This window comes from Pseudomonas sp. RA_35y_Pfl2_P32 (assembly GCF_963970735.1).
Lineage (GTDB): Bacteria > Pseudomonadota > Gammaproteobacteria > Pseudomonadales > Pseudomonadaceae > Aquipseudomonas.
The window spans coordinates 171,817-229,487 of record NZ_CAXAQF010000006.1 but is presented as its reverse complement, the minus strand read 5'-3'; the positions used below and the strand labels follow the sequence as shown (position 1 = coordinate 229,487).

Here is a 57,671-nt window from a genome sequence, read left to right as displayed (position 1 = left end):
CCCCGGCCCGCCCCTTCAAGGCGCTGGGCCAGGTACTCGCGGGTTTCTTCTTCCGCGTAGGGTTGCAGCTCGATCACGTGGAAGCGCTCTTCCTCGGTGCTCAACTGCTCAAGCCCGGCGATCAGCGAAGGTTCGCCAAACAGGAACACATGGGGACGGCCTTCCGGGGCGCCGGCCGCCAGGGCCAGCAAGGCCTCAAGCGCCGATTCGTCGAGCTGCTCGGCGTCATCCACCAGCAGATAGACTTCCTGGCCAGTCAGCGCCAGTTGCACCACTTGCTTGAGGATCGCACCGACTTCCGCCTGGGCGACGTCCAGGGACTGGGCGACCTGACGCAGCACACCCGCCGCATCGCCGGCACCACGGGCGGAAACCACCACGCTCTGCACCGACTGCTTGTTGGTGCTGGCTACCAGCGCCTGGCGCAACAGGGTCTTGCCACTGCCCAGCGGCCCCGTGACCACCAGCAGCAACTGGCTGTAGCGGGCCAGGTGATGCAGTTGCCCCAGCACCGGTTTGCGCTGGGCAGGGAAAAACTTGAAGCCAGGCACCCGCGGAGCAAAAGGGTCGTGGTTCAACTGGTAGTGGCCTAGGAACGCCTCGTCGGCATGCAAACTGGTCATTGTGATCTTATTAACCTTTCAGCTGAGCCAGGGCGCGGTAATCCGCTCCCAGCGTTGCCTGTAAAATCTCTTTCGGATAATCGTCGGTCACGACTGCTTCGCCCATACGGCGCAACAGCACCAGGCGCAGACGTCCGTCGAGTACTTTCTTGTCGATTGCCATGTGTTCGAGAAAATCGGCTTCGCTCATCTCTGGCGGCGGAATCACCGGCAACCCGGCGCGCAGGAACAGGGCAATGCCTCGATCACGCTCCTCGGGGGTGATCCAGCCGAGGCGCGAGGACATTTCCATGGCCATTACGGTGCCAGCAGCGACGGCCTCACCGTGTAGCCACACACCATAGCCCATGTGAGTTTCGATGGCGTGACCAAAGGTGTGCCCCAGGTTGAGGGTGGCGCGCACGCCGGTCTCACGCTCGTCAGCACCAACCACCGCGGCCTTGGCTGCGCAGGAGCGCGCGATCGCATAGGTCAGGGCGTCCTGGTCCAGGGCCCGCAGGCGGTCGACGTTTTCTTCAAGCCAGGTGAGGAACGGCTCGTCGCAGATCAAGCCGTACTTGATGACTTCGGCCAGCCCCGCGGACAGCTCGCGCGCCGGCAGGGTGTTGAGGGTGGCGGTATCGATCAGCACCACGTTGGGCTGATAGAAGGCACCGACCATGTTTTTGCCCAGCGGATGGTTGATGCCGGTCTTGCCGCCCACCGAGGAGTCGACTTGCGACAACAGCGTGGTCGGTACCTGGATAAAGTCCACGCCACGCTGGTAACAGGCGGCAGCGAACCCGGCCATGTCGCCAATCACTCCGCCGCCCAAGGCGATCACGGTGGTACGGCGGTCATGGCGCGCGGTCAGCAGGCCGTCGAAAATGCTTTGCAGGGTTTCCCAGTTCTTGAAGGCTTCGCCATCGGGCAGAACCACAGAAATGACCGAGAACGGGGCCAGGCTACGGGTCAGGCGCTCCAGATACAGCGGGGCAACGGTCTCGTTGGAGATGATTGCCACTTGCCGTCCGGCGATGTGCGGTGCCAGCAACTCGGGCTGATCCAGCAACCCTTCGCCAATATGGATCGGGTAGCTACGCTCGCCTAGATCAACCTTAAGTGTCTGCATGTGTCCCCACAGTAAGTTGGAATCAGGCATCCTGCCTTATGTTATCGACTGGCCACGTCTGCCTGTGTGACGTGGCGCTAGCCATGCGCCACACGCGACGGCCGCCATGGCGCGACGCCGAGGATAGCGCATTTCGGCCTGCGTATTAACGGGGAGGTAGCTGCTGCAAGCGTTCCAGAATATCCAGCACCACCATCCGCGGTGGCCGCTCATCGGTTTGCACCACCAGATCGGCGATTTCCCGATACAGCGGGTCTCGCAGGGTCAGCAAGTCACGCAGGGTTTTTGCCGGATCAGCCGTACGCAGCAAGGGACGATTGCGGTCGCGCGCGGTGCGCCCGACCTGCTGCTCGACCGAGGCGTGCAGGTAGACCACGCGACCGCCGGCGTGCAACGCCCGACGATTGGCTTCGCGCATGACCGCGCCACCGCCGGTCGCCAGCACCACGCCATCGAGCTCGCAGAGTTCGGCGATCATCGCCTGCTCGCGGTCACGAAAGCCGGGCTCGCCTTCCTTATCGAAGATCCACGGGATATTGGCGCCCGTGCGCAATTCAATTTCCTTATCGGAATCCTTGAACGGCAGACGCAGCTCTTTGGCCAACAAGCGGCCGATGGTGCTTTTACCCGCACCCATTGGCCCAACAAGAATCAAATTTCGCACAGAATCAATGACTCACAGCAATCGCCTGGTTATTCATGATACGCGGAGTGAGAAATACCAGCAGCTCGGATTTTTTCTCCGACACCACGTCACGCCGGAAAAGGCGGCCAAGATACGGCACATCACCAAGAAATGGCACCTTATCTACAACCTTGCTTTGAGTATTTGAGAAAACCCCGCCAATCACGATGGTTTCCCCATCGATCACCAGCACCTTGGCATTGACCTCGTTTTTCTTGATCGGCGGCACATCCTGCACCCTGTTCAGGTAGTCGGGCTCGTCCTTGGTCACCTTGACCTCCATGATGATGCGGTTGTCCGGGGTGATCTGCGGCGTCACCTCCAACGACAGCGAGGCCTCCTTGAACGACACCGAGGTGGCGCCGCTGGAACTGGCCTCCTGGTAGGGAATTTCAGTGCCCTTGAGGATCTTCGCGGTCTCCTTGTCGGCAGTCACCACCTTGGGCTGCGAGACAACTTCGCCATTGCCGGTCTTTTCCATGGCCGACAGCTCAAGGTCGAGCAACAGGTTGTTGGTAATGAAGGCAATGCCAAGCCCCGAGGTAGCGCCTGCTGCCCCCATATCGACGAATGGTGCACTGCCCGCACTGACCAGGGCCGCTTCATTGCCACCCACCCCGGAGGCACTCCAGTTACCCCGACCCAACGACCCACCCCAGCGCACGCCCAGGCTCTTGTCGTAATCGACATTGGCCTCGACGATCCGCGCTTCGATCATCACCTGGCGTACCGGCACATCCAGCTGCGTGACGATCCGTCGTAGCTCGTCCATTCGATCCTGGGTCTGGAGGGCGATGATGGCGTTGGTCCGCTCGTCCACTGTCAGCGTGCCTCGCTCGTCGAGCCGGTCCTGGGCATTGGTCACTGACTGGAACAGCCGGGCGATCTCTGCGGCCTTGGCGTAATTGATCTGCAACAGCTCACGCCGCAGTGGCGCCAGTTCCGCCAGCTGTCTCTGCGACTCCAGCGCCTGACGCTCGCGAGCGGCAATTTCCTGCGCGGGGGCGACCAGCAGGACGTTGCCGACCCGGCGCTGGTCCAGAGCCTTGGTCTTGAGCACCAGGTCCAGCGCCTGGTCCCAGGGCACGTTATCCAGGCGCAGCGTGATGCTGCCCTGCACCGAGTCACTGGCCACCAGATTGAGGCCCGTGAAGTCGGCGATCAGTTGCAGCACCGATCGCACTTCGATGTCCTGGAAATTCAACGAAAGTTTTTCGCCACTGTAGGCAAGGCGCTCGGCGCGCCGATCTCCCGGCAGCGCGGCAACGTCCAGCTCGCTGACATTGGCCAGCAGCCCCGGTGACAGCAACGCTGCCCAGAGCGCCGCCACGCAGTTCACAAGCATCCTGTGCATGAGTTAAAGCTCCCCTAGGAGTGCGTGTTCAAGGAAAGGCTGCGGGGTCGTTCCAGCCAGGCACCCCGGCCATCTGGCACCCGCTCAAGCACCTCGACCCGGCTCTCGCTGACGGACACCACGCGCCCCTCGTTGCGCCCCAGGTAGTCACCCACCTTGAGCCGATGCACCGCACCCGCGCCGCGCAATAGTGCATACGTCCCCGAGGCACCGACCAGGGTGCCGACCATCTCGAACTGCTCGATGCCAAAACGCTCGAGATACTGACGGGGTCGCTGCCGTTCTGGCTCGCCCCTTGATTCGCCCCGCACCCGCTGCTCCTCGCCTGCCGTGACCGACGCCGAGAACGGACTGCGCAACGACGCCGCGCCGTAACTGAATACCGGGTAGGGATGTAACTTCGGCAGGGGCTCGATGGGGCTGGACGCGTCAAAACGCACTGCCTCCATGTAGCGGTCCAGGTCATTGAAGTCGCGCTCGCCGCCGCAGCCAGCCAGACCACCCAGCAGCAACGCCGCCCACCCGCAGCGTGCCGCGCTCATGGTTGCGGCTCCTTGTTGGCGGAGCGATAGGTTCTCGCCAGAACAGTCATGCGCAGCGTCGGACCATCGCTCGAATCCAGCGGGCGGATACTGAAATCGTGCAGGGTGACGATTCGCGGCAAGGCCGAAAGCGCGCTGACGAAGGTCGCCAGGTCATGGTAGGCCCCCGTCGCGCTGATCTGGATTGGCAGCTCGATGTAGAACGGCTGGTTGACCTCGGGCAACAGTCTGATCTCTTCGAACTCCAGACCGCTTCCCAAGCCTGTGCGACTGATGTCTTCCAACAGCCCTGGCACTTCGCTGTCGCCGGGCAGTTGCCGCAACAGCGTGGCAAAGGCACCTTCCATAGTCCTCATCTGCTCGAGGTAGGGCTGTAAATGGGCCGCCTGGTGCGCCTTGTCCACAAATACTTGCTTGAGCTCGGCCTCCCCGGCACGGGCGAGGGCCAGCCGTTCTTGCAGTTCGCGCAAGTGCAAGCTGTAGCCCAGGGTCAACAGCACCATCATGACCAGCACGCCCACCAGGATTTTGCCCGGCACCGGCCACGTCGCCATATTGTGCATGTCCAGGCCATCAAGGGTCACCCATGGAAACGGCCTCATGCCTCCACGCCCGCTTGTGCCTGACCAACGGTCAAGCGGAAAACACTGGCCGGGTCCTCGGCGCCAGCGCTTGCCACCTTGACCTCCTCCAGCACAGGAACCGCCAGGTCACCCGCCACCGCAAGACTACGCAGTAGCTCCGAGACCTGGACCTTGGACTCGGCCACACCGCTGATCGACAGCGTCTTGCCGACCCTCTGCAGCTCAGTGAAATACACCCCATCGGGCAGCGCGCGAGCCAGTTGATCGAAGAGCCTGACGCTGGCCGGCCGATTACCTTGCAGGCCCTGGATAATCTGCAACCGCGCCAGTAACTGCTCGCGCCGGGCTTGTAGATCGCTGATCTGGCGGATCCGCTCATCCAGGCTGGCGATCCGGGTGCCGAGATAGGCATTGCGCGAGGCTTGCCGCTCGATGGCGTGGTCAAGGAAACGCTCGCCCAGCAGGATGAAGCCAATCGCGGTCACGGCGACCCCGACCAGGACCCGCAGGAAGTGCTGACGTTGCGCCTCGCGCTGCAGGTCGCGCCACGGTAGAAGATTGATCCTGGCCATCAGTCAAAGCTCCTTAGCGCCAGACCGCAGGCGACCACCAATCCGGGCGCGTCATGGGCCAGCGCCGCAGCATCGACCCCACTCCCCAAGGCCATGCCGGCAAAGGGGTTGGCCACGCGGGCCGGGGTACCCAGGTACTGTTCGAGCAGGCGATCCAGCCCGATCACCGCGGCGGCCTCTGCGGCGAGCAGGATATGCTCCACAGCGCCGTGCCGCCCCAAGGCGAAGAACTCCTGCAACGAACGCGATACCTGTTGCGCCAATACCTGGGCATCGGACCGCAGGCCCTGCCCACCCGGCTGCGTCGTCAATTCTGCCGGCTCGAGAACAAACTCATAGCTCGGCTCACCGGCCTGCGTCAGCTGGCGCGCTCCCAGCAGTAGTTCGCGGGCATACAGGACCTGACCATCGCCTATCACCCTCAAGGTCGTCAGACCGTTACTTGTGTCGACCAACGCCACCAGCGGCTGCTCTCGGGCACCGCCCAGGTGCGCTGCCAGCCGCTCCACGCAACGCACCAGCGCATGGGCCTGGACATCCACCACCTGCGCCTTCAGCCCGGCCAGCTCCAGCGCAGCCTCCAACTGCTCGACATGATCCTTGCGACAGGCCGCCAGCAGCACCTCGACCCGCCCCGGATGGTACCGGGAGACGCCCAGCACCTGGAAATCCAGGGCCATCTCATCGAGGGGGTAGGGAATGTACTGATCCGCGTCCAGCTTTAGCTGACTCTCCAGATCGTCGCTCGACAGCCCCGCTGGCATTTCCAGGGTCTTGGTGATGACCGCTGATCCGGAAACCGCCACCGCTACGCTACGAACCCGAGTCCCGGCTTTCAGCCACACACGGGCCAATGCCTGCCCCACGGCCTCCACTTCGACAATGGCGGCCTCGACCACGGCATTCGCCGGCAGAGTCTCTGTTGCATAGGCGTCGAGCCGATAACAAGCGCCTGAGCGGCTTAATTCGACCAGCCTGACCGAGGAGGCAGCGATGTCGATGCCCAAAAGTGTGCTAGGTTTTTTCCTGAAGAGTCGTGGCACAGTCAATTCCCTATGACTTTCCGTGAGTTACACGCGTTTTACCGGCTTTGCAGGCAATCGCGGTGTCTTGACAGCGTGGCCAAATGCGCTGCGGGCGGAAAAATGCTTATAATGCCCAGCGTTTTTTTCCGCTTTCTTCAAGCGCAGGCCGCTCCTTGTTTTCCCTGAATGCCCTGACGCCAAATTCATTCTTTGCCCTGGATATCCAAAAGCCTTGATTCGTCTGCTGAAATTTTTCGGGTGGTCCATCGTCGCCGTTTTCTGCGGTCTGCTGCTGGGTCTGAGCGGGGCGTTTCTCTACCTTAGTCCGGGACTGCCGTCGGTGGAGGCACTGCGAAGTATCCAGTTGCAGATTCCTCTGCGGGTCTACAGCAGCGACGACAAGTTGATCGCCGAATTTGGCGAAATGCGCCGCAATCCCATACGTTTCGCCGACATTCCCCCTAATTTCATTAATGCGTTACTAAGTGCTGAAGACGACAACTTCGCCAACCACTACGGCGTCGACCCCAGCAGCCTGATGCGGGCCGCCACCCAACTGGTGAAAAGCGGTCACATCCAGTCCGGCGGCAGCACCATCACCATGCAGGTGGCGAAGAACTTCTTCCTGACCAGCGAACGCAGTTTCTCGCGCAAGACCACCGAGATCCTCCTGGCCCTGCAGATCGAACGCCAGCTGACCAAGGACGAGATCCTCGAGCTCTACGTCAACAAGATCTACCTGGGTAACCGCGCCTACGGCATCGAGGCCGCGGCGCAGGTGTACTACGGCAAGTCGATCCGCGACGTCAGCCTGGCGCAGATGGCGATGATCGCCGGCCTGCCCAAGGCCCCTTCGCGCTTCAATCCGCTGGCCAACCCGGCGCGTAGCAAGGAACGTCGCGACTGGATCCTGGGGCGCATGTACAAGCTCGGGAAAATCGACGAGGCGGCGTATCAAGCGGCCGTCAATGAGCCGTTGAATGCCAGCTATCACGTACCAACCCCGGAAGTGAACGCCCCCTACATCGCCGAAATGGCCCGTGCCGAAATGGTCGGGCGCTATGGCAGCGACGCCTACACCGAAGGTTTCCGCGTCACCACGACCGTACCGAGCAACCTTCAGGAAATGGCCAACACGGCCGTGCATGAAGGCCTGATCACCTACGACCAGCGTCACGGCTACCGCGGCCCCGAATCCCGCCTGCCTGGCAAGACGCTCGACGCCTGGGCCAGCGAGCTGTCCAAGCAGCGCGCCATCAGCGGCCTTGAGCCGGCTATCGTGACCGAGGTCGACAAGAACGGCGTGCAGGTCCTGACCCGCACCGGCGCAGAGCACGTGGCGTGGGACAGCATGAAATGGGCCCGGCCGTTCCTCAACACCAACAGCATGGGCCCCAATCCGCGCCAGCCGTCCGATGTGGCCCAGGTCGGCGACCTGATCCGCGTCCAGCGCCAGCCCGACAACAGCCTGCACTTCAAACAGATTCCGGTCGCCCAGGGCGCACTGGTGTCGCTGGACCCACAAAACGGTGCGATCCGCGCCCTGGTTGGCGGCTTCGCCTTCGAGCAGAGCAACTACAATCGCGCCATGCAGGCCAAGCGCCAGCCGGGTTCGAGCTTCAAGCCATTCGTCTACAGTGCCGCCCTGGATAGCGGCTACACCGCAGCCACCCTGGTCAACGATGCGCCGATCGTGTTCGTCGATGAATACCTGGACAAGGTCTGGCGTCCGAAGAACGACACCAACACCTTCCTCGGCCCGATCCGCATGCGCGAAGCACTCTACAAGTCGCGCAACCTGGTCTCGATCCGCCTGCTACAAGCGATGGGTGTGAGCAAGACCATCGACTACATCAGCCGCTTCGGCTTCAACAAGCAGGACCTGCCGCCGAACCTGTCGCTGGCGCTGGGCACCGCGACCCTGACACCCATGGAGATCGCCACCGGCTGGAGCACATTCGCCAACGGCGGCTACAAGATCGCCCCGTACATCATCGAAAAAATCGAAAGCCGTAATGGCGACACGCTGTTCGTCGCCAACCCGGCGAGCGTGCCCAAGGGCGATATCGCCAGCAACGGCATCGCCGCACCGACCAGCGAGACCTTTACCGTCAACGCCACGCCGGGCGAAGCCCCGGCCGCGCCAGCACCCGAGCAGGCACCGGCGATCGCGGAACGTATCGTCGACCCGCGCACCACCTACATCCTCAACAGCATGCTGGAGGACGTGATCAAGCGTGGCACCGGGCGTCGCGCCCTGGCGCTGGGCCGCAGCGACCTCGCCGGCAAGACCGGGACCACCAACGAGTCCAAGGACGCCTGGTTCTCCGGCTACAACGCCGACTACGTAACCACCGTCTGGACCGGTTTCGACCAACCGGAAAGCCTCGGCCGGCGCGAGTACGGCGGGACCGTCGCGCTGCCGATCTGGATGAGCTACATGGGCGCCGCCCTCAAGGACAAGCCGCCGCACACCCAGCCAGAGCCTGAAGGCATCCTCAGCCTGCGGGTAGACCCGATCAGCGGTCGCGCAGCCTCTCCAGGCACGCCAGGTGCCTACTTCGAGCTGTTCAAGGCCGAAGACACGCCTCCGACTGGCAGCGAACTGGGCAACGGCAGCGCCCCGGGCAGCCCGCTGCCGGCCGACGAAGTGGCGCCGATCGATTTGTTCTAGAGGAGCAGCCGCACGCTTTAAGCGACAAGCAGCAAGAGAAAAGCAGTGATGTGCCGCTCCTGACTTGTAGCTTGCCGCTTGAAGCCAACCCATAAAAAACCCTGGCTCTTCAGCCAGGGTTTTTTATGGGACTGCTAATCAGCCGTTGAACACATCATCCACGCTTTTGAGCGGGTAGTTCTTCGGATACGGCAGGGTCGCCACGCCGGTCTCGATGGCAGCCTTGGCCACGGCATCGGAGATCAGGGTGATCAGGCGGGCATCCATTGGTTTCGGGATGATGTACTCACGACCGAATTCCAGCTTGATACCGCCGTAGGCGTCGCACACTTCCTGAGGCACCGGCAGCTTGGCCAGTTCACGCAGGGCGTTGGCCGCGGCCACTTTCATTTCTTCGTTGATGCGCTTGGCGCGAACGTCCAGGGCGCCACGAAAGATGAACGGGAAGCCCAGTACGTTGTTGACCTGGTTCGGGTAGTCCGAACGACCGGTGGCCATGATCACGTCGTCACGGGTGGCGTGCGCCAGCTCCGGGGCGATCTCTGGATCAGGGTTGGAGCAGGCGAACACGATCGGGTTGGCCGCCATGGACTTCAGGCCTTCAGCGCTCAGCAGGTTCGGGCCGGACAGGCCGACGAACACGTCTGCGCCTTGCAGGGCGTCTGCCAGGGTGCGCTTGTCGGTCGCGTGAGCGAAGACCGCCTTGTACTGGTTCAGGTCGTCACGGCCGGAGTGGATCACGCCGGTACGGTCAACCATGTAGATGTTTTCGATGTTAGCACCCATGCTCACCAGCAATTTCATGCAGGAGATGGCCGCAGCGCCTGCACCCAGGCAAACGATCTTGGCGTCTGGCAGGGTCTTGCCAGCGATTTCCAGGGCATTGATCATGCCGGCCGCGGTCACGATCGCGGTGCCGTGCTGGTCATCGTGGAACACCGGAATATCGCACTGCTCGATCAGAGCACGTTCGATCTCAAAGCACTCAGGGGCCTTGATGTCTTCCAGGTTGATGCCACCGAAGGTGATGGAGATGCGCTTGACGGTGTCGATGAAGGCTTGCGGGCTCTCGGAGTCGACTTCGATGTCGAACACGTCGATACCGGCGAAACGCTTGAACAGTACACCCTTGCCTTCCATGACGGGCTTGGAAGCCAATGGGCCAAGGTTACCCAGGCCGAGAATCGCGGTGCCATCGGAAATCACTGCAACCAGGTTGCCTTTACCGGTGTACCTGTAGGCCAGCTCAGGATCGCGGGCGATTTCGCGAACTGGTTCGGCTACGCCGGGGCTGTAGGCCAGCGACAGGTCGCGAGCGGTAGCGGTGGCCTTGGTGAGCTCGACACTCAGCTTCCCTGGACGAGGATGGGCATGATATTCGAGAGCGGCAGTTTTCAGATCAGACATGTGGGCATTCCGCTTTTTACTGTTGGACAGACTGGTCAGCGAGGATACGCGCCTCGCAAAGTCCCCACAAGACTGACCAGTCACCCCTGTCAAGCGCCCAGCCCTACGACTTTGGGCCAAGAGCCACGGAACACAAGGGCTCAACTGTTCACAATCGATTGAAAAAATGTCTACAATTATTTATCCAAGCCTGCCCGCCAATGACTGGACAGCACTGCAACAAGGGCCGCCGAGGCCCCGCGCCAAATCCCGGACATAAAAAAAGGCGTCCACCAGGGACGCCTTTTTCATCAATCTGCAAAAGCCGCAATGGCTTTCCAGGCTGATTGGCCTTAGGCCTTTTTCGCGCCGAAAGCACCGAAGCGATCTGCGAAGCGCTGTACACGGCCGCCAGTATCCAGAGTCTTCTGCTTACCGGTGTAGAACGGGTGGCACTCGTTGCATACGTCGATCGCCAGAGGCTTGGCCAGGTTCGAACGAGTTTCGAACTTGTTGCCACAGCTGCAGGTAACTGCGGTGATTTCGTATGTTGGATGGATATCGGCTTTCATGGTGATTCCTCAGGCTAGCGTGCCGCCACTCAACACCATTGTTGAATACCGCACGTAATTAGGCCGCGGATTCTACCAGACCTTCCAAATCACGCAAGCTGTCCCTGATGCCGACCGTCTGCTAGGCTCCGGCCCTTCTTCACCGCCCGCCCTATAGAGAATCCCCCGCGTGCCCGACGCCATCCTGCGCCTCGCCCTGCCTTCGCCCTTGCGCCGCCTGTTCGACTACCGCGCCCCGGCGGGCGTGCTGCGGGCGCAGTTGCACCCGGGGATGCGCCTGCGGGTACCGTTCGGCCGCCGCGAGATGATCGGCATCCTGGTGGAAGTCACCGACCACAGCGAAGTCCCGGCAGAAAAGCTCAAGCCGGCCCTGGCGCTGCTGGATGCCACGCCACCGCTGCCGGCGTCACTGTTCAAGCTGTGCCTGTGGACCTCCCAGTACTACCAGCACAGCCTCGGCGACACCTTGAGCTGGGCCTTGCCGGTCCTGCTGCGCCAGGGCGAACTGGCCGAGGCTCGCCAGGAACGCTTCTGGTCGATCAGCCCCGGCGCCAGGCTCGACGACCCGCGTATCGCCCGCGCCCCGCGCCAGCGCGAAGCCCTGGCAACCCTGGCCCAGCATCCCCACGGCGTGGCCCATCAGTTATTGAGCAAGCTGATGCTGAGCAAGGACAGCCTCGACCTGCTGCTGGCCAAAGATCTGGTGCAGGTGGAAATCCGCAAGCATGCCCCCGGCGAGCGTCACGAACACTGGCTGGCCCAGCCGGAACTGCCCTTGAATCCGGAGCAGCGCGCCGCCTACGAAGCCATCAGCGCCGGCCTGGACAGTTTCCATGCTTTCCTCCTGGCCGGCGTGACGGGCAGCGGCAAGACCGAAGTGTATTTGCAGTTGATCCGCAAAACCCTGGAGGCCGGCAAGCAGGCGCTGGTGCTGATCCCGGAAATCAACCTCGGGCCGCAGACCCTGGCGCGCTTCGAGCAACGGTTTAATGCGCGCATCGCCCTGGTGCACTCGGCCGTCAACGACCGCGAGCGCCTGGAGGCATGGCTGGCGGCCCGGGACGGCGATGCCGACATTATTATTGGCACCCGCTCGGCCCTGTTCACACCGATGAAGAACCCCGGCCTGATCATCATTGATGAGGAGCACGACGGCTCCTATAAACAGCAGGAAGGCTTGCGCTACCACGCCCGCGACCTGGCACTGGTACGGGCGCGCCAGGAAAATATCCCAATTGTGCTTGGCTCCGCGACGCCGTCCCTGGAAAGCCTGCACAACGCCTACACCGGCCGTTACGGCCTGCTGCGCCTGAACGAGCGCGCCGGCGGCGCAAAACAGCCACGATTCCTGCGCCTGGATGTGAAAAGCCGGCCACTGGACAGCGGTATTTCAGGGCCGATGCAACAAGCCATTGGCCAGACCCTCGCCGCCGGCCAGCAAGTGCTGGTGTTCCTCAATCGGCGGGGGTTTGCGCCGACGTTGCTGTGCCACGACTGTGGCTGGATGTCCGAATGCCAGCGCTGTGATGCGCGGATGACCGTGCACCAACGCTCGGGCGAGTTGCGCTGCCACCATTGCGGTTGTGTCGAACGCGTCCCGCGGCATTGCCCCAAGTGCGGCAAAGTCGATTTGCGTCCCGTGGGTGCCGGCACCGAACGCGCCGAGGAACGCCTGGGCATCCTGTTCCCCGACTATCCGGTGCTGCGGGTCGACCGCGACAGTACATCGCGCAAGGACGCGATGAACCAGCTGTTCACCACCATCCAGAAAGGCCAGCCGTGCATTCTGGTGGGCACCCAGATGCTCGCCAAGGGACACCACTTCCCCCGCGTCACCCTGGTGTCGATTCTCGATGCCGACGGCGGCCTGTTTTCCGGCGACTTCCGCGCCAGCGAGCGCATGGCCCAGTTGATCGTCCAGGTGGCCGGTCGCGCCGGGCGCGCCGAAGAGCCGGGCAAGGTGATTATCCAGACCCACCTGGCGGACCACCCGCTGCTGGTGCAACTGACCGAGCAGGGCTACTTCGCCTTTGCCGAACAGGCCCTGAGCGAACGCCGCGCTGCGGGCCTGCCGCCTTTTGCCCACCTGGCATTGCTGCGTGCCGAAGCCCACAAGCCCGGGCAGGCCGAAGGCTTCCTCGACGAGGCATGCAGCGAGGCAGAGCGCTTGCTGGCCGAACAGAACCTCAGCGGCATCGAGCTGCTGGGCCCGGTGCCCGCGCCGATGGAGCGCCGCGCCGGACGCTATCGCGCGCAACTGCTGCTGCAAGCCACGGCACGGGCACCCCTGCATCGGCTGTTAAGCAACTGGCTGCTGGTGCTGGAGCAGATGCCCAGCGCACGTGCGGTGCGCTGGTCGCTGGATGTTGACCCTGTCGACTTGTATTGAGCGCAAGATCGCCGATTTTTCACCACATATCCGTAACCGGCCTGCTAAGGTTGGCAAGCCCGACTTCGCAACGGATAATGTCCAGTTTTTCCACCTGCGCATTGACGCGCCGCCGCTTTGCGGTTGAAAGAGAAGACCATGAAAGACACCATTCGCCAGTTGATCCAGCAAGCCCTCACCCAACTCGTTACCGACGGTGTGTTGCCTGAAGGCCTGACGCCGGCGATTCAGGTGGAGAACTCCCGTGACAAGACTCACGGCGACTTCGCCAGCAACATCGCAATGATGCTGGCCAAGCCGGCCGGCATGAAGCCCCGTGACCTGGCGGAAAAAATCATCGCCGCCCTGCCGGCCGACGAAAACGTCACCAAGGCAGAAATCGCCGGCCCGGGTTTCCTCAATTTCTTCCAGAACACTCAGGCCCTGGCATCGCGCCTGGACGCAGCCCTGGCCGACGCTCAGGTGGGCGTGCGCAAGGCCGGTCCCGTGCAGCGCACCGTGGTTGACCTGTCGGCTCCGAACCTGGCGAAAGAGATGCACGTCGGCCACTTGCGCTCGACCATCATCGGCGACGGCGTGGCTCGCGTGCTGGAGTTCCTCGGCGACACCGTGATCCGCCAGAACCACGTGGGTGACTGGGGCACCCAGTTCGGCATGCTGATGGCCTACCTGCAGGAAAACCCCATCACCAGCGACGAACTGTCGGACCTGGAGAACTTCTACCGCGCCGCCAAGCAACGCTTCGACGAGTCCGAAGCGTTCGCCGACCGCGCCCGTGGCCTGGTGGTCAAGCTGCAAGCCGGCGACCCGGAATGCCTGGCCCTGTGGACCAAGTTCAAGGACATCTCGCTGTCGCACTGCCAGAAGATCTACGAACAACTGAACGTCAAGCTGACCATGGCCGACGTCATGGGCGAAAGCGCCTACAACGACGACCTGATCAACGTGGTCAACGACCTCAAGGCCAAGGGCATGCTGGTCGAGAGTAACGGCGCCCAGTGCGTGTTCCTCGACGAATTCAAGAATGCCGATGGCGACCCGCTGCCGGTGATCATCGTCAAGGCCGATGGCGGCTACCTGTACGCCACCACTGACCTGGCCGCCGTGCGCTATCGCAGCGGCGTGCTCAAGGCTGACCGTGCCCTGTACTTCGTCGACCAGCGCCAGGCCCTGCACTTCCAGCAAGTATTCGCCGTGGCACGCATGGCGGGCTTCGTGACCCATCCGATGGAAATGGAACACATGGGCTTCGGCACCATGAACGGCGCTGACGGCCGTCCGTTCAAGACCCGTGATGGCGGCACCGTGAAGCTGATCGACCTGCTCAACGAAGCCAAAGACCGCGCCTACACGCTGGTCAAGGAAAAGAACCCGGAACTGGCCGAAGCCGACCTGCGCAACATCGCCAGGGTGGTGGGCATTGGCGCGGTGAAGTACGCCGACCTGTCGAAACACCGCACCAGCGACTACAGCTTCAACTTCGACCTGATGCTCAACTTCGAGGGCAACACCGCCCCCTACCTGCTGTACGCCTACACCCGTGTGGCCGGCGTATTCCGCAAACTGGGCAAGGATTTCAGCGAAGTCGAAGGCCAGATCGTGCTTGAGGCCGCGCACGAACACGAACTGGCGGCCAAGCTGGCGCAGTTCGGCGAAGTGCTGAACAACGTGGCCGAGAAAGGCACCCCGCACATTCTTTGCACCTACCTGTACGACGTTGCCGGGCTGTTCTCCAGCTTCTACGAGAACTGCCCGATCCTCAGCGCCGAAACCCCGGCACAGATGCAGAGCCGCTTGCGCCTCGCCGCGCTGACCGGTCGCACCCTCAAGCAAGGCCTGGAACTCTTGGGCCTGGAAACTCTGGAGCGTATGTAAGTTGGCTGCCAAGAAAAAACCTGCACCCAAGCGTGGCGCCAGCCGTTACCAAGCTCCTGCAAAACAGCCGATTCCGGGCTGGCTATGGATGGCCATCGGCCTGACCGTGGGCGCCTTCATCGTGTTCCTGATGAAGCTGGAGCCAGGCAAGGGCGATGACGTCAAGCGGGTCAAGCAGGAAGAACAGAAAGCCACGCGCATGGCCGAGGCCAACAAGACCCCGCCGAGCCCACAGCAACCGGTGAAGCCGAAGTACGACTTCTACACCTTGCTGCCGGAATCGGAAGTGATTGTACCGCCGGATGCCGTGCCTGAAAAAACCCTGCCAACACCGCAGACCGCGCCTGTGGCACCGGTTACGCCGGCAGAAGCGGCGAAGATCGACACCGCGCGTGCCCAGGCAGCCCTGAGCGGCCTGACCCCGCCGCCTGCGCCACCGGTGGCCAAAGCGGCCCCGGTGACCAAGTTCTTCCTGCAGGCCGGTTCGTTCCGCAAGGAAGCCGACGCCGACAAGGTCCGTGCGCAGATCATCCTGCTCGGCCAGGCGGTTTCGGTCGAGTCCGGCACGGTCAAGGACGAAACCTGGTACCGGGTGCTGGTCGGCCCGTTCAGCAACCGCGAACAACTGACCACCGCCCAGAAACAACTGGCGGGCAGCGGCTTCAGCAACCTGTTGTTACAACAACGCCAGAGTCGCTGATCCTCCAAAGGTAGCTGAGCAGGGCCACCGCTTCCTCGTTCATCGTCGGAGCGCCGCCCGGACCAAGCCCGCTCCCACAGGGTTAGCGTATATCCTGTGGGAGCGGGCCGGGCGGCGCTCCGCTTGCTCGCGATCGCATCCTGATAAACACCACCCCCCTCATCTGGCTCGCACCACCCGTCCCCTCTTCCACCCCGCAGTTGAAAAATGCGCCACCACCCCCATATGAGGTTGCATAAGGCATTTTCGCCCCGCTGCGTGGAGACTCTTCCCTTGACCACCATCGTTTCAGTTCGCCGCCACGGCAAAGTCGTCATGGGCGGCGACGGCCAGGTTTCCCTGGGCAACACCGTGATGAAAGGCAACGCGAAAAAAGTTCGTCGCCTGTACCACGGCCAGGTCATCGCCGGTTTCGCTGGCGCCACCGCCGACGCCTTTACCCTCTTCGAACGTTTTGAAGGCCAACTGGAAAAACATCAGGGCCACTTGGTCCGTGCCGCGGTCGAACTCGCCAAAGAATGGCGTACCGACCGTTCCCTGAGCCGCCTTGAAGCAATGCTCGCGGTGGCCAACAAAGACGCCTCACTGATCATCACCGGCAACGGCGATGTGGTTGAACCCGAGAACGGCCTGATCGCCATGGGTTCGGGCGGTGGTTATGCCCAGGCGGCGGCCAGTGCCCTGCTGAAAAAAACCGACCTGTCGGCCCGGGAAATCGTCGAAACCGCCCTCGGCATCGCCGGCGACATCTGTGTCTTCACCAACCACACCCAGACCATTGAGGAGCAGGACTGCGCCGAGTAAGCGTGTGTGGCTGCGCGCCACCGCTGACTCTTGCCTGAGGTCCGCCAATTATTATGTCCATGACTCCCCGTGAAATCGTCCACGAACTCAACCGCCATATCATCGGCCAGGACGACGCCAAGCGCGCCGTCGCCATCGCCCTGCGTAACCGCTGGCGCCGGATGCAACTGCCCGAAGAGCTGCGCGTCGAAGTCACCCCCAAGAACATCCTGATGATCGGCCCGACCGGTGTCGGTAAAACCGAAATCGCCCGTCGCCTGGCCAAGCTCGCCAACGCGCCGTTCATCAAGGTCGAAGCGACCAAGTTCACCGAAGTCGGCTACGTTGGCCGCGACGTCGAGTCGATCATTCGTGATCTGGCCGATGCCGCCATCAAGCTGCTGCGCGAACAGGAAATGATCAAGGTCCGTCACCGCGCCGAAGACGCCGCCGAAGAGCGCATCCTCGATGCCCTGCTGCCACCGGCGCGCACCGGCTTCAACAACGAAGAAGCCCCGGTCCAGGACTCCAACACCCGCCAGCTGTTCCGCAAGCGCCTGCGCGAAGGCCAGTTGGATGACAAAGAGATCGAAATCGAAGTCGCCGAAGCGTCGGGCGTCGATATCTCCGCGCCACCGGGCATGGAAGAAATGACCAACCAGTTGCAGAGCCTGTTCGCCAACATGGGCAAGGGCAAGCGCAAGAACCGCAAGCTCAAGGTCAAGGAAGCGCTCAAGCTGGTCCGCGACGAGGAAGCCGGTCGCCTGGTCAATGACGAGGAACTCAAGGCCAAGGCCCTGGAAGCGGTCGAGCAGCACGGCATCGTGTTCATCGACGAAATCGACAAGGTCGCCAAGCGCGGCAATGCCGGTGGCGTCGACGTGTCCCGCGAAGGCGTACAGCGCGACTTGCTGCCGCTGATCGAGGGTTGCACGGTCAACACCAAGCTGGGCATGGTCAAGACCGACCACATCCTGTTCATTGCCTCGGGTGCGTTCCACCTGAGCAAGCCGAGCGACCTGGTGCCTGAACTGCAAGGCCGCCTGCCAATCCGCGTTGAACTCAAGGCCCTGTCGCCGGAAGATTTCGAGCGCATCCTCAGCGAGCCGCATGCATCCCTGACCGAGCAGTATTGCGCCCTGCTGAAAACCGAAGGCCTGGCCATCGAGTTCCAGCCGGACGGCATCAAGCGCCTGGCCGAGATCGCCTGGCAGGTCAACGAGAAGACCGAGAACATCGGTGCCCGTCGCCTGCACACCCTGCTTGAGCGCCTGCTCGAAGAGGTATCGTTCAGTGCCGGCGACCTGGCCAGCGCCCACAACGACCAGCCGATCCGCATCGACGCCGACTACGTCAACAGCCACCTCGGTGAATTGGCGCAGAACGAAGACCTGTCCCGTTATATCCTGTAGGTCACTTCTACTGTGATAGAGGACCTGTGGGAGCGAGCCTGCTCGCGATGAGGCCATAACGTTCAACCTTGACGTTGAATGGTACGCCGCCATCGCGAGCAGGCTCGCTCCCACAAGGGCCCTCGCAATGACGGACGAGCAGCCCCATGACCACCCCACTTCCCACCGACATCAAACTGCACAAAGCCTCGAAAACCCTGTCGCTCAAATACGCGTCCGGCGAGGAGTATCAACTGAGTGCCGAATTCCTTCGGGTGCACTCCCCCTCCGCCGAGGTCCAGGGCCACGGCAAACCCATCCTGCAATTTGGCAAGATCGGCGTAGGCCTGAGTAAGGTCGAACCGGCCGGCCAATACGCACTGAAGCTGACCTTCGACGACGGCCACGACAGCGGCCTCTTCACCTGGGACTACCTCTACCAGTTGGCACAGCGCCAGGATGACCTCTGGACGGATTATCTTGGTGAGCTCAAAGCCGCCGGAAAATCCCGCGATCCCAGTGAGTCCGTAGTCAAGCTGATGCTCTAGGCCGGGGCTTACGCTCATTAGAAGGCATTTTCTAATTTCATCTGCTTGAATGCTCCCGCCCAGGACTCTCCATTGGCCCGCTTGCGAAAAAAATTAAACTCGGGTAACCAATGGAGCTGGCAAGTTCTGTGCAGCGCTCCCTGATGTAAAAAGTCAGCGATGTGCAATTAACGGTCAACCGAGCAGTAGTACCTGGCATTGGCTGTGTGACTACACGGCAAGACTCAGGTACTCGTCTCAGGACAATGGAGCGTCGTAGATGAGTAACAAGAATAACGATGACCTGAAACGCCAAGCCTCGGAAAACACCTTGGGGCTCAATCCTGTCATCGGCTTACGCCGCAAAGATCTGCTTACCTCTGCCCGTATGGTGCTGACCCAGGCCATCAAACAACCCATTCACAGCGTCAAGCACGTGGCCCATTTCGGCCTCGAGCTCAAGAATGTGATGTTCGGCAAATCCGAGTTGCAACCCGAAGGCGATGACCGTCGCTTCAACGATCCCGCCTGGAGCCAGAACCCGCTCTACAAACGTTACCTGCAAACCTATCTGGCCTGGCGCAAGGAACTCCACGACTGGATCGGCGACAGCAACCTGTCGGAGCAGGACATCAACCGCGGGCACTTCGTGATCAACCTGATGACCGAAGCCATGGCCCCGACCAACAGCGCGGCCAACCCCGCTGCCGTCAAACGCTTCTTCGAGACGGGTGGCAAGAGCCTGCTTGACGGCCTCTCCCACCTGGCCAAGGACCTGGTACACAACGGCGGCATGCCGAGCCAGGTCAACATGGGCGCCTTCGAAGTCGGCAAGAGCCTGGGCACCACCGAAGGTGCGGTGATTTTCCGCAACGACGTGCTGGAGCTGATCCAGTACCGACCCATCACCGAGCAGGTGCACGAGCGCCCGCTGCTGGTAGTACCGCCACAGATCAACAAATTCTACGTATTCGACCTGAGCCCGGAAAAAAGCCTGGCGCGCTTCTGCCTGCGCAACAACCTGCAGACCTTCATCGTCAGCTGGCGCAACCCGACCAAGGCGCAGCGCGAATGGGGCCTGTCGACCTACATCGAGGCGCTCAAGGAAGCGGTCGACGTGGTCACCGCGATCACCGGAAGCAAAGACATCAACATGCTGGGTGCCTGCTCCGGCGGCATCACCTGCACCGCCCTGCTCGGCCACTACGCGGCGATCGGCGAGAAGAAGGTCAATGCCCTGACCCTGCTGGTCAGCGTCCTGGACACCACCCTCGACTCCCAGGTGGCCCTATTCGTCGACGAGCAGACCCTGGAGTCCGCCAAGCGCCACTCCTACCAGGCCGGCGTGCTTGAGGGCCGGGACATGGCGAAAGTCTTCGCCTGGATGCGCCCCAACGACCTGATCTGGAACTACTGGGTCAACAACTACCTGCTGGGCAACGAGCCGCCGATCTTCGACATTCTGTTCTGGAACAACGACACCACCCGCCTGCCGGCCGCGTTCCACGGCGACCTGATCGAAATGTTCAAAAGCAACCCACTGATCCGCCCCAATGCACTGGAAGTGTGCGGCACGCCCATCGACCTCAAGCAGGTCACGGCCGATGTCTATTCCCTGGCCGGCACCAACGACCACATCACCCCGTGGAAGTCCTGCTACAAGTCGGCCCAGCTGTTTGGTGGCAAGGTCGAGTTCGTGCTGTCCAGCAGCGGCCATATCCAGAGCATCCTGAACCCGCCGGGCAACCCGAAATCGCGCTACATGACCAGCACCGAGACGACGTCGACCGCGGATCAGTGGCAAGAAAACTCCACCAAGCACACCGACTCCTGGTGGCTGCACTGGCAGGCCTGGCAGGCCGAGCGCGCGGGCAAACTGAAAAAAGCCCCGACCGCGCTCGGCAACAAGACCTTTGCCGCGGGTGAAGCAGCACCAGGGACCTACGTACACGAACGATAACTGAAACACCTCGCCCCACTGTAGGAGCGGGCTTGCCCGCGATGACGGCAGCCGCCTCAGCCAATGTGCTGACGGATCCACCGCTATCGCGGGCCAGCCCGCTCCCACAGAGTGCCGAGGATGAATTTGAGAACGTGACCCACAGGGCTAGAAGCATGCCGCAACCGTTCATCTTTCGTACCGTCGACCTGGATGGCCAGACCCTCCGCACCGCGGTACGCCCCGGCAAGCCTCACTTGACGCCCCTGCTGATTTTCAACGGCATCGGCGCCAACCTGGAGCTGGTGTTTCCGTTCATCCAGGCTCTGGACCCGGACCTGGAAGTGATTGCTTTCGACGTGCCTGGTGTCGGTGGCTCATCGACGCCGCGCCGTCCGTATCGTTTTCCCGGGCTGGCCAAGTTGACCGCTCGAATGCTCGACTACCTCGACTACGGCCAGGTCAATGTGATCGGTGTGTCCTGGGGCGGCGCCCTGGCGCAGCAGTTCGCCCATGACTACCCCGAGCGCTGCAAGAAGCTGGTGTTGGCGGCCACGGCGGCCGGCGCGGTGATGGTGCCGGGCAAACCTAAAGTGCTGTGGATGATGGCCAGCCCCAGGCGCTATATCCAGCCGTCCCATGTGATTCGCATTGCGCCGATGATCTACGGTGGCTCGTTCCGCCGTGATCCGAACCTGGCCGCCGATCACGCCAGCAAAGTCCGCTCGGCCGGCAAACTGGGGTACTACTGGCAGCTCTTCGCAGGCCTGGGCTGGACCAGCATCCACTGGCTGCACAAGATTCGCCAGCCAACCCTGGTGCTGGCCGGCGACGACGACCCGCTCATCCCGCTGGTCAATATGCGCCTGCTCGCCTGGCGTATTCCCAATGCCCAGCTACACATAATCGACGACGGTCATTTATTCCTGATCACCCGGGCCGAGGCCGTCGCCCCGATCATCATGAAGTTTCTCCAGGAAGAACGGCAGCGGGCGGTGATGCACCCGCACCCGGCGCCCTATGGCGGCACGTGAGGTGCGCTGGCGGGAATGAGGGACTTGTTCACGGCTTGACGAAGGAGTGTTGACTCATGCGAGACAAACCAGCGCCGGGCACCTTGCCCACAGCCGCTGCATTCATCAACGCCCAGAGTGCGATCACCGGTCTGCGCGGCCGGGATCTGCTCTCGACCTTGCGCAACGTCGCGGCGCACGGCTTGCGCCATCCGGTCCATAGCGCCCGGCACGCACTGGCGCTGGGCGGGCAATTGGGCCGCGTGCTGCTGGGCGAGACCCTGCACCAACCCAATGCCGCCGACACTCGTTTTGCCGACCCCAGCTGGACCCTCAATCCGTTTTACCGACGCAGCCTGCAGGCCTACCTGAGCTGGCAAAAACAGGTCAAACGCTGGATCGACGAAAGCGGCATGCCCGACGACGATCGCGCCCGCGCACACTTTGCCTTTACCCTGCTCAACGATGCGGTGTCGCCCTCCAACACCCTGCTCAACCCATTGGCGATCAAGGAACTGTTCAACTCCGGCGGCCACAGCCTGGTCCGCGGCCTGAGCCATCTGTTCGATGACCTGATGCACAACAACGGGTTACCCAGCCAGATCACCAAGCACGCCTTCGAGGTCGGCAAGACCGTTGCCACCACCTCTGGCGCGGTGGTGTTTCGCAATGACCTGCTGGAACTGATGCAATACAAGCCCATGAGCGAAAAGCAGTACGCCAAGCCGTTGCTGGTGGTGCCGCCGCAGATCAACAAGTACTACATCTTTGACTTGAGCCCCAACAACAGCTTCGTCCAGTTCGCCCTGAAAAACGGCCTGCAGGTGTTCATGATCAGTTGGCGCAACCCGGATGTGCGCCACCGCGAATGGGGCCTGTCCAGCTACGTCGAGGCCGTGGAAGAAGCCATGAACGTGTGCCGGGCCATCACCGGCAGCCGCGAGGTCAACCTGATGGGTGCCTGTGCCGGCGGCCTGACCATCGCGGCGCTACAGGGCCACCTGCAAGCCAAGCGGCAGCTGCGGCGCATCTCCAGCGCCACGTACCTGGTCAGCCTGCTCGACAGTCAACTGGACAGCCCCGCCACCCTGTTTGCCGACGAGCAGACCCTGGAAGCGGCCAAGCGACGCTCCTACCAACAGGGTGTGCTCGAAGGCCGCGACATGGCCAAGGTGTTTGCCTGGATGCGCCCCAACGACCTGATCTGGAACTACTGGGTCAACAACTACCTGCTGGGCAAGGAGCCGCCGGCGTTCGACATCCTCTACTGGAACAACGACAACACCCGCCTGCCGGCCGCCTTTCACGGTGACCTGCTGGACTTCTTCAAGCACAACCCGCTGACCCATCCGGGCGGCCTCGAGGTGTGCGGCACGCCGATCGACCTGCAGAAGGTCAACGTCGACAGCTTCAGCGTGGCCGGGATCAACGATCACATCACGCCATGGGATGCGGTGTACCGCTCGACGCTCCTGCTCGGCGGCAACCGCCGCTTCGTGCTGTCCAACAGCGGTCACGTGCAGAGCATCCTCAACCCACCAGGCAACCCCAAGGCCAACTACGTCGAAAGTGCAAAACTGACCAGCGACCCAAGGGCCTGGTATTACGACGCCAGCCATGTCGACGGCAGCTGGTGGACCCAGTGGCTTGCCTGGATCCAGGAGCGCTCCGGCGCCCAACGGGAAACCCTGATGGCCCTGGGCAATCAGCACTACCCCCCCATGGAGGCGGCACCCGGCACCTACGTGCGGGTGCGCTGATTTTTCTCGGCGCCACGGTCGGGAAACAGGCCGTGGCACTCAAGGCTCGACAACTAAGAAGACTGGATGAAAACCCGCGACCGGATTCTCGAATGTGCCCTGTTGTTGTTCAACCAGAAGGGCGAACCCAATGTCTCGACCATGGAAGTTGCCAACGAAATGGGGATCAGCCCCGGCAACCTCTACTACCACTTCCACGGCAAGGAGCCGTTGATCCTGGGGTTGTTCGAACGTTTCCAGAGCGAACTGACGCCGCTGCTCGACCCGCCGTCGGACGCCCGGCTGGCACCGGAAGATTACTGGCTGTTCCTGCACCTGATTATCGAGCGCCTGGCGCACTACCGCTTCCTGTTCCAGGACCTGTCGAACCTGGCCGGACGCCTGCCGAAACTGGCCAAGGGCATCCGCAACCTGCTCAATGCCATCAAGCGCACCCTGGCCTCGCTGCTGGCCCGGCTCAAGGCCGAAGGCCAACTGGTCAGCGACACCCAGGCCCTGGGGCAACTGGTCGAACAGATCACCATGACCCTGCTGTTCTCCCTGGACTACCAACGCATTCTCGATCGCGAGGGTGAAGTTCGGGTGGTGGTCTACCAGATCATGATGCTGGTCGCCCCTCACCTGCTGCCGCCGGCCAAGCTCGCCACCGAGCGCCTGGCGCTGCAATACCTCGAAGGCCAGGCGTAAGGGTCGAATGCCGATTGACGCAAACAAAAACGCCCGACCTTCGCAGGCCGGGCGTTTTTATCTGTCCCGGGAATATCAGGACTGACTGGTTGGCGCCGAAGGTGCTGGCGTGGCAGTCGGGGTAGCGGCAGGTGCTGGTGCGGCGGCGGAGTTCGCCGGGCTGACCGCGGCAGGCGCAGTGGCTGGTTTGGCAGCGGCCACTGGTGCTTTCGGCGCGGCGGCTTTGGGGGCCGCGGGCTTCTTGGCGACCGGCTTTTTCGCGGCCGCCGGCTTGGCGGCAGGTTTCGCTGCTGCAGTTTTCACCGCAGGTTTGGCGGCTTTGGCGGCAACCGGTTTAGCGGCAGGCTTGGCCGCTGCGGTTTTGGCGGCAGGCTTGGCAGCCGGTTTAGCGGCGGCCTTGGCCAGTGGCTTGGCGGCTGCCGGTTTGGCCGCTGCGGTTTTGGCCGCGACAGGGGCAACCTTGGCGCCGGTGAGTTTTTCGATTTGCTTGGTCAGGGTATCGACCTTGCTGTGCAGGGCTTTCACTTCGTTGCGGCTCGGCACACCGAGGCGCGAAATGGCACTGTTCAGGCGCTTGTCGAAAGCACCTTCCAACTCGTCCCATTTGCCCAGCGCGCGATCCTTGACCCCACTGATGCGCGACTTGGCCGAAGAAGCGGTGTCCTTGGCGGCGTCGACTTTTTTACCGACAGCGCTCTTGGTGAGCTTCTCGGCCTTCTCGCCATCCTTGACCAGTGCATCGAAGAGTTTGCTACCGTCAGTGTCGATCTTCGAGTACACGCCTAAACCAGCAAGCCAGATTTTGCGGGAGTAGTCTTCGACCTTCCCGATCCACGAGCTGCCTTCTTTTTCAGTATTCTTTTTACCAGCCATCCCGTTCTCCTTAATGTTTACGCGCGACACGTTCGAGCAATGCCGTTAGCTCATCGAGCTTAGCAGAGAGTGTCTCAACGTCATGTTTAGACGCAATGCCGACACGATTCAAGGCACTGGCGACACGCGTATCAAAAGCCTTCTCGACTTTATCGAGCTGCACTTCAACGCGGTCCTTGAGACTGACGACATCACCCTTGACGTTATCAATCTGAGTGTTGGCCGCTTCAAGTTGTTCCGTAACAACTTTTTTGCCTTTCTTTTCAACAGATTGACCAGCTTTGATCAACTCTTGAACGTACTCGCTGCCTTCCTGACCGACCTTGGCATAGGCACCCAGGCCTGCCAGCCAGATCTTGCGGGCATAAGATTTCACTTCATTCACCGGGGCAGGTTGAACGTCAGTTTTTTTCTTCAAAGTAACTTTGGCCATGGTGCACCTCACGCGCAGAAGGTTTGAGGAACTGCCCGCAAAAGAGTCGGGCTCAGGCACACGGTAGGGAGAAAAATTAGAAACGGCACCCTAAGAACCGACACAATCCTGTGGGAGTGAGGCTGCTCGCGATGGCAGCATGTGAGGCGCATCGACATTGGATGGACCGCCCCCACAGTGATTGCATGCACAATCAGACCAGGGCTTTTTCCAGGGCCTTTTCGATTTCCGCCTTGATCGTCCCGCTCATCGCCGACATCAGCAGGCCGAGCTCGACATCGACCCGGATCGAATCCTCGCCCACATGCACCGCGCCCTTGACCCCCGAGCGCTTGAGATTGAGGGTGTCGCCCGACCACTTGGGCTCCAGGCCATACTGCGCAGCCAGCTTCTCGGCCAGTTTGTCGGCCTTCTCGCGCGCCGCTTCCTTACCCAGGCCGTGGGCACGTTCAACACTAATACGGGCCATTGATTGACTCCTGATTGATCGGGACTTGCTCAAGACATCTTGACCCCAACTGCGTCAAAAGGTCCCGGCGGTTGCCTATCTTACCTTCAGCCTTGCCAAGACAAAGCAGGCCCTGGGGATTAGAATGTCGCGCATTCTCTTTTGGTGACGGCGATATGACTGATCAGCGCAAAGGCAGCGATGCCGAACCCACCACACACTTCGGCTTCAAAAACGTTCCGGAAAGCCAGAAAGCGGAAAAAGTCGCTGAGGTGTTCCACTCGGTAGCCGCCAAGTACGACTTGATGAACGACGTGCTGTCCGGCGGCATGCACCGCCTGTGGAAGCGTTTCACCATCGAACTGTCGGGTGTGCGCGCAGGCAATCGAGTCCTGGACATCGCCGGTGGTACCGGTGACCTGGCCGCCAAGTTCTCCCATCTGGTCGGCCCGACCGGCCAGGTCGTGCTGGCCGACATCAATGAATCCATGCTCAAGGTCGGTCGAGACCGTCTGCTGGACAAAGGCGTGGCCGGCAACATCGAGTTCGTCCAGGCCGACGCGGAAAAGCTGCCGTTCCCGGACAACCACTTCGATTGCGTGACCATCGCCTTCGGCCTGCGCAACGTCACCCACAAGGAAGACGCCCTGCGCTCGATGCTGCGTGTGCTCAAGCCCGGCGGTCGCCTGCTGGTGCTGGAGTTCTCCAAGCCGACCAACGCCCTGATGTCCAAGGTCTACGACGCCTACTCGTTCGCCTTCATGCCGATGGTCGGCAAGCTGATCCTCAATGACCCGGAAAGCTATCGCTACCTGGCCGAGTCGATCCGCATGCACCCGAACCAGGAAACCCTGAAGTCGATGATGGTCGAGGCCGGTTTCGACCGAGTGACCTACCACAACATGACCTCAGGCATCGTCGCCCTGCACCGCGGCATCAAGCCCTGATGTTGCTCGCCGGCCTGCTCGCCAGCGTCGAACTCGGCCTGAACCGGGTACTGCGGCTCGACAGCACGGCGCTGCCGCGCCTGGCCCATTTGAACGGCAAGGTGATTGCCGTCGAGTGCCGCAGCCCGGCGTTGCAGCTGTTCATCCTGCCCAGCGATGAAGGCCTGATGCTGGCGTCCCATTGGGAAGCCGAAGCCGACTGCACCTTGCGCGCACCGGCAGCCAGCCTGCTCAAGCTGGCCATCCGCAAGGACAAGACCGCGGTGTTGCACAGCCCGCAAGTCGAACTGGACGGCGACAGCGGCGTGCTGCTGGAGCTGGCGGGCGTGCTGCAGGACCTGGAGCTGGACTGGGAGTATGAAATCTCGCGCTGGCTGGGCCCGGTGGCCACGCAACTGCTCGGCGGCCACCTGCGCAGTCGCGCGCGCTGGTATCAACAGGGTTTCACCAGCCTGAACCAGAACCTGGCCGAATACCTCGCCGAAGAGTCGCGTACTCTGGTCGGGCAACGCGAAGCCGAAGCGCGGTTCAGTGAACTGGACCAGATCAAACTCAATCTGGAACGTCTTGAGGCGCGCTTGGAGCGTCTTTCCCGATCCCTCGACTCAAGCGATAACGCATGAAGCTGCTCGCCGTCCGCCGTTTGTTGCGCATCCAGCGCGTCGTGATCCGCTACCGCCTCGATGACCTGCTGTTCGCCCTGCCATTGCCCTGGTTTCTCCTGGCACTGCGGTATGCCCTGCCGTGGCGCTGGTTCCCGCGCAAGACCCTGGAACTGAGCCGGGGCGCGCGCCTGCGCCTGGCCTTGCAGGACCTGGGGCCGATCTTCATCAAGTTCGGGCAGATCCTGTCCACCCGGCGCGACCTGCTGCCCGAGGACATCGCCGATGAGCTGATGCTGCTGCAGGACCGCGTACCGCCCTTTGACTCGCAACTGGCCGTCAAGCTGATCGAAGAGCAACTGGGGAAGAAGATCAGCGAGGTGTTCAGCCGCTTCGACATCGAGCCCCTGGCCTCGGCCTCGGTGGCCCAGGTGCACGCCGCACAACTGAAAAGCGGCGAAGAGGTGGTAGTCAAGGTCATTCGCCCAGGCCTCAAGCCGATCATCGCGCAGGACCTGGCCTGGCTGTTCATCCTCGCCCGCACCGCGGAAAAACTCTCCGCCGATGCGCGCCTGCTGCACCCGGTGGACGTGGTCCAGGACTACGAAAAAACCATCTACGACGAGCTCGACCTGCTGCGTGAAGCGGCCAACGCCAGCCAGCTCAAGCGCAACTTCGACGGCTCGCCCCTGCTGTACGTGCCCCAGGTCTACTGGGACTGGTGCCGGCCAAAAGTGCTGGTGATGGAGCGTATCTACGGGATCCAGGTCACCGACCTGGAGACCCTGGCCGACCAGCGCACCGACATGAAAATGCTCGCCGAGCGCGGCGTGGAGATCTTCTTCACCCAGGTGTTCCGTGACAGTTTCTTCCACGCCGACATGCACCCGGGCAACATCTTCGTCAGCACGGTCAACCCGTGGAGCCCGCAGTACATTGCCATCGACTGCGGCATCGTCGGCAGCCTGACCCCGGAAGACCAGGACTACCTGGCGCGCAACCTGTTCGCCTTCTTCAAGCGCGACTACCGGCGTGTCGCCCAATTGCACATCGATTCGGGCTGGGTGCCGGCGGAAACCAAACTCAACGAATTCGAAGCGGCGATCCGCACGGTATGCGAACCGATCTTCGAAAAACCGTTAAAAGATATTTCCTTCGGCCAGGTACTGATGCGCCTGTTCCAGACGGCCCGGCGCTTCAACATGGAAGTCCAGCCGCAGTTGGTCCTGCTGCAAAAGACCCTGCTCAACATCGAAGGCCTGGGTCGCCAGCTGTACCCGGACCTGGACCTGTGGAACACCGCCCAGCCGTTCCTCGAACGCTGGATGCGCGAGCGCGTCAGCCCGAAAACCCTGCTGGGCAACCTGCACAACCAGGTCGAGCAACTGCCGCACCTGGCCAACATGACCCGCGACCTGCTCGAACGCATGACCCAACCCCACGCCGCCAACCCGCCCGTGGCCTGGCATCGGCGCTCGGACGACTGGTTCCTGCGCCTGCTCGGCGCTGCGCACCTGGCCGGCGGTGCGACCCTGCTGGCCGGTGGTCCGCTGAACGAACTGGGTCACTGGCCGGGCGCAATTATGCTCGCGGTGGGTTTGTATCTGGTCGTTCGCCGATAGCCAGCCGGGTTGTCGGCTGGCACACTGTTTCAAATCGCCCAGGCCCAGCGCAGATGCTGGGCCCGGCTGTCGGAGTCGAAGATGAAAAACTGGCTGGACGAGATCAAATGGGACAGTGACGGCCTGGTGCCGGCGATCGCCCAGGACCACAAGACCGGGCGCGTACTGATGATGGCCTGGATGAACCGCGAAGCCCTGGCGCTGAGCGCTGCCGAGAACCGCGCCATCTACTGGTCACGCTCGCGTGGCAAGCTATGGCGCAAGGGCGAAGAGTCCGGGCACGTGCAAACCCTGCATGAGATGCGCCTGGACTGCGACGCCGACGTGATCATCCTGATGGTCGAGCAGATCGGCGACATCGCCTGTCATACCGGGCGCCAGAGCTGTTTCTACCGCGTCTTTGAAAACGGCGACTGGAAAACCGTCGACCCGGTGCTCAAGGACCCGCACGCCATTTACTGCGCAGGACACAGCCATGAGTGACACCCTGACCCGCCTGGCCCAGGTGCTGGAAGAACGTAAAGGCGCCGCCGCCGACAGTTCCTATGTCGCCAGTCTTTACCACAAGGGCCTGAACAAGATCCTGGAGAAAGTCGGCGAGGAGTCGGTCGAGACCATCATCGCCGCCAAAGACGCCGCCGTCAGCGGAGATTGCAGCGATGTCATCTACGAAACCGCCGACCTGTGGTTCCATAGCATGGTCATGCTGGCCCAGTTAGGGCAGCATCCGCAGGCGGTACTCGATGAACTGGACCGCCGCTTCGGCCTGTCCGGGCACGTCGAGAAAGCCTCGCGTCCATCCAACTGAATAACGATTAGAGAGGAGCAGCAAGATGGGCATTTTTGACTGGAAACATTGGGTCGTCATCCTGGTGGTGGTAGTGCTGGTGTTCGGTACCAAAAAACTGAAAAACCTCGGCACCGACGTCGGCGAGTCGATCAAGGGCTTTCGCAAGGCCATGAACGACGACGAAAAGCCGGCCGAACCGGTGGTTCCACCGACCGCACAGCCTGCGCCGCCGGTGCAGCCACAGGCATCGACCCTGAACGAGCCGCACACCATCGACGTGCAGGCCCAGAAAGTCGAAGAGCCGACCCGCAAAGACTCGTGAGCACAGACTAATGTTTGGTATCAGCTTCACTGAACTGCTGCTTGTCGGCCTCGTTGCCCTGCTGGTGCTGGGCCCCGAGCGTCTGCCGGGCGCTGCGCGCACGGCCGGCCTGTGGGTCGGGCGCCTGAAGCGCAGCTTCAACGCGATCAAACAGGAAGTTGAGCGTGAAATCGGCGCCGACGAAATCCGTCGGCAACTGCACAACGAGCACATTCTGTCGCTGGAGCAGGAGGCCCGCAAAATCCTCAATCCGCTCCAGCAGCAGCCGACGCCAGCTGATACGCCGATCACACCGGTCACACCGGTCACACCGGCCCCTGCGGCGAGCACCGTTGCAGTCGAGCCAGCACCGGCCACCGTCAGCGCACCTGCCACCGAGCCGACGGCCACCGCTGCGCCTGCTCCCCACGACCCAACACCGGCGCCGCGAGCCCCATGAGCGATATTCCAGAGAACGACCAACACATGCCGCTGGTCTCGCACCTCACCGAGCTGCGCACCCGCCTGCTGCGCTGTGTCGCGGCGATCTTCCTGATCTTTGCCGGGCTGTTTGCCTTTACCCAGCAGATCTACACCTTCGTCTCGACGCCACTGCGGGCCTACTTGCCAGCCGGTGCGACGATGATCGCCACCGACGTCTCGTCGCCCTTCCTGACGCCGTTGAAGCTGACCATGATGGTCTCGCTGTTCCTGGCGATCCCGGTGATCCTGCATCAGATCTGGGGCTTCATCGCACCAGGGCTGTACAAGCACGAGAAGCGCATTGCCGTGCCGTTGCTGGTGTCGAGCATCGTGCTGTTTTATGCCGGCATGGCGTTCGCCTACTTCCTGGTGTTCCCGCTGATCTTCAAGTTCTTCGCCGCCGCCACCCCGGCCGGCGTAGAGATGATGACTGACATCACCAGTTACCTGGATTTCGTCATGACGCTGTTCTTCGCCTTTGGCGTGGCGTTCGAGATCCCGGTGGCCGTGGTCCTGCTGGTGTGGATCGGCGTGGTCGACGTCAAGTACCTGAGGAAGATCCGCCCGTACGTGATCATCGGATGCTTCGTGGTGGGCATGATCCTCACCCCGCCAGACATCTTCTCCCAGACCCTGCTGGCCGTGCCGATGTGGATGCTGTTCGAGATCGGCATCCTGTTCGGCAGCCTGATCAGCAAGCGCGGCGAGCACCCGGACGACCAGCCGGCGGACGATCACAACGACCAGCCGCCAGCGACTCAGCCGTGAACCTGCTGCTCCTCGAAGAGGCCGATTTCATTGCGCCCGACCGGGTCGTGCTGCGCGATCGGCGCCTGACCCACATGCAGGAAGTGCACCGTGTCGCGGTCGGCGACAGCCTGCGGGTCGGACGCATCGGTGGGCTGATGGGCGCGGCCCACGTGCTGCGCCTGGAGCCCGGCGAAGCCGAGTTGCGGGTCAGCCTCGACCAGCCACCGCCGGCCAAGCTGCCCCTGACCCTGATCCTCGCCCTGCCTCGGCCGAAGATGCTGCGCCGAGTGTTCCAGACCGTGGCCACCATGGGCGTACCCAAGGTGGTGCTGGTCAACAGCTACCGGGTCGAAAAGAGCTTCTGGCAGACTCCCTTCCTCGAGCCCGAGGCGATTCGCGAACAACTGATCCTCGGGCTGGAACAGGCCCGCGACAGCGTGCTGCCGGAGATCGTCATCGAAAAACGCTTCAAGCCCTTTGTCGAAGACCGCCTACCAGCCATCGTCGAGGGCACCCTCGGGCTGGTCGGCCACCCTGGCAACCACCCGCCCTGCCCCCGCGGGCTGGCGGAGCCCGTGACCCTGGCCATCGGCCCGGAAGGCGGCTGGATCCCCTACGAAATCGACCTGCTGGGCAAGGCCGGGCTGCAACCGGTGCAACTCGGCGAGCGCATCCTGCGGGTTGAAACCGCGGTCACCGCACTGCTCGCCCGCTTGTTCTGACCCCCAGGGTCGCAGGAGCACCTACAGATTCTCTCTCGTCGGCCGATAGACTCTCCACAATTCGAATCAATGGGGAGTCTGCAGCATGCACCGATGGTTAGCCGAGAACCTTGGCAATGTGAGCGTCAATCGCAAGCTGGGCATCGGCTTCGGCCTGGTCTTGCTCCTGACCCTGCTGATCACCGTCAACGGCTGGTCGGGCATGAGCAGCATCATCAGCCGGGGCGACAAACTCGGGTTCATCTCCAGCCTCAACGAAATGACCAAAGACCTGCGCATTGCCCGCCTGGACTATGACATGCGCCACGGCGAGCAGGGCCCGGCGGCGGTGAACGAGGTGTTGAACCGACTCGACCAGGGCCTGCAGAGCGCCCTGACGATGATCGAACAGCCCGCCGACGCGGCCATGCTCAAGCAGCAAGTGGAAGCCGCCCGCGAGTACCGACATGCGTTTGCCGGCATGACCCAGGCCACCGCCAATCGTGAAGCCGCCCGCGCCAAGCTGGGAGCAACCGCCGACGCTGCCGTGGCCCGCGTCAACGAGGTGGAGAAAGCCCTGCTGCAAGGCGATAACGTGGCGCAGTTCAACAGCGTCGTCGACCTCGGCAAACTGCTCCAGCAGGCGCGCTTCCAGGTCCGCGGCTACACCTACAGCGGCAAGGCCGAGGCCGAGCAACCGGCCCTGGCCGCCATCGACGACGCCCTCAACTACCTCAAGGCCCTGCCCGCGCAACTGCCCGAGCAACACGTCGGCAACCTGCAGCAGGCCAGCGACTCGCTGCTCGGCTACCGCGCAGCAGTCAGCCAGTACCGCGATGCCCAGGTGGCCAGCGCCGCCGCACTCAAGGACATGGCCCACCAAGGCGACGTACTGCTGGCACTGAGCAAAAAACTCACGCTGTCGCAGACGGTCGTCCGCGACACCGACGCCGCCCAGGCCAAGAGCACCCTGTTGCTGACCACGGTGTTGGCCCTGGTGCTCGGCCTGATCGCTGCCTGGGCCATCACCCGGCAGATCATCCTCCCGCTGAACCAGGCCCTCAAGGCCGCTGAGCGGGTGGCCGCCGGCGACCTGACCCACAACCTGATCTCCCAGCGCCGCGACGAACTGGGCCAACTGCAGCGCGCGATCCAGAGCATGATCGTCAGCCTGCGCGAGTTGATTGGCGGGATCAGCGATGGCGTCACGCAAATCGCCAGCGCCGCCGAAGAGCTGTCCGCAGTCACCGAACAGACCAGCGCCGGGGTCAACAGCCAGAAGGTCGAGACCGACCAGGTGGCCACCGCCATGAACGAAATGGCCGCTACCGTACAGGAAGTCGCGCGAAACGCCGAAGAGGCCTCCGAAGCCGCCGTCGCGGCCGACCAGCAAGCCCGTGAAGGCGACAAGGTGGTCGGTGAGGCCATCGCCCAGATCGAGCGCCTGGCCATTGAAGTCGGGCACTCCACCGAGGCCATGGGTCACCTCAAGCACGAGAGCGACAAGATCGGCAGCGTGCTGGACGTGATCAAGTCCGTGGCCCAGCAAACCAACCTGCTGGCCCTCAACGCCGCCATCGAGGCCGCACGGGCCGGTGAAGCCGGGCGTGGTTTTGCCGTGGTCGCCGACGAAGTGCGCAGCCTGGCACAGCGTACGCAGAAGTCCACGGAAGAGATCGAAGAACTGATCGTTGGCCTGCAAAGCGGCACCCAGCAGGTCGCCAGCATCATGGACAACAGCCGTAGCCTCACCGACAGCAGTGTCGAGCTGACGCGCCGCGCCGGTGGCTCACTGAACAACATCACCCGCACCGTCTCGGCGATCCAGGCGATGAACCAGCAGATCGCCGCCGCCGCTGAACAACAGAGCGCGGTGGCCGAAGAGATCAACCGCAGCGTGCTCAATGTGCGCGATGTGTCCGAGCAGACCTCGGCCGCCAGCGAAGAGACCGCGGCCTCCAGCGTCGAGCTGGCACGGTTGGGTACCCACCTGCAGATGCTGGTGGGTAAATTCAGGGTTTAAGACGGTAGGGATTCCTCGGTTCACACCGGCCGAGGTGATGCAGTCACGGGCCAGCCTTGCTCCTACAGGATCAAGGCTGGCCCGCGCTGCTTTAGATCACAGGACCTGGCGCAAGAACGCCTGGGCCCGCGGATCCTTCGGTGCCTCGAAGAACTCGGCGGGCGAGGCATCTTCCAGCAGCTTGCCGTGATCGAAGAACAGCACCCGGTCCGCCACTTCCCGGGCAAAGCCCATTTCGTGGGTGACGCAAACCATGGTCATGCCTTCCACCGCCAGGGTCTTCATCACATCCAGCACTTCGCCGACCATTTCCGGATCGAGGGCCGAGGTCGGCTCATCGAACAGCATGACCTTGGGCTCCATGGCCAGCGCCCGGGCAATCGCCACCCGTTGTTGCTGGCCGCCGGACAGGCGCGAGGGGTACTCGTGGGCCTTCTGGGCAATGCCGACCTTCTCCAGCAGCGCCATGGCCTTGGCCTCGCGCTCCTTCTTGGCGCGCTTGCGCACCACCTTCTGTGCCAGGCACAGGTTCTCCAGCACCGTCATGTGCGGGAACAGGTTGAAGTGCTGGAACACCATGCCGACTTCACGCCGGTAGGCATTCACATCGGTTTTCGGGTCGGCCAGTTGCAGGCCGTCGATGCTCACCGAGCCGGAATCGAACGCTTCCAGGCCATTGAGGCAGCGCAGGAAGGTCGACTTGCCGGAACCGGACGGGCCGATGACCACCAGCACCTCGCCCTTGGCCACCTGGGTGGTGACGTTGTCCACCGCGCGAACCACCTGGCCACGGGTGTCGAAGACTTTTATCAGATCGCGGACTTCAATCACTTTGCGCGAGCCTCCGCTCAAGCCGGCTGGCCATTTTCGACAGCGGCAGGTTGATCAACAGGTACAGCCCGGCTACGCAGAACAGGATTTCGAACGGCGAGAACGAGGTGGTGATGACTTCACGGCCACTCTTGAGCAGCTCGGTGATGGCGATGACCGACACCAGCGAAGTGTCCTTGACCAGACTAATGAATTGCCCGGCCAGTGGCGGCAGCACCCGCTTGAAGGCTTGCGGCAGGACCACATGGCGCATCGACTGGCTGGCATTCAGGCCCAGGGAGCGCGCGGCTTCATTCTGCCCACGGGCAATCGACTGCACCCCGGAGCGAATGATCTCGGCCACGTAGGCCCCGGTGAACAGCGACAGCGCGGCAATCCCGGCGAACTCGCGGGACAGGTTGAGCACCGTGCCGATGAAGAAGTAGAAGATGAAGATCTGCACCAGCAGCGGCGTACCGCGCACCAACTCGATGTAGACGATCGACAGGTCGCGCAGGGTCGGGTTGTTCGACAGCCGGCACAGGCCGGTCGCCAGGCCGATCAACAGCCCAAGCACACCCGAGACCAGCGACAGCCACAGGGTGGTCCACAGGCCCCACAGCAGCGGTCCTGCGGCCCAATGCCGGGTGACACCGATCACATCGCCTTCGGCCACATCGTCGCCACGGGCCACTTGCAGGCTGTTGTCGTCGACCGTCAGCACTTGCTCGGTGCCGGCGTCGTTGCGCAGGGTCACCTGGGCCTTGTCGCCCTGGCGCACCAGTTCGCTGACGGTGGAAATGTCGGCGGCACGCTGGGTGTCTTCGGCGTGATAGGCGAAGTACTGCGGCACGCGGTTCCAGCGCCATTCGTAGGACATCAGCGAGGTGGCGTAGTACAACGCGCCGGCCATGCCGACCAGCACCAGCACGGTCAGGACGTGCCAGGGCCATTGGGCTTTTTTATGTTTCATTGCACATTCCGGGATTTGTGTTGCCTGGGAGGCCGTCTTCGCGGGCGAGCCCGCTCCCACAGGGATCTAGCTCAAGCACACAGGTTGTGTACTGCACAGCTCTGATGTGGGAGCGGGCTTGCCCGCGAATGGAACGACGCGGTCTGGACGAGCGGTCGCCTGACCGGCCTTACTCCATGTCCTTCTGCCAAGCGGTGTCTTTGAACCACTTGTCATGAATGCGATCGTAGGTGCCGTCTTCGTGGATCTGGTGCAGGAAGTTGTTGATGAAGTTCAGGCTGTCGTAGTCGCCCTTCTTCAGGCCAAAGGCCAGTGGCTCGTAGGTGAACGGCTTGTCGAGGAACACCAGCTTGCCGTTGCCGACCTTGTTCACCGCCACCACGTTGTACGGCGCGTCGTAGACAAAGGCATCCGCCTTGCCGTTGACCACGTCGAGCACACCTTCCTGTTCATTGTCGTAGCCGTGGTACTTGGCTTTGGACATCAGCTTCTTGGCCACCATTTCGCCCGTGGTGCCGAGCTTGGAGGTGATGCGGTATTCGGCGCTGTTCAGGTCTTTATAGGACTTGATGGTGCCTTCCAGCTCCTTGCGGATCAGCAGCGTCTGGCCGACCACGATGAAAGGATCGCTGAAGTTCAGGCGCAGGTTGCGTTCCTGGGTCAGGGTCATGCCGCTGCCGATCATGTCGAACTTGTCGGTCAGCAAGGCCGGGATGATGCCGTCGTAACCGGTGGACACCAGTTCCAGCTTGACGCCCATGGCCTTGGTCATGGCTTTGAGCAGATCGACTTCGAAGCCGATGATTTCGCCGCGCTTGTTGGTCATTTCAAACGGCATGTAAGTCGGGTCCATGCCCACTTTCAACGTACCGCGCTTGACCGCGTCGTCGATGGCGCCGGCCTGCGCCGCGTTGACTGCTACCAGTGCCGAGACGCCGAGTATCAGCATCGAGAGATACTTCTTCATCATCAAAGTCCCCAATCTTTTTGTAGTTAGGCGCGCAATCGAACGCTTTTTGTGGAAAACGGCCGATACGGACACAAAGGTTGTCCGAGCGCACCAAAGAAGGGAGCGATGCTAACGCACTCGGCCGTTTGCACAAGTGGTTACGAAGTTTCAGGCAAAAAAAAGCCCCGCGGATCGGCGGGGCTTTTTCATCAGGCCGGCTGTGCCTGCACGCTCAAGGGTTTGAGCGGCAACAACGGCGCATGGGGATCGGCTTTCACCGAAGCCCGCCAGGCGTCCAGCCAATCGGCGTAGCCTTCGCTCCAGACCTGCTCATGCAGGCGAGCCAGGGCCACTGGGTCGCTGAGCAACTGCAGGCGCTCATGGTTGTTCAAGCCGGCCGGGCCGACTTTCAACGCATGGCGCACCCGCTCGGTGCGCAACCACTCGATCGGCTCGGCCTGACCGTGACGCGAGGTCGCCAGCGCGCACGCCAGGGCGTTCTGCTGCGGGTCGACCACGGCGCGGATGAAGCCGTCGTTCAGGGCGTGCCAACGGTTCTCGTGGGTGTACTGGTCGGTTGCCAGCAAGGCCTGTGGCGGATTGTATTCCTCAGGGATGAGGAACAGGCTCTCGTCACGGGACTTCAGGCCCAGGCCCACACGGCTGGAGATCACCGACACCGGGATCGACAGCATCAACGAACCGACGATCGGCACCAGCCACCAGAGGAAGCTCGGGTTCAGCCAGATCACCAGCAAGGCCCAGAAGAAGCCCAGCAGGGTCTGTGGACCGTGGCGCTTGACCGCCTCGCTCCACGGCGTGGAGTCATCGTCACGCTGTGGCGAGTTCCAGGTCGCGGCCCAGCCGAGGAACGCGGCGAGCACAAAACGGGTGTGGAAAATCATCCGCACCGGCGCCAGCAACACGGAGAACAGCATCTCCAGGAGCATCGACAGGGTCACCTTGAACTTGCCGCCGAACTCTTTCGCGCCCTTGGCCCAGATCAGGATGATGCTCAACAGCTTCGGCAGGAACAGCAGCACGATGGTGGTCGAGAACAGCGCGATGGCCTTTTCCGGGTGCCATTGTGGCCACAGCGGATACAGCTGGCGTGGTTCCAGGAAGTACTGCGGCTCCATCAGCGTGTTGACGGCCAGCAAGGCGGTCGACAGCACCAGGAAGAAGAACCACAACGGCGCCGACAGGTAGGACATCACGCCGGTCAGGAACACCGCACGGTGCACCGGGTGCATGCCCTTGACCAGGAACAACCGGAAGTTCATCAGGTTGCCGTGGCACCAGCGACGGTCGCGCTTGAGTTCGTCCAGCAGGTTGGGCGGCAGTTCTTCATAGCTGCCCGGCAGGTCGTAGGCAATCCACACGCCCCAGCCGGCACGGCGCATCAGCGCGGCTTCAACGAAGTCGTGGGACAGGATGGCACCGGCAAACGCGCCTTTACCGGGCAACGGCGCCAGGGCGCAATGCTCGATGAACGGCTTCATGCGGATGATCGCGTTGTGCCCCCAGTAGTGGGATTCGCCCAACTGCCAGAAGTGCAGGCCGGCGGTGAACAGCGGACCGTACACCCGGGTGGCGAACTGCTGCATGCGCGCATACAGGGTGTCCATGCCCGAAGCCCGTGGCGCGGTCTGGATGATCCCCGCGTCCGGCGTGGCTTCCATCAAGCGCACCAGGCTGGTCAGGCACTCACCGCTCATCACGCTGTCGGCGTCGAGGACCACCATGTACTTGTAGTCGCCGCCCCAGCGACGGCAGAAGTCGTCGAGGTTGCCGCTCTTGCGTTTGACCCGACGGCGACGGCGACGATAGAAAATCTTGCCGAAGCCCTTGGCTTCGCGGCAGACGTCCAGCCAGGCCTGCTGCTCGGCGACACAGATATCGGTGTCGTTACTGTCACTGAGGACGAAGAAGTCGAAACGGTCGAGGTCGCCGGTGGCAGCCACCGATTCGAAAGTGGCGCGTAAACCGGCAAACACCCGCGGCACGTCTTCGTTGCAGATCGGCATCACCAAGGCGGTGCGAGCGTCTTTAGGAATCGGCTCGTTACCGGTACTTTTACCGGAGATACGGTATTTATCGTGACCGGTCAGCAGCTCGAGGAAGCCCATCAGCGCGGTCCAGAAACCGGCCGAGACCCAGCAGAACAGAATCCCGAACAGGATCAGGATGCTGGTCTGCAAGGCGTACGGCAGCACTTGCGTGGCGGTTTGCATCAGGGGTTGATGCAGGACCTCCTCCAGGTCGACGAACGACCAGCCCTGGTACGGCATGATGCCTTTCATGTACCAGCCGGCAACGATCGTCTGGCCGAGCATCAGCACCAGCAGGATGTAGCGGCGAATCGAACCGACAGTGCGCCAGCGCGCGGCCGGCAGCACGCGTTCATCCTTGGGCGGTGCCGGCGGATTGGTACGACCGGTCAGCCGACGCCAGCCGCGCACCAGGATATTGGTGCGCCACGGCTCGGGCACGACCTTGGTCCGACGGATCGGCGGGGTGGCTTTCAGGCACACCCGGCCGCTGGCGTCGAGCACCAGCATCTCGGCCTCTTCCAGCTCCTCGGCGGAGTTGAGGGTCAGGCGGCGGCTGACCGAGGCCTGTGCGGCCTCGCTCGGTGCGTCGAAAGTCGACGAGGACAAGCGTTCATGCAGTTCGCTGAAGGATTTGCAGCCCGCCAGTTCGGCGCGCTGCTCATCGGTCATCGGCAAATGCGCCAGATACTCGCTGAGCGACTCTGGCTGTACGTGGGAATTACTCATCGGCAGGCAACTGATAGCTCCAGGTCTCGGTCAAGACTTCTTCAGTCGGCGCCGATTCCGGTGTGGCTGGGGCCGCTTCGGCAGCAACGGGCTGCTTGGCGTCTTTGTTGTCCTTGGTCTTGCTGTCGGCAGCGGGCTTGGCGTCGGCCTGTTTGGCGTCCGCTTGCTTGGCTTCTACCTGCTGGGCTTCCTTGGCCGCTTTCTCTTGTTGCTTGGCGGCCACTTTGTCGGCCTTGGCCACCGAAGAATTGGAGCTTGGCAGCGAAGTCTTGGCCAGGTCCGCCGGCACGATGGACTGCACCAGGGCAGCACGCATCTCGGTCGACTTGCTCGGGTCCTTGATCTTCATCCGCAGGGTCAAGCGCCAGCCCTTGGTTTCAGGGTTGTAGCGCACGCTGTTCTCGACCAGCTCGGCGTTGTCACCCACGCTGACCTGGCTGCGAACGTCGGTCTCAGGCGCCAGGGCGGCCAGGGATGGACCTTCGAAATCCACCAGGTAGGCCACACTGCCGTCCGGCTGACGAATCAGGTTGGATTGCTTGACGTCACCGGTGGAACGCAGAGTCTGGCTGACCCAGGCACTGTCCGGGGCGTGCAGTGCCGCTTCGTCGATGGTCCAGTGCAGGCGATAGGCTACGTCCAGCGGCTGGCCAGGTTCCGGCAGTTTTTCCGGGCTCCAGAAAGCCACGATGTTGTCGTTGGTTTCATCGGCGGTCGGAATTTCCACCAGGTCGACAGAACCCTTGCCCCAATCGCCTTTTGGCTCGATCCAGGCGCTTGGGCGCTTGTCGTAGCGGTCGTCGAGGTCTTCATAGTGGCTGAAGTCGCGGCCACGTTGCAGCAGACCAAAACCACGCGGGTTTTCTACCGAGAAGTTGCTCACGGCCAGGTGTTTCGGGTTGTTCAGCGGACGCCAGATCCACTCGCCGTTGCCGGCATGGATCGCCAGGCCGCTGGAGTCGTGCAGCTCGCGACGGTAGTTGAGGACTTTCGACGGCTGGTTGGCACCGAACAGGAACATGCTGGTCAACGGGGCGATGCCCAGCTTGCTGACTTTGTCGCGCAGGAACATCTGGGCCTTGACGTCGACAATGGTGTCGCTGCCAGGACGCAGGGTCAGGCGGTAGGCGCCGGTGGCACGCGGCGAATCCAGCAGGGCGAAAATCACCAGGTGCTTGTCACCCGGCTTCGGCTGCTCGATCCAGAACTCGGTGAAACGCGGGAACTCTTCACCCGACGGCAGTGCGGTATCGATCGCCAGGCCACGGGCCGACAGGCCGTAGGTGTGGCCCTTGCCGACGACGCGGAAATAGCTCGCGCCGAGCATGGTCATGATTTCGTCTTGCTTGTCGGCCTTGTTGATCGGGTACAGCACACGGAAACCGGCATAACCCAGTTGTTCAGTGGCCTTGGGATCAAACTTGACGTCGCCGAAATCGAAACGGCTGGGGTCGTACTTGATCTCTTCGACGGTGCTGGCCGTGACTTCGTTGATTTTCACCGGCGTGTCGAAATGCATGCCCTGGTGATAGAACGACAGCTTGAATGGGGTCTTTTTATCGGCCCATTCGGCTTTTTCGGTCAGGAAACGAATTTTCTGATAGTCGGCGAATTTCATTTCGCGGAATTCGTTCGGCAGATTGCTGCGCGGAGCCTCGTATTTCTGCCCAGCCAGCTCTTTTGCCTTGGCCGACACATCGTTCAGATTGAATGCCCAAAGCTGGCCGGCGCTGAGCAGGCAAAACAGGGCAGAGCCTGTCGCCAGCGCGTTACGTAACCGTTTGGCAGACAATTTTGGTGCAGTACAGGGACTAACAATCACGAGCAACCCTCGCCGAAAACAGATCAAAAAACCAACGGCCAGCTATCTATATGCCAGGTTGGCGAGCATTGTTCGGACTCCGATGGGGCAAAATGATTCCCCAAACGGTCGCGGACAAGTCTCTACCTAAGTCAAAAATGGGCCAACGAACGCTGATCCCCGTAGCGCGGGATTATCTAGTAGCCCGCGTGACAACGCATCAGGGGTAACAAAGTATTTATTGCGAAAAACCCCTGTTTCACTCCGAAACAGCTCTGAAAAGATGTTTCAAACGCTTTCAGGTCTGTAACAGGAAGGTCACCGGTCCATCATTGACCAGATGCACCTGCATATCCGCGCCAAATCTGCCTGATGCCACATTGCCATGCAACTGGTGTGCTTTGCCTAATAAATAGTCAAAAAGCTCTTCGCCCAGTGCCGGAGGGGCAGCGGTCGAAAAGCTCGGGCGCAGGCCATTTTTGGTGTCGGCGGCCAGGGTGAACTGCGAAACCAGCAGCAACCCTGCGCCTACATCGGCCAAGGACAGGTTCATCTTGCCCTCGGCATCGCTGAATACCCGATAGTTAAGCAGTTTGTGCACAAGTTTGTCGGCGCTGGCCCGGGTATCGTCGGGTTCAACGGCCACCAGCACCAGCAAGCCCTGGTCGATCGAGCCGACAACCTCCCCCGCCACCTCGACGCGCGCGCCACGCACGCGCTGCAACAGGCCCTTCATGCTTCTTCAGGCGGCAGGTCGAGCAGGCGCCGCGCCATTTGATTGGCCGCCCGTACCAGGGCATCGGTGATACCCGGCTCGGAGGCAGCGTGCCCGGCGTCGCGGATCACCTGCAACTCACTGTTGGGCCAGTTCTGATGCAACTCCCAGGCGTTGTCCAACGGGCAGATCACGTCGTAGCGGCCATGCACGATGACGCCCGGCAGGTGGGCGATCTTGCCCATGTCGCGAATCAGCTGGTTGGGCTCGAGGAAAGCATTGTTGGTGAAGTAGTGGCATTCGATGCGGGCAATCGACAGCGCGCGCTGCGGCTCGCAGAAGCGGTCGACCACCAGCGGGTTCGGGCGCAGGGTCGCGGTGCGCCCTTCCCACAGCGACCAGGCCTTGGCCGCGTGCATCTGGGCAATCTGGTCGTTGCCGGTCAGGCGCTTGTGGAAAGCCTTGAGCAGGTCGTCGCGTTCGTCCTGGGGAATGGGCGCGATGTAGTCCTGCCAGTAATCGGGAAACAGACGGCTGGCGCCCGCCTGGTAGAACCATTCGATTTCCTGCGGGCGGCAGAGAAAAATCCCGCGCACGATCAGGCCGTGTACCCGCTCGGGGTGGGTTTGCGCGTAGGCCAGGGCCAGGGTCGAGCCCCAGGAGCCACCGAACAGCACCCATTTGTCGATGCCCAGGTGCTGGCGAATCCGTTCCAGGTCGGCGACCAGATCCCAGGTGGTGTTGTTTTCCAGGCTGGCGTGGGGCGTGGAGCGGCCACAACCGCGCTGGTCGAAGGTGACAATGCGATACAGGTTCGGATCGAAGTAACGTCGGCTCATGGCGTCGCAGCCCGCCCCGGGGCCACCGTGAATGAACACTACCGGCAAACCTTCCGGTGATCCGCTTTCGTCGACATACAGGGTGTGGGTTTCATCGACGGCCAGATCATGCCGGGCGTAGGGTTTGATCTGCGGGTACAAAGTCTGCATTGCGCGCTCCGTAAGGGGTCGAGGTCATCCCTGGGGGGACTTCTATTATTCTGCCGTTGGGCATCATAAACCCGAATAGCGCAATGAGCATGTCCCTGAAGAAAATACGGTTTTGCGGCGCCGGCGAGGGCCCTCTCCCACCCATCTCTAGAGGGTGTCTGCACCATCTGCAAACACCCGGAATCACAGTGAGAGTGAGTGGGTTTACGCGCCGTATCGCTGCTGGCCCCAGGCCAACATCCCTTGCAGCAGTTGCTTGAGCACCACCTGGGTCGGGCCTGCCAGGTCGGGGCGGTAGCGGAACGGCTCGAACTCTTCCATGTAGGTGCACTGCCCTAGCTCCAGCTGCACCGCATGGATGTTGTCAGCCGGGTTGCCGTAATGGCGGGTGATGTGGCCGCCCTTGAAGCGTCCGTTCAGCACGTGACTGTAGTCGGCGTGGCGAGCACAGATCGCTTCCAGCTCGGTCGCCAGCGTTGGATCGCAACTGGCGCCATTGAAGGTGCCGAGGTTGAAGTCCGGCAACTTGCCCTCGAACAGGTGCGGGATCACCGAGCGGATCGAGTGCGCATCGAACAGCAGGGCGTAGCCAAACTCGGCCTTGAGCCGCGCCAACTCCTGCTGCAGCGTGCGGTGGTACGGGGTCCAGACCTGCTCCAGATAGCGTGCGCGCTCCTCGGCAGACGGCTCCAGGCCTTCGCGGAACAGCGGCACGCCGTCGAACAGGGTCGCCGGGTACAGGCCGGTGGTCGCACCGACGTACAACGGCTTGTCGTCGGACGGACGGTTGAGGTCGATGACAAACCGCGAATACTGCGCCGCCAGGGTGCTGGCGCCCAATGCCTGAGCGAACTCGTAGAGTGTCGGAATGTGCCAGTCGGTGTCCGGCAGGCTTTGCGCGTCGGGGATCAACCCGGCCTCGACTGCCGGCGTCAGGCGCACACCGGCGTGCGGCATGCTGATCAGCAGCGGCACCCGGCCTTGTTGGAAGTTCAGAACCTTATCCACAGCTATTCTCCTAAATCTCGACTTCAACGCCGTGACGCACGACGCGTTTTTCCAGCTCACCACCCAACCAGTACGCCAGGTCGGCCGGACGATCGATCTGCCAGGCGACGAAGTCGGCGACCTTGCCCACTTCCAGCGAACCGTGGGTGTCGGCCATGCCCAGCGCCGAGGCGGCGTGGATGGTTGCACCCGCCAGGGCTTCTTCCGGGGTCATGCGCAAACAGGTGCAGGCCATGTTCAGCATCAGGCGCACCGACAGGGCCGGCGAAGTGCCGGGGTTGAGGTCGCTGGCGATGGCGATTCTCACCCCGTGCTTGCGCAGGGCATCCATCGGCGGCAACTGGGTTTCGCGCAGGAAGTAGAACGCCCCCGGCAGCAGCACGGCCACGGTACCGGCGGCGGCCATGGCGATGGCATCGTCCTCGGTCATGAATTCCAGGTGGTCGGCCGACAACGCCTGATAACGCGCCGCCAGGCTGGAGCCATGCAACGACGACAACTGCTCGGCGTGCAGTTTCACCGGCAAGCCCAGCTTCTGCGCGGCGATGAACACCCGCTCCACCTGCGCCGGCGAAAACGCCAGGTATTCGCAGAACGCATCCACCGCATCCACCAGCCCTTCAGCCGCCAGGGCCGGGAGCATCTCGCTGCAGATATGCTCGATGTAGTCATCGCTGCGATCGGCGTATTCCGGTGGCAGGGCGTGGGCCGCCAGGCAGGTGGTACGCACGCTGACCGCAAACGCCTCACCGAGGCGCCGGGCGACACGCAGCATCTTGCGCTCGCTGGCCAGGTCGAGACCGTAGCCAGACTTGATCTCGATGCTGGTGACACCGTCGCGCAGCAGGCTTTTCAGGCGCTTGGCGGCACTGGCGAACAGTTCGTCCTCCGTCGCGGCACGGGTCGCGCGCACGGTGCTGGCAATGCCACCACCGGCGGCAGCGATCTCGGCATAGCTGACCCCTTGCAAGCGCTGTTCGAATTCGCCGCTGCGGTTGCCGCCGAACACCGTGTGCGTGTGGCAGTCGATCAGGCCCGGGGTCACCCAGGCCCCCGCGAGGTCATGGACCTCGGGGTAATCATCGGACGGCACCTGGCTACGCGGGCCGATCCACTCAATGTGCGCACCTGACGTCACGATGGCGGCATCCTCGATGATCGAGTAAGTGCCTTGGGCCATGCTTGCAACGTGGCAGTGTTGCCAGAGCGTTTTCATCCGAGGCCTCCGTTAGGTTATCGATGGGACATGAAAGGATCGCGGGTCACCTTGACCGCCTTGGGGGCAGCCGGCTTGACCCACAATTTATACGCAATCACCAGCAAGACGATCCACACCGCACCGACCACCAGCGCTGCCTGGGTGTCCGGGAAATAACCCAGCACACCAAAGACAAACAGCATGAACACGATCGCGGCCGCCGGCGCATAAGGCCAGAACGGTACCGGGAATTTCAGTTCGGCAACTTGCTCGCGGGTCATCGAACGACGCATGGCCACCTGGGTGACCAGGATCATCAACCACACCCAGACAGTGGCGAAGGTCGCGATCGAGGCGATCACCAGGAACACATTTTTGGGGATCAGGTAGTTCAATAGCACGCCGCCCAGCAAGGCCGCGCCCATGACCACTACGGTCATCCACGGCACGCCCTGCTCCGACAACTGGGCAAACATCCTGGGCGCATGGCCTTGCTGCGCCAGGCCGTACATCATGCGCCCGGCACCAAAGATGTCGCTGTTGATCGCCGACACGGCCGCCGAGATCACCACGATGTTGAGGACGGTCGCCGCCGCGCCGATGCCCAGACTGTCGAAGATCTGCACGAACGGGCTGCCCTGGCTGCCAATCTGTGGCCATGGGTAGATCGCCATCAGCACAAACAGGGTCAGCACATAGAACAGCAGGATCCGCAGGGGCACCGCATTGATTGCCCGTGGAATCACCCGTTGTGGGTCCTTGGCTTCACCGGCGGTGATACCGATGATCTCGATGCCGCCGAACGCGAACATCACCACCGCCAGGGAAGCGATCAAACCGCCGATGCCATTGGGCATGAAGCCGCCGTGGGCCCACAGATTGCTCAGGCCGGAGGCCTGCTCAGTGCTGGCCGTGCCAATGCCGAAGAGCATGATGCCAAAACCGCCCAGGATCATCGCGACGATGGCGGCGACTTTCAGCAGCGACAGCCAGAACTCCATCTCGCCGAAGACTTTGACGTTGCACAGGTTCAGCCCGCCGATCAGCAGCACGATGCCCAGCACCCAGATCCAGCGTGCGACTTCCGGGAACCAGAAGCCCATGTAGATGCCGAAGGCGGTGACGTCGGCCAGGCAGACGATGATCATCTCGAAGGCATAGGTCCAGCCGAGGATGAAACCGGACATGGGCCCCAGGTAGGTGCTGGCGTAATGACCAAAGGAACCCGAGACCGGGTTGTGCACGGCCATCTCGCCCAGGGCGCGCATGACCATGAAAACAGCAGCGCCACCAATCAGGTAGGCCAGCAGCACGGCGGGGCCGGCCATCTGGATGGCCGAGGCGGAGCCGTAGAAAAGCCCGGTGCCGATCGCCGACCCCAGTGCCATGAAGCGAATATGTCGGGCGGATAGCCCGCGTTTCAAGCCTTTGTCTGGCTGTTGCATTGCTCGTCCCTAATTATTGTTGTCGACGCCAATCGATTCGCGGGCAAGCCCGCTCCCACAGGTTCAGCGCAATCCTTGTGGGAGCGGTGGTGCGACGATTCGACTTGCCCGCGATGGGGCCTTACAGGCTTGGCAGCAACTTCGCCATCACCAGTTCATTCAGGCAGCGCGAAGCCAACAGCTCGCTGGCGGCGTTGATGTCCGGCGCGAAGAAGCGGTCCTTCTCGTAGAACGGTACTTTGGCGCGCAGGGTGGTGCGGGCTTGTTCCAGTTTCGACGAGGTTTTCAGGCCGTCGCGCAGGTCCAGGCCCTGGCAGGCAGCCAGCCACTCGACCGCGAGAACGCCACGGGTGTTTTCGGCCATTTCCCACAGGCGCTTACCTGCCGCCGGGGCCATGGACACGTGGTCTTCCTGGTTGGCCGACGTCGGCAGGCTGTCCACCGAGTGTGGGTGCGCCAATGCCTTGTTCTCGCTGGCCAGGGCGGCCGCAGTCACTTGGGCGATCATGAAGCCGGAGTTCACGCCACCGTTGGCCACCAGGAACGGCGGCAGTTGCGACATGTGCTTGTCCATCATCAACGAAATGCGGCGCTCGCTCAGGGAGCCGATTTCCGCGATGGCCAGGGCCATGTTGTCAGCAGCCATGGCCACTGGCTCGGCGTGGAAGTTACCGCCGGAGATCACATCGCCTTCGCTGGCGAACACCAGCGGGTTGTCGGACACCGCGTTGGCTTCGACGGCCAGTACTTCAGCGGCCTGGCGGAACTGGGTCAGGCAGGCGCCCATGACTTGCGGCTGGCAACGCAGGGAGTACGGGTCCTGGACCTTGTCGCAGTTCTGGTGCGAATCAGACACTTCACTGCGCTCGCCCAGCAGGTCGCGGTAAGCCGCGGCCGCGTCGATCTGGCCTTTCTGGCCACGGGCTGCATGGATGCGCGCGTCGAACGGCGAACGCGAGCCCAGCACCGCTTCCACGGTCAGGCCGCCCAGGGCCAGGGCGCCGGCGAACAGGTCCTCACCCTCAAACAGACCACGCAGGGCGTAGGCCGTCGATACCTGGGTGCCGTTCAGCAGCGCCAGGCCTTCTTTGGCGGCCAGGGTCAGCGGCGTCAGGCCGGCGACTTTCAGCGCTTCGGTAGCGTCCAGCCACTGGCCCTTGTAACGGGCCTTGCCTTCGCCCAGCAGGACCAGTGACATGTGGGCCAGGGGCGCCAGGTCACCGGATGCACCGACCGAGCCTTTGAGTGGGATGTGCGGGTAGACCTGGGCATTGATCAGGGCGATCAAGGCGTCGATCACCACCCGGCGAATGCCGGAGAAACCACGGCTCAGGCTGTTGACCTTGAGCACCATGATCAGGCGCACCAGTGCATCGCTGATCGGCTCGCCGACACCGGCGGCGTGGGACAGCACCAGGGAGCGCTGCAGGTTTTCCAGGTCTTCGCTGGCAATGCGGGTCGAGGCCAGCAGGCCGAAACCGGTGTTGATGCCGTAGGCAGTCCGATTTTCCGCGAGGATCTGCTCCACACAGGCCACGCTGGCGTCGATCTGTGCCGAGGCACTGTCGTCCAGGGTCACACGCACCGGCTGTTGATACACGGCACGCAGTTGGGCAAGGCTCAGTTGGCCTGGGATAAGGTTCAGCGCAGTCACATTCATTCTCCTTTTGAGAGTTTTATTAACCAGACGCTCCGGAAAAATCCGTTGTCCGTCGCTTCCCGCTTTTGGGGGGTGGCGCCTTGGCACGCTGGCTTTGTTAGAAATCAGTACAAATCGGCAAATGTCGCTTGCAGCAAGGCGGGGTCTTTCAACAGCGCGGCGGCACTGGCGATGTCCGGCGCCAACCAGCGGTCCTGGTCGTAGGCGGCCACCCGCTCGCGCAACAGGCGCCAGGCGGTATCGGTGCCAGCGCCGAAGCCCTGGTCCTTGAGGAATTCAAACGCCTGGGCCGCCAGCAGGTACTCGATGGCCAGGATCTGGGTGCAGTTTTCCAGCACCCCGTGCAGTTTCAGTGCAGCGTTGGTGCCCAGGCTCAGGTGGTCTTCCTGCAGGCCTGACGTCACGTAGTTGTCGAGTACCGCCGGTTGCGCCAACTGACGGTTCTGCGCGCAAAGCGAGGCCGCGACGTACTGCACGATCATCATTCCCGAGTTCACCCCGGGGTTGGCCACCAGGAACGCCGGCAGGCCGCTGACGTGCGGGTTGATCAGACGGTCGAGACGGCGCTCGGCAATCGAACCGATTTCCGCCATGGCAATCGCCAGCAGGTCGGCCGCCAGGGCCACTGACTGGCCGTGGGGGTTGGCCTGGGAAACCACCCGAAAATTGTCCGGGGTGCCCAACAGCATCGGGTTGTCGGAAACGCCGTTGAGCTCGGTTTCAATCTGCCGGGTCGCGTGTGCCAGTTGATCGCGGGCCGCACCGTGAACCTGCGGGATCGAACGGATGCTCAAGGCATCTTGCGTACGAATGCCCAGGCTGGCGGCGATCACTTCGCTGCCGGCAAGCAAGGCGCGCAGGTTGCTGCCCACCCGTTGCATGCCCGGGTGGGGCTTGAGGGCGATGATTTCAGGATCGAACGCGGCAATCTGCCCGCGCTGGGCTTCGAAGCTCATGGCGCTGATCACGTCGGCCCACTGCAGCAAACGGCTGGCATCGGCCAGGGCCAGGCAGCTCAACCCGTTCATGCACGGCGTGCCGTTGACCAGGCACAGCCCGTCCTTGGCCCCCAGGACCACCGGCTTCAGGCCTTCTTCGGCCAGGGCTTGCTCGGCCGGGACAATTTGCCCGCGGTAGCTGACGTTGCCTACGCCCAGCAGGGCGATGCCGATGTGCGCCATGTGCGTCAGGTAGCCCACCGAGCCCTGGGACGGCACTTGTGGGGTGATGCCGCGGTTGAGCAGCGCCAGCAGCCCTTCGACCACCTGACGGTGGATGCCGGACTTGCCATTGCTGTAGTTGAGCAGCGCGGCGCAAATGATCGCCCGGGTCTGCTCGTCGCTCAGTGGTGCGCCAACGCCACAGGCGTGGCTGAGCAGGGTATTGCGCGACAGCTGGCTCAGTTGTTCGCCTTGCAGGGAGACGTTACACAGTGCCCCCAGGCCGGTGTTGACGCCATAGGCGCGTTCGCCGCTGACGACAATGCGCTGGACGATCGCCTGGGCGTTCTCGATCCGCGCCCAGGTGCTGGCCGCCAGCTCAAGCTGAGCGCCACCCCGTGCGACCGCCACTACATCCTGCCAACGCAGCGGGGCGTCGGCGATTACGATTTTTTCAGCCTGGGACATTTCTACCTCTGCGTACGAACCTGAATATTGATGCAGCTCTGCCATCGCCTTCGCGAGCAAGCTCGCTCCCACAGGGAACCGCATTCCTATTGTGGGAGCGAACTTGCTCCGGGCGGCGTTCCGACGATGAGGCCAGCACAGCCGCCACAAACCGCTTAAACCACCGCCGCCCGCCGCTGCACGAAGCGGTCGACGTACTCGTCGGCCGGCGAGTGCAGGATCTCTTTCGGCGTGCCGACCTGGATCAGGCGGCCGTCCTTGAGGATCGCGATGCGGTTGCCGATGCGCACGGCTTCGTCGAGGTCGTGGGTAATGAACACGATGGTCTTGTGCAGGGTCTTCTGCAGTTCGAGCAACTGGTCCTGCATTTCGGCGCGGATCAGCGGGTCGAGGGCACTGAAGGCTTCGTCCATCAGAATGATGTCGGTGTCGGCCGCCAGGGCACGGGCCAGGCCCACCCGCTGGCGCATGCCGCCGGACAGTTGGTGCGGGTATTTGTTTTCGTAGCCTTTCAGGCCCACGGTGTTGATCCAGTGCAGCGCACGCTCGGAGCACACGGCTTTGCTTTCGCCCCGGATCTTCAAGCCGTAGGCGACGTTGTCCAGCACGCTCTTGTGCGGCAGCAGGCCGAAGCTCTGGAACACCATGCTGATCTTGCGCCGGCGAAATTCGCGCAGTGCTTGCATGTCGTATTGCAGGATGTCCACGCCGTCCACCAGGATCGCGCCGCTGGTCGGGTCGATCAGGCGATTGAAGTGGCGTACCAGGGTCGACTTGCCGGAACCCGACAGGCCCATGATCACGAAGATCTCACCGCTGCCGATAGTCAGCGACAGGTCGTTGACCCCGACCACGCAGCCGGTTTCGGCCAGCACCTGGTCCTTGCTCTTGTTCTGGCGAATCATGTCCAGCGCATCGGCGGAACGATTGCCGAAAATCTTGAAGACGTTTTTGACTTCGATCTTGGCTGCGTTGCTCATTTGCTCACCTCATGCCGTGGCCGGCCGTAGGCCTGGGTAATGCGGTCGATGACCACAGCGAGAATCACGATCGCCAGACCGGCTTCAAGGCCACGTCCAACGTTGAGGGTCTGGATACCCACCAGCACGTCTTCACCCAGGCCACGGGCACCGATCATCGAGGCGATCACCACCATCGACAGGGCCATCATGGTGGTCTGGTTGATCCCGGCCATGATGCTCGGCAGGGCCAGTGGCAGTTGCACGCCAAACAGTTGTTGCCAGCGGTTGGCACCGAAAGCGTTGATCGCTTCCATCACTTCGCCGTCAACCTGGCGGATCCCCAGGTCGGTCAGGCGGATCAGCGGTGGTGCGGCGTAGATCACGGTGGCGAAAATCGCCGGCACCTTGCCCAGGCCGAACAGCATCAGCACCGGGATCAGGTACACGAAGCTGGGCATGGTCTGCATGATGTCCAGCAGCGGCATCAGCACCGAACGCAGGCGATTGCTGCGGGCCGAGAGAATCCCCAGGGGAATGCCGATCAGCACCGAAATGACCGTGGCCACCATCATCAGCGCCAGGGTCTGCATCAGCTTGTCCCACAGGCCAACGGCCCCCACCAGGAACAGCAAGCCGACGATCACTGCCGTGGTCAGCACTTTGCGGGTGGCGTGCCAGGCCACGCCCGCGACGATTGCCAGCATCAGCCACCAGGGAGCGGCGCGCAGCAGGCCTTCGAGGTTGACGATAGCCCAGAGCAGGGTGTCGGAGATCTGCCGGAACACATCACCGTAGTTGGTCACCAGCGAATCGACCCAACTGTTGACCCAGTCGGCGATGGAGAAGGTAAAGCTTTCAGGAAACATAAGAGACTCTCAATCAAGGGGTTGTGATCAAGCGTCCGACTGCCCTTGCAGACAGCCGGAAAGGCTCGAACTACAAGGCCGCGTCGATTTTCTTGGCAGCGTCTTCACTGACCCAGGCGTGCCAGACTTCAGGATGTTCCTTCAGGAAGATCTTCGCCAGTTTTGGCGACTCGATCCGCTCTTTGGTCATGCGGGCCAGGTTCTGGTTCAGCAGGTCGATCGGCAGATTGACCTTCTCCAGCACGGCCACCAGCTCTGGCGCTTGTTCGTGGAAGGTCTTGGACAGGCCGACCTTGATGTTCACGGACTTGTCCACACCGGGCTTCTCTTCCAGTTTCACCAGGTCGACCTGGCCCATCAGCGGGGTTGGCGACCAGTAGTAGAACAGGATCGGCTCGCCACGCTTGTAGCTCGACAACACCGCGGCATCCAGGGCCGGGCCGGTGCCCGGACGGAAGTTGGTGTAGCTGCTTTCCAGGCCGTAGCTCTTGAGCATTTCGCTGTTGTCCAGCTCACAGGTCCAGCCGGCCGGGCAGTTGTAGAAACGGCCCTTGCTCGGTTCTTCCTGATCCTTGAACACGCTGGCGTACTTGGCCAGGTCGGCGATGGCCTTGAGGTCCGGCGCCTTGGCTTCCAGCTTGCGCTTGGCATCGCCTTCGATCACGTAGCGCGGCACGTACCAGCCTTCAATGGCGCCGACCACCGGGGCGCCGACACCGACGACCTTGCCGGCCTTCTCGGCCTTGTTCCAGACTTCGCTGCGGCCTACCCACTCCTCGGCGAAGACTTGAATATCGTTGCTGCTCAGGGCGTTTTCCATGGTGATGGAATTGCCTGGCAGGCTGTCTGTCTTGCAGTCGTAACCTTTCTCCAGCACCACCTGCATCACGTCGGTCAGCAGCATGCCGCTTTCCCAGTTCAGCCCGGCGAATTTCACTGGCTTGCCCGATTCACACCAGCCGGCCGCCTGGGAGGCACCAGCACTGGCCGTCAGGCCCACAGCAATCAAAGTGCCCAGCAGAGTCTTGTTGATTTTCATTGTGTGACGCTCCTAATCAGGAATTGGCTTACGGCAGTCAAGAGGCATCCAGTCCTGTCCACGTCCAATTGAGCTTCACCGCTGTCACGCGGCTGACTCCACTCAGCTTTTTATTCGATGACCGCGTTCATCCACGGTTTTCAGCCTGCACAAGCAATCTCTGCCGGCCTCTAACAACTGTAGGAGCTGGCCCGCCGGCCGGCTCCTACGGGGCGTGCGTTACTGGCCGGTGATCATCGGCAGGTTCAGGCCCTGTTCTTTGGCGCAGTCGATCGCGATCTGGTAACCGGCGTCGGCGTGGCGCATGACGCCAGTGGCCGGGTCGTTGTGCAGGACACGGGCGATACGCTCAGCCGCTTCGTCGGTACCGTCGCACACGATCACCATGCCCGAGTGCTGGGAGAAGCCCATGCCGACGCCGCCGCCGTGGTGCAGGGAGACCCAGGTCGCGCCGCTCGCGGTGTTGAGCAGGGCGTTGAGCAGTGGCCAGTCGGACACGGCATCGGAACCGTCCTGCATCGATTCGGTTTCGCGGTTCGGGCTCGACACCGAACCGGAGTCCAGGTGGTCGCGGCCGATCACGATCGGTGCCGACAGCTCGCCGCTGCGCACCATTTCGTTGAACGCCAGGCCCAGCTTGGCGCGCAGGCCCAGGCCAACCCAGCAGATACGTGCCGGCAGACCCTGAAAGCTGATGCGCTCGCGCGCCATGTCCAGCCAGTTGTGCAGGTGGGCGTCGTCCGGGATCAGTTCCTTGACCTTGGCGTCGGTCTTGTAGATGTCTTCAGCATTGCCCGACAGTGCAGCCCAACGGAACGGGCCGATGCCACGGCAGAACAGTGGACGGATGTAGGCCGGTACGAAGCCGGGGAAGTCGAAGGCGTTTTCCACGCCTTCTTCTTGCGCCATCTGACGGATGTTGTTGCCGTAGTCGAAGGTAGGAATGCCCATTTTCTGGAAGTCGAGCATCGCCTTGACGTGCACCGCCATCGATTGCTTGGCGGCTTTGACCACGGCAGCCGGCTCGGTCTTGGCACGGGCGCGGTACTCTTCCCAGGTCCAGCCGGCCGGCAGGTAGCCGTTCAGCGGGTCGTGGGCGCTGGTCTGGTCGGTGACCATGTCCGGGCGTACGCCACGCTTGACCAGTTCCGGCAGAATTTCTGCTGCGTTGCCCAGCAGCGCGATGGAAATCGCCTTGCCTTCCTTGGTGTATTTTTCGATGCGGGCCAGCGCGTCGTCGAGGTCGGTGGCCTGCTCATCGACATAACGGCTGTTCAGGCGGAAGTCGATGCTCACTTGCTGGCATTCGATGTTCAGCGAGCAGGCGCCGGCCAGGGTTGCAGCCAGAGGCTGGGCGCCACCCATGCCGCCCAGGCCTGCGGTCAGCACCCAACGGCCTTTGAGGTCATCGTTGTAGTGTTGGCGACCGGCTTCGACGAAGGTTTCGTAGGTGCCTTGGACGATGCCCTGGCTGCCGATGTAGATCCAGCTGCCGGCGGTCATCTGGCCGTACATGGCCAGGCCCTTGGCGTCCAGTTCGTTGAAGTGTTCCCAACTGGCCCAGTGTGGCACCAGGTTGGAGTTGGCGATCAGGACGCGCGGGGCGTTGGCGTGGGTCTTGAACACGCCGACCGGCTTGCCGGATTGCACCAGCAGGGTCTCGTCGTCGTTCAGGTTGGTCAGGCTTTCGACGATCTTGTCGTAGCATTCCCAGTTACGCGCTGCGCGACCGATACCGCCGTAAACCACCAGTTCTTTAGGGTTCTCGGCAACTTCCGGGTCGAGGTTGTTCATCAACATGCGCAGCGGCGCTTCGGTCAGCCAGCTCTTGGCGGTGAGCGTGTTACCGCGGGCAGCGCGGATTTCGACGTCACGGTATTTCGTAGGCTTATTCTCGGTCACGAACAGAACTCCTCAGCAATCAATCCAAACCAACCCAGGCGGCGGGCGAGCAAGCCGGCGAACAACGATGCACACCAGCGAATCAGTGGACGATGGTCGAGTCTCCGTGACTCATACGCATACGTCTTTACTTGTACATACAAGCATATGCAATCGAGCGGCCAACTTGCTGGATAAGCGCTCAACAAAGTCTTGGGACTGGCGCAAAAGCCCTAGGGACAAGGGTTTGCCGGCTGATAATTTTTTCCGCTGGATTGTGTGTGAGGGTCAGCTAGCTGTTACTTGCGCCGGGGTTTGCCTTGAACTGGGGCGTTCGGTAACAAAAGGGTGCGCGCGGGGAAACGCTTGCGCCGGGCAAAAAAAATCGCGGGCAAACCTCGCTCCGGCAGGAGCAGGCTTGCCCGCGACGGGGCGAACGCGCGGTCAGCTCAGCATGCGCTCAACTCAATCACGCAGCAGGCACCGTTACTGGCGACTTCCAGCATTTGGTTGTTAGCGTCCAGTTGCAGGCAGTCATGCCGCCCCAGTTGCTGGAAGTTGTCACCGAGTTGCACCTGCAACTGCTCGGTAACACTGAACACCAGTACGCAGTGGGCCGCGGTAAAGAACCGTTGCTCGCCCGCCAGCCATTGCAGGCGGGCGCTGTAGCGCTGCGGCGAGTAGATCAGGTTGAAGTCGCGGATCGCGCCACCGAGCAGGGTGCAGGACACCTGGCTCTCGCCGCTGAAGGCAAAAGGGTCCAGCGGTAACAGTGGGCGTGTGTCCTGACCGTCGACGGTCAAGCACATGCCCGCACCTTGCAGCACGGTGATCACCCGCTGGTAACCGGCGAAGGTGGAGAAACCGCCCGACTCGCCGATGTCGGCAATCGACAGGCGCCAGCCGAAGCCGTCGAGGCCGGTGCCGGCATCGCGGGTGATTTCTTCGGTGCTACCGCCGCCGTTCTTCCACGGCATGCGCGGATAGTCGGCCGCGCGCAAGACCTTCAACTGACTCATGGGTGCCTCGTGTCTTATTTATGAAACCGCCCTTCCAGGCGATGGCGGGAACCGGGGTGAATCAGGCGAGCGGCGGTCACCGGCTGGCGGCCCGACCAGGTGCGGCGACGAATCAGCAGGCAGGGCTCGCCCTTTTCGATTTGCAGCAACTTGCATTCGCTGGACTCGGCCAGGATCGCCTCGACCACATGCTCGCCCTCGGTCAGGGGCGCCACCTGGTTCAGATAGGCGTACGGCGTTTGTTGGGTGAAGTCTTGCTTGAGGTAATCCGGCGCCACCAGGGCGTTCACAAAACGATCCTCGATCTGCACCGGAATATCGTTCTCGAAATGCACGATCAGCGAGTGGAAGACCTTCTGCCCTTCGCGCATGTCCAGCGCCAGCGCACGCTCGGAACCGGCAGCCTCTTCTTCCAGGGTGATCACCTTGCAGGTGTGGCGGTGGCCACGGGAGGCGATTTCATCGGCAATGTTGTGCACTTCAAACAGAGCTGACTGGCTCTTGGGTTCGGCGACAAAGGTGCCGACGCCCTGCATGCGCACCAACAGGCCGTCGGCCGTCATCTCGCGCAGGGCGCGATTGATGGTCATGCGGCTGAAACCCAACTGGCTGACCAGCTCGCTTTCCGACGGCACACGGTAGTGCGGCGGCCAGTTTCCACTGTCGATCTGCTGGGTGATCATCTGTTTGACGCGTGCGTACAAGGGCGCCGGACTGTCGCCCAGGTTGGCACTCAGCGTCGATACTGCAGGCGGAGTCGGCACAGGAAATCCTTGTTGATGGCTGAAAGTCACTAGCTTGCCGGAGTTTACCGAGCAGGCAAACGTCTGTATATGTATATACAAATAACACACGATGGGGTGCTGAACCATGTCCGCCTTCTTTGCCGAGCGCGCGCTACTGCCTAACGGATGGGCCAACAATGTACGTCTTGAGGTCGGTGCCGATGGCCTGCTGACCCACATCCAGGCCGATGCAAGCGCGCAAGGCGCGGAGCAGGTGAGTGGCCCGCTGCTGCCGGGCATGCCCAACCTGCACTCCCACGCGTTCCAGCGGGCGATGGCCGGCCTGGCGGAAGTGGCGGGCAATCCGAACGACAGTTTCTGGACCTGGCGCGACCTGATGTATCGCCTCGTCGGAAAGATCAGCCCGCATCAGTTGGGCGTGATTGCTCGCCAGCTGTACATCGAAATGCTCAAGTGCGGCTACACCTCGGTCGCCGAATTCCACTATGTACACCATGACCACAACGGCCAGGCCTACGCCGACCCCGCCGAGCTGTCGCTGCAGATCAGCCAGGCTGCCAGCGCCGCCGGAATCGGCCTGACCCTGCTGCCGGTGCTGTACAGCCATTCCGGTTTTGGTGGCCTGGCGCCGAACGACGGCCAGCGCCGCTTCATCAACAGCACGCAAAACTACCTCGACTTGCAGGCGCGCTTGCAGCCGATCCTCGCGCAACAGCCGGCACAGCGCCTGGGTTTGTGTTTCCACTCGTTGCGCGCCGTGACACCGCAGCAGATCAGCGACGTACTGGCCGCCAGCGACCCGCAGTGCCCGGTGCATATCCACATCGCCGAACAGCAGAAAGAAGTCGACGACTGCCTGGCCTGGAGCGGTCGCCGGCCACTGCAATGGCTGTATGAAAACACCGAGGTCGATCAGCGCTGGTGCCTGGTACACGCGACCCACGCCAACCCGGAAGAAGTCAGTTTGATGGCGAACAGTCGCGCGATCGCCGGCCTGTGCCTGACCACCGAAGCCAACCTGGGTGATGGAATTTTTC

General features: G+C 62.3%; 51 protein-coding genes and 3 pseudogenes (2 of these 54 only partly in view). 23 read left to right on the top strand and 31 right to left on the bottom strand.

What is annotated here, in order from left to right; genetic code table 11:
* From AACY45_RS08265 to pilM, 8 genes and pseudogenes are all read right to left on the bottom strand, one after another.
* Window positions 1–623, bottom strand: partial view of an SPOR domain-containing protein gene (locus AACY45_RS08265; RefSeq protein WP_339544984.1) — the 5' portion only. The gene continues 958 nt to the left of window position 1, outside the view; only the first 623 of its 1,581 coding nucleotides appear in the window; its start codon is at window positions 621–623; the stop codon falls past the left edge of the window.
* Window positions 624–633: 10 nt separating this feature from the next.
* Complete coding sequence (aroB, locus tag AACY45_RS08260; protein ID WP_339544983.1) at window positions 634–1,734, bottom strand: 3-dehydroquinate synthase; 1,101 nt, start codon at window positions 1,732–1,734, stop codon at window positions 634–636.
* Window positions 1,735–1,879: 145 nt separating this feature from the next.
* Window positions 1,880–2,398, bottom strand: coding sequence for a shikimate kinase AroK (aroK, locus tag AACY45_RS08255; protein ID WP_339544982.1), 519 nt, complete (start codon window positions 2,396–2,398; stop codon window positions 1,880–1,882).
* Between the two features lie 4 nt (window positions 2,399–2,402).
* Window positions 2,403–3,647, bottom strand: a pseudogene (locus AACY45_RS08250) (type IV pilus secretin PilQ); the annotation flags it as partial.
* A gap of 140 nt (window positions 3,648–3,787) precedes the next feature.
* Window positions 3,788–4,315, bottom strand: a complete 528-nt coding sequence (locus AACY45_RS08245; RefSeq protein WP_339544981.1) for a pilus assembly protein PilP — start codon at window positions 4,313–4,315, stop codon at window positions 3,788–3,790.
* Window positions 4,312–4,917, bottom strand: a complete 606-nt coding sequence (locus AACY45_RS08240) for a type 4a pilus biogenesis protein PilO (protein WP_339544980.1) — start codon at window positions 4,915–4,917, stop codon at window positions 4,312–4,314. The genes AACY45_RS08245 and AACY45_RS08240 overlap by 4 nt, the downstream gene beginning before the upstream one ends.
* Window positions 4,914–5,471 (bottom strand): PilN domain-containing protein, encoded by a 558-nt coding sequence (locus AACY45_RS08235; RefSeq protein ID WP_339544979.1) that lies wholly within the window; start codon window positions 5,469–5,471, stop codon window positions 4,914–4,916. The genes AACY45_RS08240 and AACY45_RS08235 overlap by 4 nt, the downstream gene beginning before the upstream one ends.
* Window positions 5,471–6,514 carry a type IV pilus assembly protein PilM gene (pilM, locus tag AACY45_RS08230; protein WP_339544978.1) on the bottom strand — a complete coding sequence of 348 codons (1,044 nt, stop codon included), beginning with the start codon at window positions 6,512–6,514 and terminating at the stop codon, window positions 5,471–5,473. Before pilM ends, AACY45_RS08235 begins: the two co-directional genes overlap by 1 nt.
* Window positions 6,515–6,731: 217 nt before the next feature.
* On the opposite strand from pilM, the gene AACY45_RS08225 reads away from it, so the two are divergent.
* Complete coding sequence (locus AACY45_RS08225) at window positions 6,732–9,170, top strand: penicillin-binding protein 1A (protein WP_445261173.1); 2,439 nt, start codon at window positions 6,732–6,734, stop codon at window positions 9,168–9,170.
* A gap of 138 nt (window positions 9,171–9,308) precedes the next feature.
* On the opposite strand, the gene AACY45_RS08220 is transcribed toward AACY45_RS08225, so the two are convergent.
* Window positions 9,309–10,577 (bottom strand): malic enzyme-like NAD(P)-binding protein, encoded by a 1,269-nt coding sequence (locus AACY45_RS08220; protein WP_339544975.1) that lies wholly within the window; start codon window positions 10,575–10,577, stop codon window positions 9,309–9,311.
* Window positions 10,578–10,909: 332 nt separating this feature from the next.
* Window positions 10,910–11,128 (bottom strand): 50S ribosomal protein L31, encoded by a 219-nt coding sequence (gene rpmE, locus AACY45_RS08215; RefSeq protein WP_095167258.1) that lies wholly within the window; start codon window positions 11,126–11,128, stop codon window positions 10,910–10,912.
* 169 nt (window positions 11,129–11,297) lie between these two features.
* On the opposite strand from rpmE, the gene AACY45_RS08210 reads away from it, so the two are divergent.
* The 10 genes from AACY45_RS08210 to AACY45_RS08165 all read left to right on the top strand — a co-directional run bounded on the left by AACY45_RS08210 (window position 11,298) and on the right by AACY45_RS08165 (window position 24,192).
* Window positions 11,298–13,517: a primosomal protein N' gene (locus AACY45_RS08210; protein WP_339544974.1), complete on the top strand. Its 2,220-nt coding sequence runs from the start codon at window positions 11,298–11,300 to the stop codon at window positions 13,515–13,517.
* Window positions 13,518–13,655: 138 nt separating this feature from the next.
* Window positions 13,656–15,392, top strand: coding sequence for an arginine--tRNA ligase (argS, locus tag AACY45_RS08205; protein WP_339544973.1), 1,737 nt, complete (start codon window positions 13,656–13,658; stop codon window positions 15,390–15,392).
* A gap of 1 nt (window position 15,393) precedes the next feature.
* Window positions 15,394–16,092 carry an SPOR domain-containing protein gene (locus AACY45_RS08200; RefSeq protein WP_166592071.1) on the top strand — a complete coding sequence of 233 codons (699 nt, stop codon included), beginning with the start codon at window positions 15,394–15,396 and terminating at the stop codon, window positions 16,090–16,092.
* Between the two features lie 273 nt (window positions 16,093–16,365).
* Entirely contained in the window at window positions 16,366–16,896 is a 531-nt protein-coding gene (hslV, locus tag AACY45_RS08195) for an ATP-dependent protease subunit HslV (protein ID WP_093425160.1), read from the top strand.
* A gap of 53 nt (window positions 16,897–16,949) precedes the next feature.
* Window positions 16,950–18,287, top strand: a complete 1,338-nt coding sequence (gene hslU / locus AACY45_RS08190) for an ATP-dependent protease ATPase subunit HslU (protein ID WP_339544972.1) — start codon at window positions 16,950–16,952, stop codon at window positions 18,285–18,287.
* Window positions 18,288–18,433: 146 nt separating this feature from the next.
* Window positions 18,434–18,814, top strand: a complete 381-nt coding sequence (locus AACY45_RS08185) for a DUF971 domain-containing protein (RefSeq protein WP_339544971.1) — start codon at window positions 18,434–18,436, stop codon at window positions 18,812–18,814.
* A 259-nt stretch (window positions 18,815–19,073) separates the two neighbouring features.
* Window positions 19,074–20,753 carry a class II poly(R)-hydroxyalkanoic acid synthase gene (phaC, locus tag AACY45_RS08180; RefSeq protein ID WP_339544970.1) on the top strand — a complete coding sequence of 560 codons (1,680 nt, stop codon included), beginning with the start codon at window positions 19,074–19,076 and terminating at the stop codon, window positions 20,751–20,753.
* 155 nt (window positions 20,754–20,908) lie between these two features.
* Window positions 20,909–21,766, top strand: a complete 858-nt coding sequence (gene phaZ, locus AACY45_RS08175) for a poly(3-hydroxyalkanoate) depolymerase (RefSeq protein ID WP_339544969.1) — start codon at window positions 20,909–20,911, stop codon at window positions 21,764–21,766.
* A 56-nt stretch (window positions 21,767–21,822) separates the two neighbouring features.
* Window positions 21,823–23,505: a class II poly(R)-hydroxyalkanoic acid synthase gene (gene phaC, locus AACY45_RS08170; protein WP_339544968.1), complete on the top strand. Its 1,683-nt coding sequence runs from the start codon at window positions 21,823–21,825 to the stop codon at window positions 23,503–23,505.
* Window positions 23,506–23,571: 66 nt separating this feature from the next.
* The gene (locus AACY45_RS08165) at window positions 23,572–24,192 is read left to right on the top strand and encodes a TetR/AcrR family transcriptional regulator (RefSeq protein ID WP_095167277.1); all 621 of its coding nucleotides are present in this window, start codon (window positions 23,572–23,574) and stop codon (window positions 24,190–24,192) included.
* A 102-nt stretch (window positions 24,193–24,294) separates the two neighbouring features.
* Here AACY45_RS08165 and AACY45_RS08160 read toward each other — a convergent pair.
* The 3 genes and pseudogenes from AACY45_RS08160 to AACY45_RS08150 all read right to left on the bottom strand — a co-directional run.
* Window positions 24,295–25,065: pseudogene (locus AACY45_RS08160) on the bottom strand (phasin family protein); the annotation flags it as partial.
* A gap of 10 nt (window positions 25,066–25,075) precedes the next feature.
* Window positions 25,076–25,498 carry a phasin family protein gene (locus AACY45_RS08155; RefSeq protein ID WP_095167281.1) on the bottom strand — a complete coding sequence of 141 codons (423 nt, stop codon included), beginning with the start codon at window positions 25,496–25,498 and terminating at the stop codon, window positions 25,076–25,078.
* Window positions 25,499–25,691: 193 nt separating this feature from the next.
* Window positions 25,692–25,967 (bottom strand): polyhydroxyalkanoic acid system family protein, encoded by a 276-nt coding sequence (locus AACY45_RS08150; RefSeq protein ID WP_339544966.1) that lies wholly within the window; start codon window positions 25,965–25,967, stop codon window positions 25,692–25,694.
* Between the two features lie 155 nt (window positions 25,968–26,122).
* Between AACY45_RS08150 and ubiE the strand changes: the two genes are divergently transcribed.
* The 11 genes and pseudogenes from ubiE to AACY45_RS29255 all read left to right on the top strand — a co-directional run bounded on the left by ubiE (window position 26,123) and on the right by AACY45_RS29255 (window position 34,165).
* On the top strand, window positions 26,123–26,893 hold the full coding sequence (gene ubiE, locus AACY45_RS08145; protein ID WP_027617408.1) for a bifunctional demethylmenaquinone methyltransferase/2-methoxy-6-polyprenyl-1,4-benzoquinol methylase UbiE: 771 nt from the start codon (window positions 26,123–26,125) through the stop codon (window positions 26,891–26,893).
* Entirely contained in the window at window positions 26,893–27,516 is a 624-nt protein-coding gene (locus AACY45_RS08140) for a ubiquinone biosynthesis accessory factor UbiJ (protein WP_339544965.1), read from the top strand. Before ubiE ends, AACY45_RS08140 begins: the two co-directional genes overlap by 1 nt.
* Window positions 27,513–29,117 (top strand): ubiquinone biosynthesis regulatory protein kinase UbiB, encoded by a 1,605-nt coding sequence (gene ubiB / locus AACY45_RS08135; protein ID WP_339544964.1) that lies wholly within the window; start codon window positions 27,513–27,515, stop codon window positions 29,115–29,117. Before AACY45_RS08140 ends, ubiB begins: the two co-directional genes overlap by 4 nt.
* Before the next feature lie 81 nt (window positions 29,118–29,198).
* On the top strand, window positions 29,199–29,600 hold the full coding sequence (gene hisI / locus AACY45_RS08130; protein WP_339544963.1) for a phosphoribosyl-AMP cyclohydrolase: 402 nt from the start codon (window positions 29,199–29,201) through the stop codon (window positions 29,598–29,600).
* The gene (locus AACY45_RS08125) at window positions 29,593–29,925 is read left to right on the top strand and encodes a phosphoribosyl-ATP diphosphatase (RefSeq protein ID WP_339544962.1); all 333 of its coding nucleotides are present in this window, start codon (window positions 29,593–29,595) and stop codon (window positions 29,923–29,925) included. Before hisI ends, AACY45_RS08125 begins: the two co-directional genes overlap by 8 nt.
* Before the next feature lie 25 nt (window positions 29,926–29,950).
* On the top strand, window positions 29,951–30,229 hold the full coding sequence (locus tag AACY45_RS08120; RefSeq protein WP_095167295.1) for a twin-arginine translocase TatA/TatE family subunit: 279 nt from the start codon (window positions 29,951–29,953) through the stop codon (window positions 30,227–30,229).
* A gap of 10 nt (window positions 30,230–30,239) precedes the next feature.
* Complete coding sequence (gene tatB, locus AACY45_RS08115) at window positions 30,240–30,668, top strand: Sec-independent protein translocase protein TatB (protein ID WP_339544961.1); 429 nt, start codon at window positions 30,240–30,242, stop codon at window positions 30,666–30,668.
* Window positions 30,665–31,459, top strand: coding sequence for a twin-arginine translocase subunit TatC (tatC, locus tag AACY45_RS08110; protein WP_095167298.1), 795 nt, complete (start codon window positions 30,665–30,667; stop codon window positions 31,457–31,459). Before tatB ends, tatC begins: the two co-directional genes overlap by 4 nt.
* Window positions 31,456–32,163 (top strand): 16S rRNA (uracil(1498)-N(3))-methyltransferase, encoded by a 708-nt coding sequence (locus tag AACY45_RS08105; RefSeq protein ID WP_339544960.1) that lies wholly within the window; start codon window positions 31,456–31,458, stop codon window positions 32,161–32,163. The genes tatC and AACY45_RS08105 overlap by 4 nt, the downstream gene beginning before the upstream one ends.
* Window positions 32,164–32,248: 85 nt before the next feature.
* Window positions 32,249–33,310 (top strand): annotated as a pseudogene (locus AACY45_RS29260) (methyl-accepting chemotaxis protein); the annotation flags it as partial.
* Window positions 33,302–34,165 carry a methyl-accepting chemotaxis protein gene (locus AACY45_RS29255; protein WP_445261172.1) on the top strand — a complete coding sequence of 288 codons (864 nt, stop codon included), beginning with the start codon at window positions 33,302–33,304 and terminating at the stop codon, window positions 34,163–34,165. The pseudogene AACY45_RS29260 and the gene AACY45_RS29255, both read left to right, overlap by 9 nt.
* 96 nt (window positions 34,166–34,261) lie before the next feature.
* Here AACY45_RS29255 and AACY45_RS08095 read toward each other — a convergent pair whose 3' ends face one another.
* From AACY45_RS08095 to hutC, 18 genes are all read right to left on the bottom strand, one after another.
* Window positions 34,262–34,996 (bottom strand): amino acid ABC transporter ATP-binding protein, encoded by a 735-nt coding sequence (locus tag AACY45_RS08095; protein ID WP_339544958.1) that lies wholly within the window; start codon window positions 34,994–34,996, stop codon window positions 34,262–34,264.
* On the bottom strand, window positions 34,989–35,948 hold the full coding sequence (locus AACY45_RS08090; RefSeq protein WP_339544957.1) for an amino acid ABC transporter permease: 960 nt from the start codon (window positions 35,946–35,948) through the stop codon (window positions 34,989–34,991). Before AACY45_RS08090 ends, AACY45_RS08095 begins: the two co-directional genes overlap by 8 nt.
* A gap of 169 nt (window positions 35,949–36,117) precedes the next feature.
* Complete coding sequence (locus tag AACY45_RS08085) at window positions 36,118–36,915, bottom strand: transporter substrate-binding domain-containing protein (protein ID WP_339544956.1); 798 nt, start codon at window positions 36,913–36,915, stop codon at window positions 36,118–36,120.
* A gap of 191 nt (window positions 36,916–37,106) precedes the next feature.
* Window positions 37,107–39,677 carry a glucans biosynthesis glucosyltransferase MdoH gene (gene mdoH, locus AACY45_RS08080; RefSeq protein WP_339544955.1) on the bottom strand — a complete coding sequence of 857 codons (2,571 nt, stop codon included), beginning with the start codon at window positions 39,675–39,677 and terminating at the stop codon, window positions 37,107–37,109.
* Complete coding sequence (locus AACY45_RS08075) at window positions 39,670–41,499, bottom strand: glucan biosynthesis protein G (RefSeq protein WP_339544954.1); 1,830 nt, start codon at window positions 41,497–41,499, stop codon at window positions 39,670–39,672. Before AACY45_RS08075 ends, mdoH begins: the two co-directional genes overlap by 8 nt.
* A 277-nt stretch (window positions 41,500–41,776) precedes the next feature.
* Entirely contained in the window at window positions 41,777–42,214 is a 438-nt protein-coding gene (gene dtd, locus AACY45_RS08070) for a D-aminoacyl-tRNA deacylase (RefSeq protein WP_339544953.1), read from the bottom strand.
* Window positions 42,211–43,182: a prolyl aminopeptidase gene (gene pip, locus AACY45_RS08065; protein WP_339544952.1), complete on the bottom strand. Its 972-nt coding sequence runs from the start codon at window positions 43,180–43,182 to the stop codon at window positions 42,211–42,213. Before pip ends, dtd begins: the two co-directional genes overlap by 4 nt.
* A 204-nt stretch (window positions 43,183–43,386) precedes the next feature.
* Window positions 43,387–44,190 (bottom strand): N-formylglutamate deformylase, encoded by an 804-nt coding sequence (gene hutG, locus AACY45_RS08060; protein WP_339544951.1) that lies wholly within the window; start codon window positions 44,188–44,190, stop codon window positions 43,387–43,389.
* Between the two features lie 10 nt (window positions 44,191–44,200).
* On the bottom strand, window positions 44,201–45,406 hold the full coding sequence (gene hutI, locus AACY45_RS08055) for an imidazolonepropionase (RefSeq protein WP_339544950.1): 1,206 nt from the start codon (window positions 45,404–45,406) through the stop codon (window positions 44,201–44,203).
* A 17-nt stretch (window positions 45,407–45,423) separates the two neighbouring features.
* Window positions 45,424–46,833, bottom strand: coding sequence for an amino acid permease (locus tag AACY45_RS08050; RefSeq protein ID WP_339544949.1), 1,410 nt, complete (start codon window positions 46,831–46,833; stop codon window positions 45,424–45,426).
* A gap of 121 nt (window positions 46,834–46,954) precedes the next feature.
* A complete protein-coding gene (gene hutH / locus AACY45_RS08045; protein WP_339544948.1) occupies window positions 46,955–48,493 on the bottom strand; it encodes a histidine ammonia-lyase in 1,539 nt (512 codons plus the stop codon).
* Between the two features lie 104 nt (window positions 48,494–48,597).
* A complete protein-coding gene (locus tag AACY45_RS08040) occupies window positions 48,598–50,121 on the bottom strand; it encodes an HAL/PAL/TAL family ammonia-lyase (RefSeq protein WP_339544947.1) in 1,524 nt (507 codons plus the stop codon).
* A 155-nt stretch (window positions 50,122–50,276) separates the two neighbouring features.
* The gene (locus AACY45_RS08035; protein ID WP_339544946.1) at window positions 50,277–51,101 is read right to left on the bottom strand and encodes a quaternary amine ABC transporter ATP-binding protein; all 825 of its coding nucleotides are present in this window, start codon (window positions 51,099–51,101) and stop codon (window positions 50,277–50,279) included.
* Window positions 51,098–51,949 carry an ABC transporter permease gene (locus AACY45_RS08030; RefSeq protein ID WP_339544945.1) on the bottom strand — a complete coding sequence of 284 codons (852 nt, stop codon included), beginning with the start codon at window positions 51,947–51,949 and terminating at the stop codon, window positions 51,098–51,100. The genes AACY45_RS08035 and AACY45_RS08030 overlap by 4 nt, the downstream gene beginning before the upstream one ends.
* A gap of 70 nt (window positions 51,950–52,019) precedes the next feature.
* Window positions 52,020–52,988 carry an ABC transporter substrate-binding protein gene (locus AACY45_RS08025; RefSeq protein ID WP_339544944.1) on the bottom strand — a complete coding sequence of 323 codons (969 nt, stop codon included), beginning with the start codon at window positions 52,986–52,988 and terminating at the stop codon, window positions 52,020–52,022.
* A 219-nt stretch (window positions 52,989–53,207) separates the two neighbouring features.
* Entirely contained in the window at window positions 53,208–54,890 is a 1,683-nt protein-coding gene (hutU, locus tag AACY45_RS08020; RefSeq protein ID WP_339544943.1) for a urocanate hydratase, read from the bottom strand.
* Between the two features lie 428 nt (window positions 54,891–55,318).
* Window positions 55,319–55,888, bottom strand: a complete 570-nt coding sequence (locus tag AACY45_RS08015; RefSeq protein ID WP_339544942.1) for a HutD/Ves family protein — start codon at window positions 55,886–55,888, stop codon at window positions 55,319–55,321.
* A gap of 14 nt (window positions 55,889–55,902) precedes the next feature.
* On the bottom strand, window positions 55,903–56,571 hold the full coding sequence (gene hutC / locus AACY45_RS08010) for a histidine utilization repressor (protein ID WP_232534619.1): 669 nt from the start codon (window positions 56,569–56,571) through the stop codon (window positions 55,903–55,905).
* Between the two features lie 187 nt (window positions 56,572–56,758).
* Between hutC and AACY45_RS08005 the strand changes: the two genes are divergently transcribed.
* Window positions 56,759–57,671 carry the 5' portion of a formimidoylglutamate deiminase gene (locus tag AACY45_RS08005; RefSeq protein ID WP_339544941.1) on the top strand. It continues 452 nt past the right edge of the window, so the window shows 913 of its 1,365 coding nt (coding positions 1–913); it begins with the start codon at window positions 56,759–56,761; its stop codon lies beyond the right edge, outside the window.

What these genes read in the sequence shown, in the direction of transcription:
- phaC (WP_339544970.1), top strand. Translation starts at nt 19,074, where the DNA reads ATGAGTAACAAGAATAACGATGACCTGAAACGCCAAGCCTCGGAAAAC.
- pip (WP_339544952.1), bottom strand. Translation starts at nt 43,182, where the DNA reads ATGCAGACTTTGTACCCGCAGATCAAACCCTACGCCCGGCATGATCTG.
- ubiB (WP_339544964.1), top strand. Translation starts at nt 27,513, where the DNA reads ATGAAGCTGCTCGCCGTCCGCCGTTTGTTGCGCATCCAGCGCGTCGTG.
- rpmE (WP_095167258.1), bottom strand. Translation starts at nt 11,128, where the DNA reads ATGAAAGCCGATATCCATCCAACATACGAAATCACCGCAGTTACCTGC.
- tatB (WP_339544961.1), top strand. Translation starts at nt 30,240, where the DNA reads ATGTTTGGTATCAGCTTCACTGAACTGCTGCTTGTCGGCCTCGTTGCC.
- AACY45_RS08035 (WP_339544946.1), bottom strand. Translation starts at nt 51,101, where the DNA reads ATGAGCAACGCAGCCAAGATCGAAGTCAAAAACGTCTTCAAGATTTTC.
- AACY45_RS08240 (WP_339544980.1), bottom strand. Translation starts at nt 4,917, where the DNA reads ATGAGGCCGTTTCCATGGGTGACCCTTGATGGCCTGGACATGCACAAT.
- hisI (WP_339544963.1), top strand. Translation starts at nt 29,199, where the DNA reads ATGAAAAACTGGCTGGACGAGATCAAATGGGACAGTGACGGCCTGGTG.
- ubiE (WP_027617408.1), top strand. Translation starts at nt 26,123, where the DNA reads ATGACTGATCAGCGCAAAGGCAGCGATGCCGAACCCACCACACACTTC.
- AACY45_RS08050 (WP_339544949.1), bottom strand. Translation starts at nt 46,833, where the DNA reads ATGCAACAGCCAGACAAAGGCTTGAAACGCGGGCTATCCGCCCGACAT.
- AACY45_RS08015 (WP_339544942.1), bottom strand. Translation starts at nt 55,888, where the DNA reads ATGAGTCAGTTGAAGGTCTTGCGCGCGGCCGACTATCCGCGCATGCCG.
- phaC (WP_339544968.1), top strand. Translation starts at nt 21,823, where the DNA reads ATGCGAGACAAACCAGCGCCGGGCACCTTGCCCACAGCCGCTGCATTC.
- aroB (WP_339544983.1), bottom strand. Translation starts at nt 1,734, where the DNA reads ATGCAGACACTTAAGGTTGATCTAGGCGAGCGTAGCTACCCGATCCAT.
- AACY45_RS08150 (WP_339544966.1), bottom strand. Translation starts at nt 25,967, where the DNA reads ATGGCCCGTATTAGTGTTGAACGTGCCCACGGCCTGGGTAAGGAAGCG.
- AACY45_RS08235 (WP_339544979.1), bottom strand. Translation starts at nt 5,471, where the DNA reads ATGGCCAGGATCAATCTTCTACCGTGGCGCGACCTGCAGCGCGAGGCG.
- AACY45_RS08220 (WP_339544975.1), bottom strand. Translation starts at nt 10,577, where the DNA reads ATGTCTGATCTGAAAACTGCCGCTCTCGAATATCATGCCCATCCTCGT.
- AACY45_RS08165 (WP_095167277.1), top strand. Translation starts at nt 23,572, where the DNA reads ATGAAAACCCGCGACCGGATTCTCGAATGTGCCCTGTTGTTGTTCAAC.
- mdoH (WP_339544955.1), bottom strand. Translation starts at nt 39,677, where the DNA reads ATGAGTAATTCCCACGTACAGCCAGAGTCGCTCAGCGAGTATCTGGCG.
- tatC (WP_095167298.1), top strand. Translation starts at nt 30,665, where the DNA reads ATGAGCGATATTCCAGAGAACGACCAACACATGCCGCTGGTCTCGCAC.
- AACY45_RS08040 (WP_339544947.1), bottom strand. Translation starts at nt 50,121, where the DNA reads ATGTCCCAGGCTGAAAAAATCGTAATCGCCGACGCCCCGCTGCGTTGG.
- AACY45_RS08090 (WP_339544957.1), bottom strand. Translation starts at nt 35,948, where the DNA reads ATGAAACATAAAAAAGCCCAATGGCCCTGGCACGTCCTGACCGTGCTG.
- AACY45_RS08245 (WP_339544981.1), bottom strand. Translation starts at nt 4,315, where the DNA reads ATGAGCGCGGCACGCTGCGGGTGGGCGGCGTTGCTGCTGGGTGGTCTG.
- AACY45_RS08120 (WP_095167295.1), top strand. Translation starts at nt 29,951, where the DNA reads ATGGGCATTTTTGACTGGAAACATTGGGTCGTCATCCTGGTGGTGGTA.
- AACY45_RS08155 (WP_095167281.1), bottom strand. Translation starts at nt 25,498, where the DNA reads ATGGCCAAAGTTACTTTGAAGAAAAAAACTGACGTTCAACCTGCCCCG.
- AACY45_RS08185 (WP_339544971.1), top strand. Translation starts at nt 18,434, where the DNA reads ATGACCACCCCACTTCCCACCGACATCAAACTGCACAAAGCCTCGAAA.
- hutC (WP_232534619.1), bottom strand. Translation starts at nt 56,571, where the DNA reads ATGATCACCCAGCAGATCGACAGTGGAAACTGGCCGCCGCACTACCGT.
- AACY45_RS08140 (WP_339544965.1), top strand. Translation starts at nt 26,893, where the DNA reads ATGTTGCTCGCCGGCCTGCTCGCCAGCGTCGAACTCGGCCTGAACCGG.
- dtd (WP_339544953.1), bottom strand. Translation starts at nt 42,214, where the DNA reads ATGAAGGGCCTGTTGCAGCGCGTGCGTGGCGCGCGCGTCGAGGTGGCG.
- hutH (WP_339544948.1), bottom strand. Translation starts at nt 48,493, where the DNA reads ATGAATGTGACTGCGCTGAACCTTATCCCAGGCCAACTGAGCCTTGCC.
- AACY45_RS08085 (WP_339544956.1), bottom strand. Translation starts at nt 36,915, where the DNA reads ATGAAGAAGTATCTCTCGATGCTGATACTCGGCGTCTCGGCACTGGTA.
- phaZ (WP_339544969.1), top strand. Translation starts at nt 20,909, where the DNA reads ATGCCGCAACCGTTCATCTTTCGTACCGTCGACCTGGATGGCCAGACC.
- hslU (WP_339544972.1), top strand. Translation starts at nt 16,950, where the DNA reads ATGTCCATGACTCCCCGTGAAATCGTCCACGAACTCAACCGCCATATC.
- argS (WP_339544973.1), top strand. Translation starts at nt 13,656, where the DNA reads ATGAAAGACACCATTCGCCAGTTGATCCAGCAAGCCCTCACCCAACTC.
- AACY45_RS08030 (WP_339544945.1), bottom strand. Translation starts at nt 51,949, where the DNA reads ATGTTTCCTGAAAGCTTTACCTTCTCCATCGCCGACTGGGTCAACAGT.
- AACY45_RS08125 (WP_339544962.1), top strand. Translation starts at nt 29,593, where the DNA reads ATGAGTGACACCCTGACCCGCCTGGCCCAGGTGCTGGAAGAACGTAAA.
- AACY45_RS29255 (WP_445261172.1), top strand. Translation starts at nt 33,302, where the DNA reads ATGATCGTCAGCCTGCGCGAGTTGATTGGCGGGATCAGCGATGGCGTC.
- hutI (WP_339544950.1), bottom strand. Translation starts at nt 45,406, where the DNA reads ATGAAAACGCTCTGGCAACACTGCCACGTTGCAAGCATGGCCCAAGGC.
- AACY45_RS08025 (WP_339544944.1), bottom strand. Translation starts at nt 52,988, where the DNA reads ATGAAAATCAACAAGACTCTGCTGGGCACTTTGATTGCTGTGGGCCTG.